Origin of the sequence: Paludifilum halophilum, from assembly GCF_002245355.1 — a bacterium.
Lineage (GTDB): Bacteria > Bacillota > Bacilli > Thermoactinomycetales > DSM-45169 > Paludifilum > Paludifilum halophilum.
This window is the reverse complement of sequence record NZ_NOWF01000008.1, coordinates 57672-115342: the sequence shown is the minus strand read 5'-3', so window position 1 is coordinate 115342 and position 57671 is coordinate 57672. Positions and strand designations below refer to the sequence as shown.

The following is a 57671-nucleotide window of genomic DNA, read 5'->3' as shown; positions in this document are numbered from 1 at the left end:
AACGTTCACATTCCAATGGAGTGAGTTGTCGGATAAAACCCTCTTTTTCCATGCCTTCATACCAAAAAGAAAAGATATTGACTGCACCAGCTAACAATGTGGGGAAAGGGTCATTTGTCCGTCCAAAACTTCCAATGAATCCTGTTCTGTTTTTATCTTTTGCGGTGCTTCGCATGCGTCTTTCTTGAAAGGGACGGACGACGGGTATTTTCCTCCTTGTTTTTTGAGAAGATATTCGACTGGCGCTGGTGGAGGGCAGCCTGCTCTTTCCGCAAGACGGAGGAAACGATTGCAAATCGCGGGCTTTAAATAATATTTCTCCGGAACGGTTTCCTCTAAAATCTGCCACGAGAAAGATACGTCTTCTTCTTTGAGCGAGAGTGGGTTTTCCCCAATATTGGGCGTCCAACAATCGCCAACACACATCAACATCATTCCCTCGCACCATTCCAGCGTTTGCCCAGACTCCAGAAGCAGGAATTGGAATTTCGGTATTTGTGAACGACTCCAGCACGGCCTTAAAATCCAACCTGTTATTTGATGAAAAAGCTCCCATGACGTTTTCCCAAACAGTGATAACTGGATATGTTCCATTTGTTGCACACCTCATTTCTTCAATGATTCGTATGGCTTGATAAAATAAACCAGATTGACTTCCCGCAAGACCCTCTCTTTTCCCAATATTTGATAGATTCTGACATGGAGAACCAAATGTAATGACATGAACAGGTGGTATTTTTCCACCATCTATTTTTGTAATATCTCCTAGATGTAACATGTTGGGAAAATGCCATTTTGTAATAGAGATAGGTGCTTTCTCTACTTCACTTGCCCATGTTGGCTTTATTCCGTAACGAGAGGCTGCTAATGGAAATACACCAATTCCATCAAATAGACTTCCTAATTTTAGTTCGACCATATTTCACCTCTAATTTTTATTTTTGAGCATAAAAAAAGACGCTCAATTTAATTGAGCGCCTAAAAATAATGAAATCTATTTAAGTTAAACTTTTTATTCCCTTGTGTTCCCACACCCCAGATCAATTACCACCGAAACAGTAATGTGGTTTTTCAGTACCTTATTTCTGTTTTTTTCACCTTCTCCTACAAACACAAAGTGCTTGTGAAAGTGCTTGAAACTAAGGATTTCTATAAAGTTTGTCGTTGTAGCAACGTTATAGTCTCCACATGACTGGTGTGGGGAAACATGTCCACCGGTTGAACTTCTTCGGTTCGGTAGTTCCGTTCCGACAGATACGCCGCATCCCGGGCCAAGGTGGCCGGATTGCAGGAGACATAGACGAGCCGATCAGGACCCATCTCCACAACAGCATCCAACAGTTCCAGGGCGCAACCCTTTCGCGGCGGATCGACAACGATGACATCGGGCCGGATCCCCTCCTCAGCCCAACGGGGCATCACTTCCTCGGCGGCACCGGATTCAAATACAGTATGCCGGATCCCGTTCAGTTCGGCGTTATGGCGGGCATCCTCCACCGCTTGGGCAACGGATTCCACCCCGTATACCTCGGCCGCATCCCCGGCCAGATAGAGAGCGATGGTACCGATGCCGCAATAAGCGTCAATCACGGTTTCCTCCCCGCTGAGGGCGGCATATTTTTTCACCTGTTGATAAAGAACTTCCGTCTGGGAAGGGTTCACCTGAAAGAAAGAATGGGGAGAAATAGCGAACCGGACATCTCCGATCAAGTCATGGATAGCGGGCTGTCCCCAGAGGAGGCGGTTCTCCCGACCCAAAACGACATTCGTCCGCCGGGGATGGATATTCTGAATGACCGAGGCGAGTCCCGGAATCTCTTCCCGCAGGGCTTTAACCAGCTTTCCCCTGTTTGGGAGACGACTTCCGTTGGTAACCAGCACAACCATCACCTCCCCGGTGTTCACACCGGTACGCACCATGACATGGCGCAAAATCCCCTTGTGGGACTTCTCATCATAGGGCGGAATCTTCAACTGTTCCACCATTTTCTTGACCGTCTGAACCGCCTGGTCATTCTCCGACTGTTGAATCAAGCAGTCTTCAATATCTACGATCTCGTGAGAACCGGCGGCATAAAAACCGGCCGCCACCCGTCCCTTCCGCCACCCGAAGGGCACCTGCGCCTTGTTGCGATAGTTCCGAGGTTCCTCCATCCCGATCACCGGGTGAATAGTCACCCCGGTCATTCCTCCAATCCGTTGGAAACTGTCCGCCACTTGCTGCCGTTTCATCTTCAACTGAGCCGGATAGGCGACATGTTGCAACTGACAACCTCCGCACCGCTCAAAGACAGGACAGGGCGGTTCCACCCGGTCCGGACTCTCCTTCAGACGTTCCGTCAACCGGGCGTGGGCGTAAGATTTCTTCACTTTGGTTATTCGAGCCCGAACCCGTTCTCCGGAAACGGTTTGCGGCACAAAAACGGTAAATCCCTCAAAACGGCCGACACCGTCCCCGGTGTGGCTATTTCCGTGTATCTCCAGTGTTATCGTTTCTCCCGGGCGAACCGGGGGCTTTTTTGGGGTCATTGAATCGACGTCTCCTTTTCTCATTCAAAAACATTCTTGAATACCAAAAAAGCGATGTCAACTACGGCCGGTAGCTGTCCATCGCTTTTCGGTTCCGCGAATGACTTCCGTCAACGGGAAGAGCTTTTTTCGTCCTGCTCCTCTTCCGGCAAGGGGGCAGCCGTGTTGCGAATTCGCTCGGGAATGGCAATCTCGCTGACTTTCCCCTTCAACACATGGGTCCATTCCTGACGGGAACGAACTTTTTGTTTGTCAACGGCAGTTTCAAACTCGACGGCCTGTTCCATTCTGCTTAAACGAAGGGTTTTTTTATCGACTTGGATGCGCAGCATCATCTTTTCATCACGAAAGGGAAGGTCGTCCTTGCGGTGGATGGAAGCTAACTCCAGAGAGCGCCGATCGACAAACGGATCCACGGAAGAGCCCTCCAGGGCAGCGGAGAGAATGATCTCCCGCCCCTCCCGGTCCACCTTGAAATCCTTGCCGCGCTTTTGAACTTCTCTTAAAACCCACAACGGATCCGTATAAACCTTCATCTCTTCCTCGGAGCCGGACCGCTTTTTCCAGTACCAGCGGTTGTTCGTAAACAGATAGGCTTTTTTGTCCGTGACATACCCTTTTTGGGGTTTCGTTTGGCTCTCCAGTTCGCGGGAAAAAGACAACGTTCCCTCCACGTGGATCCGGAGAGGGCGGGAGATCACATCCACCTGTTGCTCCCCGACCACAGTCGTATCTTTTTTCGGTTTTTTCGAAAACGAATACTGTTGCTTGTTGCTACTCTTCCAGCGATAACCCTTCATTTTTTCCATCGCTGACAGAGAATGATCGATAATCTCCTCAGCCGACATCTGTTTCAGTTTTTCCTGTTGCTCTTGTTCTTTTTTGGCCTCCAGGTTTTCCGGGTCTTCTTGATCTCCGTTCAGAGGGGTACAACCGCTGAACAGAACACACACGGATAGGAATGATAACAAAATCGGTCGGATGGGATGTTTCATCGCGAAATCCCCTCTGAGAAATGATTTGTGAACAAAAATTTTAACCGATCTCATCCATATGTCAATACGGTCAGCCAAACCTTCATTCAATGTTCGAAAGGGATCGGTTTTTCTCTTTTTCCGCAAAAAACATCGATCCATCCGGGCAAAGCCTGGAAACGGCCGGAAAGATCACCGCCCCATTCGCCGTCCAGGTTCAATTTCATCGGTTCTTCCGGAAAGACACTCAGCTGATCGGTTTGAAAATAAAGGATTCGTTCATCATTCAGATGCTCCCCTTTTAATACGGAACCGAACAACTGGATCAAATGAGGGAGTCCGGTTTTTCGCACCACTAAAACATCCAGTTTTCCGTCGGCGAGATCGGCTTTCGGCACCAATTGGTCAAATCCGCCGACAGAGGAACTGTTGGCCACGAGAAACAAAACCACCTCCTCGCTCACTTCCCGCTCCGGCGACACCATCCGTACCTGAAAGGGGCGCATCAGGTGGTTCATTCTCTCCAGCCCCTTGGCGTAATAGGCCGCTTGACCCAATAATGTTTTTAACCGGCTCGGCACCCGATAGGTCACTTCGGTCAACCATCCCGCCGCCGCTACATTGATAAAAAATTTCCCCTGCACTCGGCCGATGTCCATCGGATGAAAAAAACCGTCACCAATGATATCACAGGCCTTGAGAAGATCTTTCGGGATGTGCAACGCTCGGGCCAAATCGTTGCTGGTTCCACAGGGAAGGATTCCGAGACGGGGACGCTCGGAAGCGGGGGCCAGTCCGTTAATCACTTCGTGGACCGTCCCGTCACCTCCGGCGACGACCACAATGTCAAACCCCCGTTTCACGGCCTCCTCCGCCGCCCGCTCAGCATCTCCCGGGCAACGAGTGGCATGGCAGGATGTTTCCAAACCGTACCCCTCCAGTCGTTCCAGGATTCGCGGCAACATCCGTTCTATCGTTTCCTTGCCCGCTGTTCGGTTATAGATCAAACGGACCCGCCTCATACCGAACCACCCTTCTTTCGCCTCTTGAGCTTAATCCTCTCCTCCGTCGCATACATTGGTTAGAACGGAATGGAACAAAGGAGGTCCCGAAAATGACCCCCGACCTTCACCGTAAAACACAAACCTCTCCCGACGGTCCTCGACCCTCCTGCCTCAGCCCGGCTCAGCGGGCTCTAAACTTCAGCCTGCGGGGAGAAGCGATGGTTCTATCCATCAGTTCGCAAATGTCCTCAACCGGTAACCCTCGAAAGCTGGAAGGACTCCTCGATCTTCAACGGGAAAATGTACACACCTCGCACCATCGCTTAACGGCATGGGGATCTCTACAGCGGATCAGCCTTCAAGACTGGCACGAAGCCGTTTTATCCGATCTCGTCGTTTCCCTGTACAGAGCCCGTCACCACGACCGGATCAGGCGGGGGGGCCTGATGGCGATGAAGCGATCCGCTTCACCGCCGGTAAAACCCGCAGTGGAAAACTTGATCGCCTGGCTGGATTTCACCCAACGTTCTCTGCAGGAAACGATGGTTTACAGCAAGGAACTCGTAGGCATCCGCCGCTGGAACCAACTCTCCTCCCCGCCATCCAAATAAAGGGCCACTGTCCAGCGGCCCCCTTCCGATTCATATTTATGTTCAGATTACCACAGTCGGCTCCCCTGCACAAAAAAAGGATGAAACAGTCTGAAGCCCCCGCCGGATCAACGGGGGCTTGTTCTTACCATTGGTGAAAATCCGAAGGGTTGCTAATGTTTTGGGACTCCCGAGCACTTTGCTGGGCCAGGCCGATATCCCGCAAGGCCTGTTGCAGTCGCTGTTTTTCTTGTGGATCCCCTTCGGCCTCATCTTGGAATTGTTGAAGCCGTTGCTGAGCCTGCTCCAATTGTTGTTGAGCCTGCTGAAGCTCCTGCGGATCCCCCTGGTTTTGCGCTTGCTGAACCGCTTGCTGGGCTTGCTGTGCATCTCGCAGTGCCTGTTGCAGCTGGGTTTGCTGTCGCATAAATATGTGCCCCCTTTTCGGTGTTTGACACAAATCCCGCTTATCCTATTGTGCAACGACAGGGGTTGATCTTATGCAGAAAATCCCTTTTAAACAAGGAGAATCCCAGGCAGTCAAGCATCTCAAGACGAAGAAGAGAATCGAGATAGGAACTCCACTATCATTCGGTAAGAAAAAAGACTGCTGACCCCCTGTCTGGGTCAGCAGTCTCGGGCTTCTCCCGAAACCGGTTATTGATTGATCCGGCGGCGTGCCTGCAATGCGAAATAGGCGAAGAACAGACTGATCAGACCGGAGATCGCATTGTTCTCCGCATAGAAAAACTGAATCCCCGCATTCCCCAAAAGCAGGAAAGCCAAAAGCATGTAAATGCCTCGGGAAAAAGGTTTTCCACGAAACTCGAACAGGATGATGAAAAAGTAAAGGGCGATCACTAAATTGTGAACGGCGAAGGGTGGGTTTTCCTGCAGATGGTAGCCCCCCATCGCCAAGAAAATTACCACAATCGCCCCATACAGGATTTGGATCATTAAAACACCTCATTTACCCATGGTCGGACTGCCCTCAGCAGACGGGCCAAACCCGTTTAAAGACCAATATGCTCACGGATGAGCTGGTTAACCAGCTTCGGGTTGGCCTTTCCTTTGGTCGCTTTCATCACTTGGCCGACCAAAAAGCCGAGGGCCCGATCTTTTCCGTTTTTCAGATCGGTGACCGACTGCGGGTTGGCGGAAACCACTTCCGTGACGATCTCCTTCAGTTTCCCTTCGTCACTGATCTGAACCCAACCTTTTTCCTCGACCATTTCGCCCGGGTCGCCACCCTTTTCCAGGAGCTCTTTAAACACCTTTTTGCCGATCGTGTTGCTGATCGTTCCCTTTTCGATCAGACCGATCATCCCGGCTAATGACTTCGGAGTAATCTGGGTATCGGAAAGCTCCTGGTCCCGGGTGTTCAGATAACCGAGCAACTCTCCGGTAATCCAGTTGGTAGCGGCCTTGGTATCGGCTCCCTCGGCGGCGACTTGGTCAAAAAAGTCGGCGATCGGCTTGGACGCCGTCAAAAGGCCGGCATCATAGGCGGACAGTCCATATTCACCCATATACCGTTCCCGGCGGGCATCGGGCAGTTCGGGCAGGGAAGCCTGGACCTTCTTCTTCCAACCTTCGTCGATTTTCAACTGAACCAGATCCGGCTCCGGGAAGTAACGGTAATCGTGAGCCTCTTCCTTACTGCGCATCACCTTGGTCCGGTTTTCGTTCTCCAGCCAGCGCATGGTTTGCTGTACAATCGTCCCGCCTTCATCGAGTACATCAGCCTGACGCTTCTGTTCGTATTCCAGCGCCCGCTCCACGTTGCGGAAGGAGTTGAGATTTTTCATTTCCGTCTTGGTCCCGAAGGCTTCCTGCTCTTTTGGACGCAAACTGATGTTGGCATCACAGCGCAGGGATCCTTCCTCCATCTTCACATCGGAAACGCCGGTGTACTGCAGGATCTGCTTTAACTTCTCCAGATAAGCCCGGCCTTCCTGAGGAGAACGCATGTCCGGCTCGGACACGATTTCGATCAGGGGAACCCCGACCCGGTTGTAGTCCACCAGGGAACCATCACCGTTTTCCGAGTGGTTCAGCTTGCCGGCGTCCTCTTCCAGATGGACACGGGTAATCCCAATCCGCTTCTTCTTCCCGTCGACTTCAATCTCGATCCAGCCGTTTGCGCCGATCGGCTGATCATACTGGGAAATCTGATACGCCTTGGGCAGATCCGGGTAAAAATAATTCTTCCGGTCAAATTTGCTCGTATCGGCGATGTCGCAGTTGAGAGCCAAAGCGGCTTTCATGGCGAACTCCACCGCCTGGCGGTTCAGCACCGGAAGAACTCCGGGATGACCGAGACAGATCGGGCAGGTTTGCGTATTGGGCGGAGCTCCGAAGCGGGTGGAACAGCCGCAGAAGATCTTGGATTCCGTGGATAGTTCCGCATGGACTTCCAGTCCGATCACGGTCTCATATCGACTCATCGCGCGTCACCTCCGATCCGCGGTTCCGGTAACCGCTCCCCGTTCTGCTCATAAGCGTGAGCCACTTTCAACACCCCGGATTCATCAAAAGGCTTGCCGATAATCTGCAATCCCACAGGCAGACCGTCGGACAGACCGCAGGGGACGCTGACCGCCGGAAGACCCGCCAGACTGACCGGGATGGTACAAATGTCGTTCAGGTACATGGTCAGGGGATCCTCCGTCTTTTCCCCGATCCGGAAGGCGGTCGTCGGAGCCGTCGGACCCACCACGACGTCGTAGGACTGGAAGATTTCCTCATAATCCCGGCGGATCAGAGTACGGACCTTTTGCGCTTTCAGGTAATAGGCGTCATAGTACCCGGAGGAAAGGGCATAAGTTCCCAGCATGATCCGGCGTTTCACTTCCGGTCCGAAACCGGAGCTACGGGTCCGGTTGTACATATCGACCAGGTTGTCCCCTTCCACCCGGGCACCATACCGCACCCCGTCATACCGGGCCAAGTTGGAGGAGGCCTCCGCCGGGGCCAGCAGATAGTAGGTAGCGACGGCATATTCCGAATGGGGAAGAGAGACTTCTTCGACGACGGCACCCAAATCCTCCAGCACCTTTAAAGCCTGCCGGATCTTTTCCCTGACGCCGGCGTCCACCCCTTCTCCCATCATTTCCCGGGGGACGGCCACTTTCAGACCTTTAACCTCCCCATTCAAAGCGGAGAGATAATCCGGCACCTCCACATCGGCGGATGTGGAATCCTTGGCATCAAAACCGGCGATGGACTGCATGACGACTGCCGCATCCTCCACGTTCCGAGTCAGGGGGCCGATCTGATCCAAAGAGGAGGCAAAGGCGACCAAACCGAAACGGGATACCCGGCTGTAGGTGGGTTTCATCCCCACAACACCGCAGAAAGCGGCGGGTTGACGGATGGAGCCGCCGGTATCGGAACCCAGGGCAAAGGAAACTTGTCCGGCGGCCACTGCCGCCGCAGAACCCCCGCTGGAGCCGCCGGGGACGCGATCGAAGTCCCAGGGGTTTCGAACCGGGTGAAACCCGGAGTTTTCATTGGACGAACCCATCCCGAACTCGTCCATGTTCGTCTTTCCCACCATATTGGCCCGGGAATGCTCCAATTTTTCCATCACAGTCGCATCATACAGCGGCGCGTAATCGCCCAAAATACGGCTTCCGGCAGTGGTGGACAAGGCTTTTGTGGAGATGTTGTCCTTGATTCCCACCGGCAGTCCCGCCAGCAAACCCGGATCTTCGTCTCCCTCATCGATCCGCTCGGCCCGTTTCCGGGCTCCTTCCTCGTCCAGCTTCAAAAAAGCACCGATTCTATCATCCGTCTCCCGGATCCGGGACAGGGAAGCGTCCAACAGATCTTGAGCGGATAACTCCCTGCTCTTCCGCCGCTTATGTATCTCATTCAGGGATTGTTTCAAGAGCGACATCGTTTTCCTCCTTTATTTCTCGAATACCGCCGGAACTTCAAACATTCCGTCCCGACTCTCCGGCGCATTGGCCAGCGCCTGCTCCCGGGACAGTGAAGGACGCGCTTCGTCCTCCCGCAGGGCATTGGCCATGGGCCGAACATGGCTGGTAGGCTCGATATCCTTCGTATCCAGCTCATTCAGCTTTTCCGCAAACCCCAATATATCGTTCAGCTGCTCGGTGTACAGACGGGCTTCCTCCTCCGTCAAATCCAGCCGTGCCAACCGGGCTACATGTTCAACCTGCTCGCGGGAAATCGCCAATGGTTCCACCTCCGTATATAGGTTTGGGGATAGGCCTTTAGGCCCTTTTCCCGATCCGACCTTCCTATTAAGCCCTTCCTATGACAGTATAGCACAAAGTATGGCGCTTCTTCCCCCCACCCCCTGTGACAAGACCTTGTTTTTCATACAACCGCCCCTGATCGGTGAAACATCGGGAAAAGAGAAAACGCCCGCATCCCTTCCCGAGGCGCAGGGGTAAGGATGCGGGCGTTGGCTCATCGCACGGATGCATTCGATTCATTGAAACCGGCTCAGATCAATTGCCTCGGCCATGGCTTCATAACCGGCGTCATTGGGGTGAAGATGATCGCCGGAGTCATAGGCCGGAAATAACCGGGTCGGATGTTCGGGATCCCGCAGAACTTTATCGAAATCGATCACTCCATCAAAGGCATGGCTGTTTCGGATCCATCGGTTCACTTCTTGCCGGGTGGCTTCTCCTTCCTCCGTGTAAAAGGAAGCTCCTTCATAGGGAGCCAGAGTACCGCCGTAGATTTTTAGATCCTGAGCGTGAACCCGTTGAATGATCTCCTTCATCCCGGCGATGATTTCATCAGTGTCGTAATTGTGGGGGAGGTGGCCGATATCGTTAATCCCCTCCAGAAAGATGACATCGGTCACTCCTGACTGATTCAGCACGTCCCGATCCAGCCGCTCCAGGGCTTTCGGACCGTAGACGGGATCATCCCGCAAAATCTTATTACCGGAGATACCCGCATTGAGAACGGACATGGGAATCTCTTCCGCCTGCAGCCGCCGGGACAAAAAGTCGGGATACCGATGGTTGGCCCCGCTGGTGGATCCTGCTCCATCCGTAATGGAATCCCCCAGACACACGATCGCTCCCCTGGTCCCGGGATGGGCGGTTACATCGACACCCGTCAACCAATACCAGGCGTACACCTGGGTTGTAAAATCCTCTCCTTCCCTGTCGGAAACATGGTTTCCCGACCTCGACAGGTAGGACGCTTGTTTCGCCAGGCGATGCCATGTCGCCGGTCCGCTGTCCCGGGGGACATACAGGCTGACCGCCAAATTCTCCCCCGCTTTCACCTTGAAGGAAACTGGGTCGCTCTGAACTTCACCCCCGACAGGCACCGTCACCGAGGTTTCCCCGTTAAAAGTGACCCGACGGCTGGTCCCGGGATCGATCGCGGCCCCTTCCTCCGCCCGGGCGATACTCACCTCACCGAACGTGACCGGTCGGGTACCGAAAGCGTTGGAAAGGCGGAGCCGCACCCGTTTCCCTTCCAGATGGGGGTGGACAATGAGGCGGACCGTCCGATTAGAAACCCCCTCCTCCGCCACATCAGAAGGATACTGGGGACTGGCCGCCCAGGAGCCCGTCCACTCCCGACCTTTCGGCTCGTAACCCAACGCCTGCTCTTCCTTTGAGGTTCCTAAAAACATCCATGCCAAACCGCTGAAAACCGCCAACATCAGAAACCCCCGGCCCATCAGACGAAAATTCCGTTCATTCAAACCTTCCTCCATTCTCCTGTACAACCTTCAGCCCTCTCTTCCACAAAATCTTACCGATCCCTCTCTTCATGCTAAAATGGAAGGGAAAATCACTCTCCTCTTCATTTTGTTCCATCTTAAACAAAAAAGGGATTAACGTTCGGTTAAAATTGAATCCATCAAAAAACGGTCGCCGGATCCCGGTATGATATCATGGATAAAAATGATGATCCCGCTAGCGCGAGGTGATCCCCGTGAAGGTAAAACGAATCGCTCTGTTGCTGTGGATCTTGTTGTTGGCAGGATCCCTCATCTTGCATTTCTCCGTGGCTTCTCTTTATTTATCGCCGGACAACCCGGTAAAAACAAAGGCCTGGGATTTCCTTCACGATTATATGGATCCGTGGTTTACGCAAAACTGGAAACTGTTCGCGCCCAATCCAGTCTCTCAACATCAAAGCCTGTGGGTAAAAATGAAGGTGGAGAATCCGCAAACCGGAGGGCTCACCGAGACGGACTGGAAGGATATCACCCAACCCTTGGTTCTCAAACACCAAGAAAGCCGGATTTCCTCGGAAGCCCGCGTGCTCCGCTATATGGAATCGGGGAGCCAGTCCTTCCTGGACGAAGAAGCCGACCGTAAGAAGAGGGGAAAATGGATGATTCAACGGGCCGCCTCCACAGCCGTCGGACCCACCTTTTCCGGCAAACGCATTCGACAAATCAAAGTCCGGGTCGTCTCCAACACCTTCCCCCGGTTCGATCAACGGCACAAACCCGATGATACGGGGACCCTTCATTTTCAGGAGACCGATTGGATGCCTTATTCCCCGGTGGATTCCGCTGCAGCGAAGGAGTGGCCCCGATGATCCGGCGCATCGAAGACTTCCTTACGAGGGAGCACATGCTGATCGGTGCCGGTCTACTGCGAATGACCATCGGATTGGGTATCCTGTTTCACCTGATCGACCATTACCCGGAGCGCCATCTGCTATGGGGAGAGAAAGGTCTATGGCCCATCGGGGAATTTCTGTCGGGAGCCGAGGAGCGGGGAATCTACACCCTGTTTCATCTGAGTGATGCCCCGTGGGTTTTTGAAGGGATCTACCACGGAGGGATCCTGGTCGTCCTCCTGTTCACCCTGGGCTACCGTACCCGGATCACAACCGTATGTACGTTTATCCTGTTTTGGTCCCTTTATTACCGGACACCCTTTATTACCAATGGTGGAGATAACCTGGTCCGAATCGTGTTGTTCTTTCTGCTCTTCGCCAACGCCGGAGCCCGACTCTCCCTGGACCGCCGAAGGCGCAAACCGCCGCTCACGGGGGAAAGCACCTTACGCCCTTTTGCCGCCGTTCTGCACAACTTTGCCGTGTTTGCGATCATTTTGCAATTGTTGCTCCTGTATTTTAATGCAGGGATCTATAAAGTGATGGGATCCATGTGGCAGGGAGGGACCGCCGTTTACTACGCCATGCGGGTTCAGGACTACTTCTGGCCGGGAATCAGCGACAGGCTGTGGCAGTCGGAGTCTCTGGTCGTTTTTCTCACCTATTCGTCGGTCCTGTTTCAGATCGCCTTCCCCTTTTTGCTGTTGAACCGATATACGAAATATGCCGCAGTCATCGCCGCTTTCCTGTTTCACACCGGGGTCGGCCTGATGATGAATTTGGCCCTGTTCTCCTGGTACATGATCGGCTGTGAATGGATCCTGCTCAGCGACCGGGACTATCGGTTCTGGGCCGAACGCGCCCGATCCCTGGGAGCCAAAGGAGGGCTCTGGATGAATCGCGTCGGAGAGCGGGTCGGCTTCCTCACCCGCCGGAAAATCACGGTCTTTTATGACGGTTGGTGTCCCTTTTGTACCCGCAGTGTCCACACAGCCAAAAAATTGGACGGATTCGGCCTGATTCATTTTGTCTCCTTCCGGGAGCCCGGTGTGACGGCCTCTTACGGCCTTGACCCCGACCGTCTGGAAAAACGGCTGCACAGCACGAAGGACGGACTACACTTTCACGAGGGAATCGATGGGATCATCCAGATGGTCAGCCGTCTTCCGCTCCTCTGGCCTTTCTGGCCGTTACTCATCCTGTCCCGCCGTCTGGGCATCGGTCAACGCGTATACGACTGGATCGCCGGCAAGCGTACGATCATCCCCGCCGGGGGATGCGATGAACACTGTTCCATCGGGAGCCGGACCTCATCGACCCGACAAAAAACATCTTCATAAATGGATTCGTATCAAGCATCCGTTTTCGGGTCTCTTTAGGAATCTCGCATCGAAAAAATAAAGCCCCGGAGACCCCGGGCAACCAAAAACATCAGAGAAGAGGGTGGAGTTCCCCTTTTCGGAAATTATCGTATAATGAAAGCGGTTTATATCTGTTGCTCCACCAACGAGGGCCATCATTTGGCCGGAAAGTGAGGGTTGATCATGTCCCTATTGCGCAAAGCGATCCTGACCGTATCGGCCAACCCTCTCATCACCCGCTTCGTCTCCAAATACGGAATGAAACTCGGAGCCTCCCGGTTCGTGGCGGGAGAAAATATGACCGATACGATTCAAACAGCGAAAGAAATCAATCAGGACAGTCGAGTTCTCACTCTGGACCTGCTGGGAGAAAGTGTGTATACGAAGGAAAAAGCCCGTTCGGCCACCCAGTCCGCTGTCGAATCTTTCGATGTCATTGCGGAGGAAGGAGTAAACTCCAATATATCGGTCAAACTGACACAACTGGGCCTGGATATCGACTACGACTTCTGTCTGGAAAATATGGACCGGGTCACTGCCAAAGCGAAGGAAACCGGTAATTTTGTACGCATCGATATGGAGGACTCCCCACGGGTGGAGAAGACCATCGATCTGTTCACCACCCTGCTGGGGAAATACGGAAAAGAACACATCGGTCTGGTCATTCAATCCTACCTGTACCGTTCGGAGGAAGATGTAAAACGGCTGGGCGAGCTGGGGGCCAATCTGCGCATCGTCAAAGGAGCTTACAAGGAACCGAAGGAAGTCGCCTTTCCCGAAAAACGAGACGTCGACAAAGCTTACCGGAAGCTGGTGGAAATCCACTTGAAAAACGGCTGCTACACCGCCGTTGCCACCCATGACGAAGCAATCATCGACTGGACCAAATCCTTCGTGAAGAAAAACGGGATTCCCGACAACCTCTACGAGTTTCAAATGCTGTACGGCATCCGAACCGCCCTGCAAAAGGAACTGGCCGCCGAGGGGTACAAAGTCCGGGTCTACACTCCCTATGGAAAAGACTGGTACCCCTACTTCACCCGCCGCATCGCCGAACGCCCGGCCAACGCCCTGTTTGTATTGAAAAGCTTTTTCCAAAGGTAAATCAACCCGGATTCAAACCGAACACCCCGGCGAGGGGTGTTCAGTTTTTCAACACTTTCAGGGCTTCGGCGACCTTTCGAGCAAAAACGATGGGATTTTCAACAGACTCGAAATGAATGTACATCAGACGCGGTCTCTCAAAAAGCCAATGGTTATGGAGGGCCGTTACGATGATTCCTCTGCGGCGAAGCGCAGAAATAAAAGGATTAATCTCCTCCTGTAAAATAACGGTTTCCCCCAGATTCAACGCCCGACCCTTCCTGTCGATTGACTCAAAGGTAAAAAACGTGGGCAATACCAAAGGTGAACGGGTCCGGCGGCCCAAAATGGTCGCCCGTATGTTGCGGAATTTTTGGACAAAACAAACTCCGTTAACCACCAGCGGCTGTCCTTGGACAATCCGCGCAAACCGATTGCAAAGCCGTTGTAAAGTACTCAACATTCATCCTCCTTCCGCAGACTCCCTACACCTTATGTCGCGGAAGAAGGATCGCTATGGGTACATAACCAACCGGACCAAAATAGACGATCATCCCATTTCCCGATCATCATCGACACCTCCCGAAAGCAACTTGGATTCCACAATCTCTTTCGGAGGTGTTGACGAATGGAACATCAACCGGCACACTCAACATAAGACGAAAACGTTACACCGATGGTCACCGGAGGTGATGATCTTGCCCACCGCTCTGATTACCGGTTCTTCCTCCGGAATCGGCAAAGCCTTCGCCTGGGAACTATCGCAAAAAGGATACCGTGTTATCCTGGTTGCTCGGAGGGAAGACCGCCTGCAACACTTGAAAGAACGTATCGAAGAACAAGGAGGAACCGCCGATATTTGGACCGCGGACTTGGCCGACGAAAGGTCCCTTTCCCATATCCTCCGGCTTCTTGAGGAAAACGTCGTGGATGTGCTCGTCAACAACGCCGGTGTCGGGCTTTACGGATCATCGGAACAATTGGATCCGGCAGAAGAGCAACGGATGATTCGCGTCAACATCTCCGCTCTCGTCGCCCTCACCCGGGCTGTTCTTCCCGGGATGATCAAACGGAAAACCGGAGGAGTAATCCATATCGCCTCCACTTCCTCCTTTTTGCCGACCCCTTATATGGCAGGATACGGGGCAACCAAGGCATTTGTCCTCCATTACAGTGAAGCCTTGGCCGCCGAGCTGAAAGGGACCGGTGTCACAGTTACAGCCGTATGCCCCGGAAGCACTCGCAGTGAGTTCGCGGAACGGACAGGCATTCTCCAAAACCGACCGATGAAGGCGGAGGAGGTGGCCCGTCAAGGGATTCTCGCCTTTGAACAGCAAAGGCCCGTAGTCATCACCGGTGCGGGTAACTGGATGATGACTTCACTGCCCCGGTTTCTTCCCCGCACCTGGATCGCTCGTCTGGTTGCCCGGCTCTTCCGACATCGACGCCGAGAAAAGCCTTCCGACACCTCTTCGGCGGACCGCCAATCATAAATCCGGTCTCCTGGCTTGTTTCGTCAGCGTTCTTCCTCCGACGGAAGGTGGGAAGTCAGAAACATGCCGCCGGATGAAGGATCTACTTCAACGGTGTAGGGCCATCCCTCCCGGAACCATATCCGCTTGACTCTTTTCGCCAATTCCTCAAACCAGGCCCGATCGGTATACCGTTCATCCGTTACCAAATAGTCTGAACCCTCTTCCGTCGTGATACGGACAGCGCCCTCCCAGCCCATCGACACAATATCCGCCAGAGGGATGGCTTCCTCTATGTCGCTGATCAGTAATAAACATTGAGGTTCAATGCGGAGTTCCCGATACTGCCTCCTGCGGAACCAACGACTCCCTCCGTCCAGGGAGATCAGCCCCACCCGCACAGCCGCGGACTTGATTTCCTCCGCCAATTTCTTCTCATAGGGAAAGCAGTACACCACTTCCTCTGTCTCCACCCGGACCTCCTCCCTCTCGCGATCCAACCGAATCTGAATCGCTTCCAACAAAGAAACGACGGTTCGGCGTCCCCATCGGGTTATCATCAGATTTTCCCCTTTGATACAGTAACTTCGCCACCAGATTCCCATCGCCACAAGAAAAAAAACCGTAAACACTCCGGCGGCCAACAGGCCCAGCCCGACATCCAACGCCCGCTCTGTCCAGGGATAGGAGATATAATCCTCTTCGGCAAAAGCCAAGATGGTATTTTTTCCTTCCACTTGATGGACTTCAACGGGTTCTTTCTGTCGGACGGCCCGAATCAACCGATCTTCGTCATAGGGAAAATAGGGAATGGAATAGCTCCTCTCCGCCGTCACCAACTGATCTTGGGAAATCCCGAGGGGTACGAGCCTGGCCGAGGAGACCTCCCCGGAATGACTGACCCAGTCCTTGCCTCCCATGTAAATAATCCCGATCATCATCAATAGCGTGATGAGCGCATAGCCGACCGGGTGCCTCTTACCCCAGTGGATTCGCCACGTTGCTAACGCCACTGCAGGAAGCCCCAAATAAAAGAAGGTCTCCCCCAGCCAAAACCAGTAAAAATCTTTCGACACCACGAGCCCCTGGTACACCGCCACATAGAGAAAAGCGATCAACACCGGAAGACCGAAAAAAACAGTCAGCCAAACGTCTACCCAGCGACGGCTCATGTCTTACACCTCCGGACCGGGCCGCACCATTCGCCGGCTTCATCACCAGTTCCAGGGTCTCATTCACGATAACTGGGTACAGGGACCGATTTCCGACTTCGCGCCGGGTTGCCCTCCAGCCTCGATCTCTACCCGCCGACGGACAGAATCCAGCCAGGTCCCAGGGAGATATTGTCTTTCTATTTTAATTCCATTCAGGAAAATTATCAACTATTTTTATTTATTTTTAATATAATCATCATTTTCTATCTAATAAAATCACTTCTTATCCCTTTATTGATTTCTATGTCTGATATTGGCCGAGTTGTCGAAAGTAAAATTTCATCTTTCGACAATCTTCCGGGTTAAAAAGGAAACCGGACGGTGAAGGTGGTACCCCGACCCGGACGGCTTTTCACATGAATGGTTCCGTTATGGGGCCTCCACAAATTCCTTCGCAATGGCCAGTCCCAATCCCGTTCCGCCGCTGTTTCGCGTTCGCGAACGCAACAAAGATTCATGATCCTTTTGCAGATCCTCCGCACAATGGGAGGATCTTTTTTATGAATCCCCTTCATCACCGGATGCGCTTGTCAGCCGAACCCATCGAGGGATCAGAAAGGCGTCAATCCCCCACCACAACAGAAAAGGGGCCGCCACGACCCACACGGAACCGGGGATAACGGCAAAAATAATCGCCAGTGTCCAAGTGGCGGCACCGGCAAAGGCCATTAAAAAGCCGGTCACCCATTTTCCGAAATAAAACCGATGCGCCCCGAAGCTCCCCAAAAAAAGCCATAATCCGTAGGCCGTCCAGATTTTCTCTTTATCGCCGCGCTCGGCGGTGGCTGGAGAGCGCCCGTCCGCCGGGGGTTTGGAGTGATCCATATCGATAACCTCCGCTTTTTTGATGGATGAGTTGCAACCTCCTCTATTTTACCGGACGAACGGCCGGACTCCAAAAAACACCGGTAGCCCACCTTTCCACCTTACTTAGCAAAGACGCGGTGGGAGAGAGTATAGAAATGGAGATGGCCTGTCAATTCGACCATCTCCAACGAAGGATAAAAACTGATAATACCCAGGGCTACGCACCCCTCAGGAAGCCTGCTGTTGTTGAATTTGTTCCAGAATGACGCGTTCCTTCTTCACATTGGCCTGATGGATCAAACCATGCAGTAAAAACGCGTCCACAATCCACCAGATCGTGATCGGCAATAAGAAAATCCAACCCAGAAGTCCAAAGGTGATAATGGTCACAATCGTGGCCAGAATCCAGCAGACGATGGTCATTCCCAAAAAGATCAATCCGGAAGCGATTTTACCCGCATAATAACGGTGGGCACCGAAAGCTCCTAAGAAAAACCATAAGACATACGCCAATACAACCGACTTTTTCTGGTTTTCCAATTCGCTGTTTGCAATCGCCAACTGACGTTCATCCAACTGTTCCTTTAAATCGACATTGGTCAAATCAATCTCTCCTCAAAAGTCGATGAATACGATTCATAGTATAAAGATTCTTCTTTCTTATGGCAATCATAACCTATCCTTTTCAATAAAAAAACACCCACGGACAACGTCCGTGGGTCGAAAAAAGAATCGGCTGACTCCCGTTAAACAACGTAACGCTCGGCATCCAAGATGCGTTTGGCGATGGTCCGCTTGAGAGCCACTTCGTTAATCAATTCATATCGAGTCAGCTTTTTCATGATGGAAAGCTGTGTGCGCAATAGATCCCCTTCCTCGATGGAAGAAAGGATGTGACGCCCTTTCTGTTCGATACGGGGGAAAGCCTCATATACATAGGCCCGGGCCAGGTCCAATTTCATCTTCGCCTTTTCTTCTCCGTCTTTATCCAAGGCTTTTTTCGCCCGCAGTACAGCGCTTTCCATAGCGAAGATCTCGATGGCGATATCCGCGATATCCCGCAGGATCTCCTGCTCTTTCTCCAGATCGTTTTGGTATTTTTCCACCGCAAGGCCGGCGGTCATCAGGAACAGCTTTTTGGCATTTTCGATCCGTTCGAACTCCTCTTCCAAGGGGGCCGGTTCCTCATCCGGGAGTGTCGGCATCATCGTCATCAATTCTTCCTGGAGGGAGCCCGCCTTTTCCATGAAAGGAAGTTCCCCTTTCATCGTCTTGCGCATCAGGGTGGAGGGGATCAGGAGACGGTTAATCTCGTTGGTCCCTTCGAAAATGCGATTAATCCGGGAATCCCGATACATATTTTCGATTTCGTATTCCTGCATGAAGCCATAGCCGCCGTGAATCTGAACCCCTTCATCCACAACATAATCCAGAACTTCGGAACCGAATACCTTGTTGACGGAACACTCCAGGGCATATTCGGCGATGGCTTTGGCGGCGCTGGAACCGTCGGATCCCTCCAGCCGGCTCAGACCCTCATCGTATAAGCCCGTGGTGCGGTACACCATGCTTTCCGCTGCGAAGGTCTTGGCGGCCATCGTCGCCAACTTTTCCTGAATCAGCGGAAACTGGGCGATGGGAGTGTTGAACTGTTTGCGTTCATTAGCATACTTGGCGGAGATTTCAATGGCTCGTTTGCAGGAACCGACACAGCCCACCGCCAGCTTATAACGACCGATATTCAAAATGTTAAAGGCGATTCGATGCCCCTTGCCGATTTCCCCCAACACGTTTTCCACAGGTACTTTAGCTTCATCCAGGATCAGGGTCCGAGTGGAGGACCCTTTGATCCCCATTTTTTTCTCCTCCGGTCCGGTGGAAACCCCTTCAAAATCCCGCTCTACGATGAATGCGGTGAACTTTTCTCCGTCGATCTTGGCATAGACGACAAAAACGTCGGCAAAGGCGGAGTTGGTGATCCACTGTTTCTCACCGGTGAGAAGGTAGTATTGGCCGTCCTCGGATTTTTTGGCTACCGTTTTCGCACCGAGGGCGTCGGATCCCGAACCCGGCTCTGTCAAGGCATAGGCGGCAAACTTTTCACCGGAGGCCAAAGGCGGCAGATACTTTTTCTTTTGTTCCTCCGTACCGAAGAACACGATCGGCAAGGTTCCGATTCCCACATGGGCCCCATGGCTCAAGCCGAATCCACGACCCAGGGAAACCTTTTCCGTGATCAGAGTGGAGCTGACTTTGTCCAGACCTAAACCGCCGTATTCCTCCGGGACGTCAGCACCGAGAAGACCCAGTTCACCGGCCTGTTTCAGCAAACGGACGCTGTGATCGAAGTTGTGCTGTTCAATCTCCTCCAGTACCGGCCACACTTGATCCTTGACAAAATCCTCGGTGGTTTTAGCCATCATCTTGTGCTCTTCATTCAAATCCTCCGGGGTGAATACATCGGCCGGGGAGATTTCTTCCAGCAGGAAGCTGCCCCCTTTGGTGATCGTGTCTGACGCCATCGTTATCTTCCTCCTTCGATTTTTCTCTAATCAAACCCGTTTACTGCACCATTTCAAAGACGCCGGCGGCACCCATACCGCCGCCCATACACATGGTGACCAACCCGTACTTCTGCTTGCGGCGAGCCAGCTCGTGTAAAATCGTCGCCGTCAACTTGGCACCGGAACAGCCCAGAGGATGGCCCAAGGCGATCGCACCGCCATTGACATTAACGATCTCCGGATCGATCTCCAAATGGCGAATCACTTGCAGAGACTGGGCAGCAAAGGCTTCGTTCAATTCCACCAGATCCACCTGATCCAAGGTGATTCCCGCTTTCTCCAAGGCTTTAGGAACAGCGACGACCGGGCCGATTCCCATCACATCAGGATCCACTCCGCCGACGCAGAAAGAACGGAAGACGGCGAGGGGTTGGACTCCCAACGATTCCGCCTTTTCCCGGGACATGACGATCACCCCGGCGGCACCGTCGCTGGTCTGAGAAGAGTTGCCGGCCGTGACGGACCCTCCGACCCGGAAAGCAGGGCGCAAAGCGGCCAGCTTTTCCAGGGAGGTATCGGGACGCGGCCCCTCATCGGTATCAAAAACGAATGATTCCTCCTGCAATCGGTTGTCATCCCCCAGATACCGCTTTTTGACCGTGACCGGGACGATCTCTTCCTTAAAACGTCCTTCTTGGATCGCCTGAATCGCGTTCTGATGGCTTCTCAGAGCGAACCGGTCCTGATCTTCCCGGGAAACCCCGTACCGTTCGGCCACTTCCTCCGCCGTGTGGCCCATGGACATGTACAGCTCCGGACCGTGATCCATCAGATGAGGATTGGGAGCCGGTTTGTAACCGCCCATGGGAACGATGCTCATACTCTCCACACCGCCGGCGATCACTGTGTCGGCAAATCCGGCCATGATGTGTTGGGCGGCGATGGCGATGGATTGCAGACCGGAGGAACAAAACCGGTTGATCGTCAGGCCTGCCGCCGTAGTGGGCAAGCCCGCCCGCAAGGCGATGACTCGGGCGACATTCATCCCCTGTTCCCCCTCCGGAAAGGAACAACCCATGACGACATCTTCCACTTCTCCGGGATCCAGCTGAGGAACCCGTTTCATTAAATCCTCGACCACCGCGGCTCCCAGATCGTCGGGGCGGGTGTCCTTGAGCGACCCGCGATTTGCTTTACCGACAGCGGTACGGGCGGCGGCGACGATGACTGCTTCGCGCATACTCTCTCCTCCTTCGGGTTGTTCGGTGCCCCGCACTTCAAAATCCTTACAACCGTCAGTTGCGCAGGGGTTTGTTCTTGGTCAGCATGTGCTGCATCCGCTGCTGAGACTTGGGCTCACCGGCCAGACTGAGGAAAGCTTCCCGTTCAATATCCAACAGGTACTGTTCGTCCACCAGGGTCCCTTCCGGCAGGTTTCCGCCGGCGAGAACATAAGCCAGCTTGGAAGCGATCTTGTAGTCGTGTTGGCTGATGTAGCCGGATTGCAGCATCTCGTAAGCACCCAGACGAAGGGTGTTATAACCGGTTTCGCCTACGACCGGGATCTTTTTCCGCTCGGGAGCGCGATATCCGCTTTGGTCCATGGCCAATACCGCCTGTTTGGCCTCAAAGATGAGGTGATCCCCGTTCATACTGATCCCGTCGCTTTCCCGCAAAAACTTGTAATCCCGGGCTTCCATCGCACTGGTGGACACCTTGGCCATGGCGATCGTTTCAAAAACATGGTTCACCAGAGGCTGCAGCACCAGGCGGTCCTTGGGATCCACCCCGTCCATCCAGCGCAGCAGCAGTTCTTTGTTTCCGCCGCCGCCGGGAATCAGTCCGACCCCGGTCTCCACCAGACCCATATACGTTTCCGCAGAAGCTTGAATCCGGTCCGCCGGCAGAGCGACTTCCACACCGCCGCCCAAGGTCATCCCGAAGGGAGCGGCTACCACCGGTTTATCGACATAGCGCAGAGAGCCCATCGTCTGCTGGAACTGACGGACCATCAGATCGAGCTCCGGCCAGTTCTGGTCCTGGGCTTCCATCAGGATCAGCATCAGGTTGGCTCCGATACAGAAATTGGAGCCCTGGTTTCCGATCACCAGGCCGCGGTAATGGGTATTCAATTCTTTGACCGCCGTCCCAATCATCTGGATGATATCCGCGGCGATCGCGTTTTTCGGCGAATGGAACTCCAGACAGAGAACATCATCGCCGATATCGATCAGGCTGGCACCTCGGTTGGATTTAATCACTCGGTTTTGCTCTTTCAAACGGGCAAGGGAAATCGCCTTGGGATGTTCCTCCACCTTTCGGAACGAACCGCCGAGATGAAAAACGGATGTTGTTTCCGGCGTGCGTTCGTAAAAGGATTTGGCCCCGGAAGCAAGCAGTTCTTCCACCAACGGCGGAATCGTCTCTCCCTCTTCCCGCATTCGGGCGACGGACTTCTCCACACCAATCGCATCCCATACCTCAAAGGGGCCGAGATCCCAATTGAACCCCCAGCGCATGGCCCGATCCACACTGACGATGTCATCGGCAATTTCCGGAATCCGCGCCGCGGAATAGAGAAGCACTTTTTTCGTAATGTACCAGGCCAGACGCCCCGCTGTGTCATCGGCATAAACCAAGGAACGGAACTGTTCTTTTTGCGTCTTGGCCCGTTTGGACATTTCCAGAGAGGGGGCCTTCAACTTCTTGCGGGGCCGGTACTCGCGTGTCTTCGGATCCAGGGCCAAAATTTCGCTTCCCTTCTCCCCCTTCACCTTTTTGAAAAACCCTTGACCGCTCTTCGCCCCGATCCATCCCTTTTCTACCATCTCCTGCAAAAGTTCGGGCACTTCAAAGGCTTTTTTCTCTTCCGGATCCTGTACATTTTCCCGGACATTATCGGAAACATGGACAAAAGTGTCCAAACCCACCAGATCCAGCGTGCGGAAGGTGGCGCTCTTCGGACGTCCCATCGCCCGTCCGGTCACTGTATCCACTTCATCGGGACCCAAGTTCTCTTCCAGCATCTTCTGGAAAGTGATGGCCAATCCGTACACACCGATGCGGTTGGCGATAAAGTTGGGAGTATCCTTGGCATCGACGACCCCTTTGCCCAGGGTCTCTTCAGCAAACGCTTTCATCTTTGAAACAATCTGTCGGTCTGTATCTTTCGTCGGAATAATCTCTAACAGTTTCATATAACGCGGGGGATTAAAAAAGTGAGTGCCGAGAAAATGGGAACGGAACGCCTCTGAACGCCCCTCGACCATCTCACGGATGGAGATGCCGGAAGTGTTGGAGCTGACGATGATTCCCGGCTTCCATACCTGTTCGATGCGTGTAAAGAGATCCTGTTTGATATTCAGATTCTCCACGACGGCTTCAATCACCCAGTCCACCTCGGACAGGCAGTGCAAATCGTCTTCCAAATTGCCCACTTCAATCTTTTCCGCCATTTTCTTATGGAACAGAGGCGCCGGCTTCTCTTTGAAAAGCCGCTCCTTCCCCATCCGGGAAAGTCGGTTGCGAACGCTTTTTTCTTCCAGGGTGAGACCTTTCGCCTTTTCTTTGTCCGTCAATTCCTTCGGTACAATATCCAGCAGAGTGGTACGAATGCCTGCGTTGGCCAGATGGCCGGCAATAGCCGCACCCATGACGCCGGCACCGATCACGGCTGCCCGTTTGATCTCAGCCAATGAAGTTCCTCCTCTCAAAAACCCTCCCGACGGGGGACTTTTCATGAATGAATAGTCATTCATTTGATGGGTAGAAAAAAACCTCTCCCGTCGGATCGGTTATAAATGGCGTTTCAACTTCGTGACCTGTTACCTTCTCAGCAACTCTCCAAAGAAAATCTCCTTTCAAATATTATTATTTATCTGAACCACCACCTGCGTCAAGAGGAGAATCCCACTTTTTCAATTCGGCCAAACAGGGAAACCGAATAGAGCGGGCGCCCTTTCCGCGCCCGCTCCGCTTCTCACTTGAAAAAATTTGCGTTAATTTCGATGTACTCTTTTTCCTCTTCCGGCACCATTTCTTCTTCGTAGATCGCTTCCACCGGGCAGACCGGCTCACAAGCCCCACACTCGATGCAGGTATCCGGGTCGATGTAGTACATGACATCGTCTCCGTGAATGCAGTCTACCGGACATACTTCTACGCATTCAGCCGCCTTCTCGTCTTTACAAGGAGAGGTGATGACAAAGGCCAAACAGAATGCCCCCTTTTTTATTTTTACCAGATTCTTCGGCACCTTTTAGTACCTATATCCTGTTATACCCTTTTGAGACTCAGATGTAAACAGGCATCAAGGGTTCGAGACCGCCTGTTTTTCCCGGTGCCTCCCGGGGATGGACAGCCATGTGAGGGAGAAGAGAAGCATACCGCCTCCCAACCATCCCCAAACAGTCAATCGCTCCCCCAGGAAGATTACCGCCAGCACCGAAGCGGTAAGAGGTTCCAGTAACGCGGCGATGGATGCCCGTGTCGCTGTCGTTTGTTCCAGTCCCCGGATGTAGAGAAGATAAGCGAATCCTGTAGGGATGAAACCGAGATACAGGAGAAGCATCCATGCCGTCCAGGAGGGTTCCGGCCACTCAAGCGCCGGAAGCATGAGGACAGCCCCGACGGCAAAAGCGTACCCGGTCACCCGGAAAGGGGATACTTCCTCCAACAGTCTCTTCCCGATTACGACATACCCTCCGTAACAGGCCGCCGCTACCAGGGCCCACCCATTTCCCCAAACATACCGTCCGACTGCCAAGCCGGCCAGACTGTCCACTCCGACAAGGAGGGCGACCCCAATCAGGCCCAGACTCATGGCCAGCCACGTTCGCTTCTCCTGAGGCTCCCTCAGAACCGTCCGGGCGATCACAGCCACCAGGATCGGCGCTGTACAGATCGTCAACAGTGTAGCTGTCGACACTCGGGTCATCTCCACCGAAGTGAAAAACGACGCCTGGTATCCCGCCACCGCAGCCCCGAACAGGAAAAACCACCGCCAATGGGTCCGTTTCACACTGCCCTGCGGCCCCCGCCCCCGGGCTTCCGCCACGGCGGCGGGGAGGAGCAGCGGCAAGCTGAGTAGTAACCGCCAAGCCGCCACTCCCAACGCATCCATCCCGTACTCTCCGGTCAATATCTTGGCCGCCATCCCGGCAGTCCCCCACAGAACCGCCCCCAGGCAGACCCACAACCATCCCTGTCTCATCACGATCCCTCCCGATCTTTTTTTACCGGGCGGGATCTCAACCTTTCAACTGTTGTCCTTTGGTTGCTCCCGCCCGTTTTACCCGCGGATCCATCGGGCGGGAGGGGGCAGTACATTGCGCATGGACAAAGGTTTCACCTCCTTGGAGAGATGGTCATTGTAAACGCTTCCAAAAAAGACATACGTATCTCGCCGCTGAATCCACAGTCGGCTCCGATCCTTCCTGCTCTCCCATGGTTCCTTTAGCGATCGCTTGCCGCCAACCGCAACATTCGGCCGCCGGGATGTCTCCCCTTTTGTCGGGAACCGGGACACCATTCCATCAACCGTTTCACCTCGTCCCGGGTCAATCCCCGCTCCTCTCCCAGACTCCGGGCGGTCGACCGAATCCGGGCCGCCATTTCCACCGACTCCATCTTATAGTAGGCGTCATACCCGTCGATCCCCAGAGTGACGGCGCCAAGGTTCTCCAACAGAACCGCATCATGCCGATCCAGATAAGGTCGCAACTTGCGTACCAGGTCGTCGGTGCCGGGAACGCCGAAGGGAACTGTGGGAATTCCCCCCAGGGAGGCGACCATCTCCGGCAGTACCGGATCCATCATGGAAATCCCGGCCACCGTAAAGGCGGTGGCAGTGGGCGGATGCGCATCAACCACCGCCCGGACGTCCTTCCGGTACCGGTAAATCTCCGCATGCATCCGGTATTCGGAGGGGGGCTCTCCATCCCCGTCCAAAACGCGCCCGTCCCGGTCGATCACCACGGCGTGATCCTCTGTCATATACCCTTTGCTCACCCCGCCGACGGTGATCAAAAACCGGTCCTGCGACAGCCAGATACTGATGTTTCCGTTATCGGAAGCCACAAACCCGTTTCGGTACAATCGCCTTCCGATCTCCAAAAGATCCTGAACCTGTGAAGCGTACTTCGGATCGACTGCCATAAACCACCATCCTCTCTTCCTCCATTTCCATTCACTATTCTCATTATTATAACAAATATCAACAAACCATTCGCAAAAAGATTAACACAGATCCTTATTACCGTGTCAACGGGGCCGGCGGATACAAAAAAAGACTCCGTTACAAGCCGAAAACGGAGTCTGACTCCATCTTACGGGATTTCTTTCAAGTGATTTGTGACATCAACCACCACTTGCTGCCTCCATCTCCCATGCACCTTTGAAATTCGTTCTCATCTACACCACTCCAACATTGGGCCAAAGCGTAGAGCGCTTGGTTCTCCTTCCGTTTATAACCGTGTTCCTGAGCCAGACCCAGCGCCCGTTCATAATACCGGATCGCCTCTTCCCGGTTCCCCTGCAGGCGGTAACAATCTCCCATCAACAGCAGGGTATGGGTCAAACGAGGTATATCCTGCGAAGACTCCCCGTATTGAATCGCTTGATCGATCACGGAAAACGCCTTTTCGAACTTTCCCTGGCGCATATACAAAATCCCCAAACGGTCATAGGTTCGGATCAACCGTTTCTTCTCTCCCGTCATTTTTTCTTTACAGCTCAAGGCAAGATCAAAGCTATCTTCCGCTTTCTCCCATTCTTCCTGGGCCATATAGGCACTGCCGAGAACGCTGAACAAGGAAAACATCAGATGATACCTGTGATTGCGCCGAGCGATTTGGACTCCGTCAACCGCATACCGAATCGCATCCTCATACATTCCGGTACGGCACAACAGTTCGGAACGAAGCCAATAAAAAGTGAGCACCGTTTCCGCATCATCGATTGCGTCCAGCGAATCCCATATCTCTTGAACCAGTTTCAATCCCTCGGCAACCCGATCCAAATGTTCCAGATAAACTCCTTTATTACGGTGCAACAAGGGCCAAAGATATCGGCGGCTCCCGTCAGGGGTAAAGGCGTCGATACCGCTTTCGGTGAGCTGGAGCGCTTTTTCCAGATCGTTTTGGTAATAGGAACAAAGACCCAATTCCAAGAAGCTGAAGGCTTCCACATTGGTGGAATCCGAAGATCCGTTGGGGTTGCAAAGCTGGATCGCTTTATAAAAGGAACGTTCGGCCCGTTTCCAGCTCTTTTTGCCGCTCAGGCACTTCCCTTTCCACAGGTGCCGGGCGGCAGCGTAAGGATGCTGGTCATCGAGATCCAGCTGATCCAGTTGGGTGAGGGCTTGATCCCATTGACCCATTTCCCACTGCGCTTCGATCATTAAAAATTGAAAATCAAGGTTCTGCAATTCTCTCTTTTCGCTCATGATCAGCTCCGGAAGCCGATCTGTCCCGATCCCCAGCTTTTTCAGCAAATAGTTCGTTTTATTGGGGTTGACGTGGGGAACCCCTCGTTCGATATTGCTGATCGTCGCAGGGGAGATGTTTTCATCAGCCACATCTTCCAGGCGCCAACCCCGTTCTTTTCTCACCCTTCGAATAATTCCGCCCATATTATGAATCTCTGGTTGATTCATATTTGACCACCTTTCGTGTTTTTTCATACGATTATTCTACAATATTAAAAAGAAAATGGAAATCATCTTTTCGATATTTTTCATTTTATATGGTTTATTATAAATCTATAAAATTTTTCTATCCCTATGGAAGATTCCTTACCCCTCAACAACAAAAGCTGCCGATGGGGGAAAGTCCATCGGCAGCCTTCCTTCGCAAATCCTTTACTCTGTCACTTCTCTGCGGAGAAAGTGTTGCCATCCTCCGACAGCCGCCAGCAGAAAACCGCTGATGATAACGAAGGTGAGAGTCTCGGTACGGATTTGAAACATCCCGTTTTCTGCGGGTATCATCGCTTGCACGGGTTGAGCCCAGGGATAGTAAGGGGCGAAAGTCTCCGAGTTCAAGGCGAAGATGGAAGGCAGGGTGAAGATGACATTAATCGCCAAGGGAACGCCGAAACTTCGCCATACAAAGGAAACCCAGAGTTGCAATGCGGCCAGCGGCAGAGCGGCCACCCAACCGGCGGAGACACTTTGCAGGAACATCCCCCAGGGGATATCCCCGTCCAATCCCTTCACCTGCCCCGCCGCCACAAAGAATAACAACAAAGCCAGCTGGCACAAAGCGATACAAAAAGCCACCATCAGCCCCTTCGCCAGATAAACATGGGTGCGGGAAACCGGTAACGCCAACAGGTGCTTCCACCCGCCGTTGACGTGTTCGTACCGGCAGACAAGAGCGGCGAAGACCCCGACGATGATCGGAAAGAAAAGCCAACCGTACTGTTGTACGGTCATCGCGAACATCGAGGTCCAATCATCCATCCCCGAATGTTGAAGGGTCACCGTGTTACCGGCAAGAACCCCCAGAGCCGGTCCGGCCATTGCGAGGACGCCGACCAACCACCACTGTGTTTTTTTCCACTCTGCGGAACAAATTCGCCAAAAAGCCTTCATCCCTATTTCACCTCCCGGCGTGTAAAATTCCAACCGCCCAATATGAGCAAAAGGATCCCCAAGACGATCCCGACCGGAACCCATTTCTCCGGTTCCTGGGCAGTCCTTCCCAGGTTTTCGGTATCGACGGGCAAGGCATTCGTCGGATAAGCCCAGGGAAGCCACTCCGCCAAGGCGGCTCCGATGGTGGCTCCTAACACGCCGACGGTGATCGGCAAGGCCTGGTTGCGTAGTGTGACGGACAACCACAGCTGGATCATTATGACCGGCAGGGCGGCCAGGAGAGGGTACAGCGTCCCCTGGAACAGTTCTAACCAGGGGATATCCGCTTCAAATCCGTTCCACACCCATAAAAATGCAAAACCGAGGCTGGTTAATACCGAGCATAAAAAGAGGAGAAAAACCAACTGAAGGCCTTTTCCCAGATAAAGTTGAAACCGGGACAGAGGGAGGGCCAAACTATATTTCCAAGCGTTTGTCTGATGTTCCAACCCTGCCAAAAGGGAAGCGAACAGGGTCACTCCCATCATGATCGCTGTCGGCAGAATCATCGAGGCCTCCAGAATCAGCCCTGTCCACTCGTCGGGATAAATCTTCAGGATATAGTCCGAACGGATCGCGTAGTCCACCATCAGACAGGCGATGATTCCCGCCGGCCCCAGCAAGGTAAGAGCGGCGATCCAGGTCCGTTTCACCTTCAGCCATTCCGCAGACCAAATACGGCGGATCATAAGCTGTTTTCCTTTCCGGTCAACTCCAGGAAGATCTCTTCCAGGGAGGGTTTCACTTCTTCCACCCGGTAGACGGAAAACCGGTCCATCACCAAGGTCTCCACCACCTGTGCCGTTTCCCTCCGGTTGAGCCCCTGCATCCACAGCCCGTCCCGGTCCAGCGTGACATCCCATCCCCTGTCCCGCAGGGCTTGGCAGGCTTCCCGGGCATCCCCCGCACCGATGCGAATCCGGGGGTTGCTCTGCCGGCGCAAAACCCGGATATCATCCTGGAAAATCATCTTTCCTTGATGAATGATCCCCACCTGAGTCGCCATCTGGTCGATCTCGTTCAACAGATGACTGGAAACCAAGATCGTGATGCCGTGCTGTTTGGGCATGTCCACAATCAGTTCCCGGATCTCCTGGATCCCGGCGGGATCCAATCCGTTGGTCGGCTCATCCAGGATTAGAAGCTCGGGATTACCGAGCAGGGCCATCGCAATCCCCAGTCGCTGTTTCATCCCCAGGGAATACTGTTTGACCTTTTTATCCGCCGCCGGAATCAACCGAACCATCTCCAACACCCGGTCGATCCGGCTTTTGGGAACATCCAGCAACCGCCGGGCCACCTCCATATTTTCCCGCCCGGACAGGTGGCCGTAATAGGAAGGGGACTCCACCAGCGAGCCCACCTTTTTCAGAATGTCGGTCCTTTTCCGCTTCAACGGCTGTCCGAAAATCTCCACTTCTCCGGAGGTCGACCGGATCAACCCCAGCAACATGCGGATCGTCGTTGTTTTACCGGCTCCGTTGGGTCCCAGAAATCCATAGACTTCCCCGCGTCGTACGGTGATGTTGATCCGGTCGACAACAGCCGCTGTCCCATAGCGACGGGTCAAATCCGTCGTCTGTACCATGGTTTCTTCCACGATCTTCACCTCCGGAGATCATGGTAGCGAATGCCGTTGAAGCCTGCTGAAACGGAAGCTGAACAAAACCTTAATTTTTCTCCGGAGGAGGCAGCTGAATTGTCACCCGGGTGCCCTTTTCCGGTTCACTATCGATCCAGATTCTTCCGCCGTGGGCCCGGATCAACTGCTGTGCAATGGCCATTCCGAGCCCGGATCCTTTTCCTTTCCGCTCCGTATCGGTTCCACGGTAATAGCGTTCAAACAGATGTTCCAGGGTCTCCTCATCCATCCCCTTTCCGTCATCGACGATACCGATGGTAACACCGGATCCCTTCTCCGAGGCCTCTCCTCGTTTCTCCACCCAAAGACGGATCACGGTCCCCGGCGGATTGTGAAGGGCGGCATTGGTGATCAGATTGTCCAGGGCTCGCTTAAACCAGTTTCGATCCAGGGGATAGAGAATCGAATCCGCCTCCGGCTCCTCAAAAATCACCTCTTTGTCGGCGGCAACCGGATCATTGGCCAGATCGATCGCCGACCGGCGCAGGAGTTCCGCAACATCGACGGTTTCCCGGCTCAGGGGCAGCGCTTCGTTTTTCAAACGGAAGGTCAGGCTCAAATCCTCCAGCAACCGCTCCATATCCGCTGATTTTTCCTGAACGATCCGGGCAAACTGCCTCACTTCCTCTTCCGTCCACTGGTATCGGGGAGCGGCCAACAAGTCGGCGTACCCTTTAACAGAAGAGAGGGGCGTCTTCAAATCGTGGGACACTCCGGTGATCCACTCCTCCCGGCTCTTTTCCAGACGGGCGCGTTCCCTCTCCGATCGTTGCAGGTTCCAGGTGAGGCGGTTCATCGCCTCCACGACATCCCGGTAAATCCGATAGGGGCGACGTAAGAGGGAGGTTCCTTCGATTCGGCTTCGGGGGACTCCTTTTCGATCCGTCGGCTCCCGGTAATCCCCCTTCGCCAGGTTTTGCAACCAGCTGAGCAGATGAAGGAGAGGCCCGCCCAAGCGGCGTCCGAACAGGAAAGCGATCAGCACAGCCACCAGCACCCAACCCAAAAAGTACCCGATACTCGCGTTTCTATAAAATTCCTGACGCAGTTGATGCTGTTTCGGAGAAGCTCCGTAAATCCAGGTCCAATCCCGTCCCTCGCGCCGGTCGTACCAGTATTCCAAATGCCAGTCCTCTTTGTATTGAAATTTATGGAAATATACCCATTCCCCGGGCACATAATGCTTCGACATCTGCGGGGGGCGCCGGAACTGGTAAATTTCCTTACCGGAAGCATCCAACACTTGTACCCAGCCGTCTTTTTCCTTGATTTCTTTCAATAAATGCTCCGGAATCCGGATGGAGGTCCCAGAGATCTCGGACTGGTCGGACAATCGCTCAGGCATCCGGCTGATTCCGAGTACCCAGGTCAATTCCCGGTCGCCGTCATACCAGGTGTAGATCTCTCCTTCCGACGCCTTGACTTGTGTCAACTGGCCCGGGGCATAACGGCGGGGAATGTGACCGGGGGCATTGAGGCGGTACTGTTCCCCTCCCTCACCGTCCAGGATCTGCAACCATCCTCCCATTCGGCGCACGCGACTTTCAGTCTTTCTTGCCACGGTTACACGGTCCCCGGCCATAGTCGTATCCCCGGCGATTTCCCGCAAGAAATCACCGTAATAAATGTTCTCCTGCTCCGACTGATCTTCATAGATTTCTCCAAACCCGATCATGGCACCGACAAATACGGCAGGCATCAATACGAGATAGATCCCCAGCCACAGCAGAAAACGAAGGGTGATGCGGGTTTTCATCGTCATGGCCGAATCTCTTCTCCATCCTTCACCAATTTATAACCCAACCCCCGCACCGTCTGCAGAAAGCGGGGATGGCCGGGATTCTCCTCGATTTTCTCCCGGAGGCGGCGTATATGGACCATCACCGTGTTATCGTCGCCGAAGCTTTCTTCCCCCCATACCTGCTCATAAAGCTGTCCCTTGCTGAAAATGCGGTTGGGATGACGGCAGAGAAAGGCGAGTAATTGAAACTCCCGAGCCGGGCAAGGAACCTTTTGGCCTTGGACCACCAATTGCCCCGAATCTTCATCCACCTGAAACCGGCCGTAATCGTACACCCGACACTCCGGTTCCCGTTTCCACCCGTTTCCCGCCATCCGCTGCCGCCGAAGTTGGGCCTTCACACGGGCCGCCACTTCCAACGGGTTGAACGGCTTTGTGATATAATCATCCCCTCCGATTCCCAGCCCCATCAGTTTATCCAGGTCATTGGAACGGGCCGTCAGAAAAAGGATCGGGGCCGGGGTCACCTCCCGCATTTGGCGGCAAACCTCAAACCCTTCCAAATCCGGCAACATCACATCCAAGAGGATGAGGTCGGGAGAGAATCTCCGGCATTTTTGCACGGCCTCCTCCCCGGTTTGCGCCGTTTCCAACTCTCGAAACCCTTCTTTTTCCAATACCGCTTTTAACAGATCGAGAATGGCGGATTCGTCATCCACTAACAGCAATCGGGCGTTCATGGAAGGTCCCCTCCTTTATTGATGAGCGATCATGAGATAGACGGATAAAAAAGGCCTTCATAAAAAATTCCCTCCTTAAAGGGATGGAACCATGTTCTCATCCATGGGTCCATTTTAAGGGGGGATCGGATGACTCAAGGAAATCGATGTGACTTACATTCCGCGCAGGCGGCGGATCCTCTCTTCGGCAGGAGGGTGAGTCGAAAAGAGACCGGCCATTTTCTTTTTAAGGGGGTCGGAAAAGTACAACATGGCGGAAGCTTGGGAAGCTTCCTTGACCGGTTCTTGAGTGGAAGATATTTTTTCTAAAGCAGAAGCCAGTGCATAGGGGTTTCTGCACAACTCGGCCCCACTGGCATCCGCCAAGTACTCCCGGTTCCGCGAGATCGCCAAACGGATCAAAGTGGCGAGCAAAGGAGAGACAAGCAGTAACACTACCGCCAACATATACACCACAGGGTGAACCCCTTTGTCGCGGCCCCGTCCTCCAAGTAAAATATTCGTTCCAAAATCACTCATAATGGCGATCACGGATACCAGTGCGAGGGCCACAGTAGAAAGGCGAATATCGTAATTCTTAATATGAGCCATTTCATGAGCCAAAACCGCCTCCACCTCTTCCCGGCCAAGACGATCCATGAGGCCAGTAGTCACTGCGACAGCACCTTTTTCGGGGCTTATTCCGGTGGCGAAGGCATTGGGGATGGAGTCATCCACGATAAAAATCCTCGGCATCGGAACCCGTGCCGCCAACGCCAACCCTTCCACCATATGCCAAAGAAAGGGCTGGTCTTCCGATCGTTCAACCTCCCGGGCGTGATTCATCGCCATGACCACACGAGTACTGGACATGACCATCAACAAGGTATACCCTACCGCCAAGACGACGGCCAAAATCCCTCCCCACAAGGGTTCGCCAAACTGAACATAAGTGGCTCCCGCTCCCGTCAACAAAACAAGAACGATAAAAGCCAGCACGATCGACACCGTTTTACGCTTATTGGATTCGATCTGCTTATGCAGGAGCATCTTTGACCCTTTTCACGGTTAAAAGGATACCTTTACGTTTTGCTGTTCTTCCGCGGGGATTTGCAACATCTCCCGACGCTTAAACCCGTGAATCGACGCGACAAAGTTCGTGGGAATCGATTCGACTTTGGTATTGTATTCCATCACCGTTTTATTGTAGCTTTGGCGGGAGTAGGCAATTTTGTTTTCGGTACCTGTCAACTCCTCCTGCAGCATCGTGAAGTTCTGGTTGGCCTTCAGATCCGGGTAGGATTCCGCCACAGCGAACAAGCTTTTCAAACCGCGGGACAACTGTTCATTGGCGGAGATTTCATCGTTACGGGTGTTGTCTTGGGAAAACATCCGATTGCGCGCTTCCATGACTTTTTCCAAGGTTTCGCGCTCATGTTTGGCATATCCTTTGACTGTTTCCACCAAATTGGGGATTAAATCATAACGACGTTTCAATTGCACATCGATTTGCGCCCAGGATTCCTCAACCCAGTTGCGATATTTCACAAGAGAGTTGTAGTTAATTACCTACAAAAGAATCAAAAAGACGACAACGATTCCCACAATCAAGAGGGTCATTCATATCCTCCTTACCATTGCAACGGAATTTTGACTTTCTCCCTTCCTCATTATAAGGGGAAAGCAGTCAGCGGGAACAGTTCCGTTGATAAACCATATTTTAGGCGGGGAAAGCCGTTCGGAAGCGCCATAACAGAGAAATGTTTAATGGGATGGATGTTCAATCGCTCCCGTAATTCATCCAGCATCATTTCCCTCCCGATGTGTTCCTAAGAATATTTGATTCCCCACCTATCCCGATTAATCTCGATTCAGAAAGTATTTTTTACAGCACACCCAATCGCAATGTTGGATTGTCTCCATAGAATCAGTTGACTTGACCACACTAATGGCTTTGTTTATTTAACAAAAAATCAATCATTAAAAACACCATCAAACTAATAACCAAAATGTCACTCCACATACCTCGGGCGTATCTTCGTGGAAAGAAAGCCGGAATTAAACTTCATGTTTGTTTCGATGCGCCCATCACACTTTATGTCGAGTGGAAGAATCAATCGCTCGGGTTCACGATACCCATCGAGCGGAAGCCTTGCGAATCCATGAAGGAATTTCAGTCTATGATCGTGGATATGTTCACTTTCAATGGATCGAGAGGTGGGAAGAACAAGGACACCGATTTGTGATCCGTTTGCGGAAAAATGCAATTCTTTGGGAAGATGAGACCTGGACATGCCCTATGCGATCTTCGCCAGTGGTTTATGATGGCCTAGCTTTCATCGGTTGTGAATCCAAGATGACAAAGAAACGTTATTGGGTGGTCACTTTCCTGAATGACGACCAAAAACCGATCCATGTCGTCACCAACCTCTGGACAGAGTCTGCAGAAACCATTGCGGAAATCTATCGAACCCGTTGGCAGGTCGAGGTGTTTTTTCGTTGGATCAAACAACAGCTTCAGGTGAAGCAGTTGATGGGGACCTGCAAAAATTCAGTTTATAACCAGCTGTATGGAGCCTTGATCGCTTATGTCCTTTTACGGTGGTTATATCAGCAAACTCAGCCTCACTGGAAATTTATCCGCCTCACTTTTACCGAGTTCGTCCGTAAGGTACGGTTGGAGCAACTGCCTAAAGAAGCTGCTTATTGGGTTAGTGATCTCATTTTTACACAACTACGGTCGTTTTCTTTTGGCTCATTTTGCCCAATCGACAGACCTGACTTTAACTAGTTTTATCTCTTCGTTTTCTTTAAATTTAGTCATCGTTCATACCCCAGATCTTATCCTAGTAATAATTTTTTAGATATAAATATAAACACGAGAAGGAAATAAAAAAGGAAATAATCCATAGTAAAGCATCATATTTATATTCTTTATTAGGGAGAGTAGGAGGATCGATAAAATCTTTTTATCCAATTTACAAAAGGATGAAAAACATACTTCGCGACCCATGTGAGAATTTTCCTACCAAAAAAGCCCAGCGGTACACCGGCGGTTATCACGTTCCAAATAAAGGTTTCTGCAAATGCACCTTTGCTCCAATACCTCCAATGACCATAGTTCCATGACATTTGCACTACAGTCCAAAATAGAGAAGTTAACAACACTGAAGCTATAAACCATATTGCGAAACCATCGGGGTCAATGTTCATAACCGGATTGTTATGCGCATACGTATACTTATTCTGACTTAATGGCTCTTCCTCGGTACCCTCAAACGAGTCCCTCGTCAAGAACCGCCCCGTCTCCGGGTTATAGTACCGGCTCTGCAGGTAATAGAACCCGGTCTCTTCATCATACCGGTACCCCGCGTAGCGGTACGGGTTCTCGATGTCCCCCGTCTCCTCGATCACGTTCCCGAAGGCGTCGTATTCGTATGCGGCGACTTCCTGACCGCTCTCATCGATGAGGGCGGGGATCGCGTGGCCGAATTCTCCTTCTGTCTAAAACGGAAGAGGAAAACCATGTACGGACCAGACCAGTAACTTACATAAAATTTTAAATTTTACCGGAAATGATACTGAATCACACCTACATCTAATTCTTGCTACATACAGCCGTTGTTTTTTATTTTCTTATACAAATAATACAAATCAAGAGGTAATGTAGCTACTAAAATAACAATAAAAAATTGATATAGTAATACACTATTGATTAGCCATGAAAAAATAAATGCAACTACCAAAATACTGTTTAAAACAAGAAGAAGATTCCTCATAAGTGCCTCCTTCTAATTTCCTTACTTAGTCAGTCTTCACTTTTATTTATAAACAGAGGCATACGCTTTGGGCGTATACCTCTAATGTAATAATTAAACAGGAATATGGGTTATTCAGTAAGTATTCGTATTTTACCAAACGCCCTCTGCCATCTTCTCAGCGAAATCCTACAGGAGTAACATACTCCTTTGAAAGCTGAACGAATCTGCCCCTGCTGATCGGAAGAAACGGCACCTTTTACCAGGATGATAACTGAAACATGGCAGAACACGATCTACCGACCGAAAATAAGATTAACCAACACGCCTATTTAATTAAAAACCAACCTTCCATCGGTACCACCACCGCCATTTCCATATACTTAACCTGTGCCAAACTACTGCTTTGACACACCTAAACCAACTCCTACCGAATTTATACCATCTGTAAGTCCATCTGGAAATTACATATGCTACAATCCAATAACAGGCCTAGCTGCAGTGATGGTTCTATAAATTACATACCCCCACGCGGCATATTCCATCCATGGAACATATCTTTTACCAACACGCCAAATCCATTTTACCCACCTGGGCCAATATCCATCGGGATCCACACCCATCACCGGATTGTTTTCCACATACGTATACTTGTTCTGACTCAACGGCTCCTTTTCAAACCCTTCAAACGAATCCCGCGTCAAGAACCGCCCCGTCTCCGGATTGTAATACCGGCTCTGGAGGTAATAGAACCCGGTCTCCTCATCATACCGGTACCCCGCATAGCGGTAGGGGTTCTCGATGTCGCCGGTCTCCTCGATGACATTGCCGAAGGCGTCGTACTTGTACGTCGCCACTTCCTGGCCGGTTTCATCCGTCAATGCGACGACGTCTCCATGCCCGTTCAGCTGGTAATAGTAGGTCTTCCCGCCCCGGGTCATGCTGACGGGTTCATTGTCGGGGCCGTAGGTGTAACGAGCTACGACATCTCCGTTCTCGTCCGTCTCATAGGTGACATTTTTGTCCTGGTCATAGTGGAAACGGATCGTCTTCCCGTGCGGTGGTGCCGTCTCCGTTTTTGCGGGCGGCGACGCGGTCCGCTTCGTCATAGGTGTAATGGGCTCGATCCTCTCCGTCTTCCTGGATGCGGGTCAGCTGGCTGAGCCGGTTGTAGAGGAATGCCTGGCTGAAGGAATCGCTCCCGGCGGTGATTTCTTGCTTCGTGACTTGATCGTTGCCGTCATAGGAGAATAGCGTCTCGTTGCTGTTTGGCTCGCTCATCTTCTCCAGCCGGTTGTTGTCGTCGTAGGAGAAGGCGGTGGTCTCCCCGTTGGCCTCGTCGGTTTCTTCGGTGACGTTGCCGTTGGGATCGTAGTCGAAGCTGTACCGTTTCTCCCCGTTGTGGTTCACCGCTGTCTGCCGGTCAGCAGTGTCGTACTCATAGCCGACCGTGTCGCCGTTGGCTGGCGGATTTCGGTAATGAAGAACTATGATTAAAAGACCTGATTTCATGCTCCAAATACTCTCATAAGAAAATAAAACAAAACAATAGAAGATAATATAACATAACAAATATATACTTTCTTTATTATAGGAATGCGTTTCAATTTATCGTGATAGTTATTTTTTCGTTTATCCCACATATCTAATATATACTTAAGGGTCAAAAAAACAATGAACGATAAAATATAAAATGGATCATTTATTGATATATAAGTTATTAGAGAAATAAATACGAAGATATTTAAAGCAATGAAAATAATCAAATACAATACCAAATATGGAGTATTTTTTCCGAAATTCTTTTTTAACTTCGTGTATAAACCGTTAAACATTTTCCCCTCCATTGTTAATCTTGACCTGTGGATCTGCAGATCCACAGGTCAAGTATTGTTGTGGTTCTCTTAGTATCCATAAAATCTTGGCAAATGCCTTACCCAGTAAGCTGGTCCCCAAAAGTATCTTTTTCTTACACCCCACCAATACCATTCAAACTTGTAGTGTAGGTTTTGATACCAATAATAAGGGATGCTAATTTTCACCCCGTTGGAGCCTGCAACCCAATACCTAAGGTATACTGCTAATCCCGTCACACCAAATCCCACATAACTCCCAACTCTCCGTAGTAGATGTTGTATCCAACCTGCTGCACCAGAAACACCTATTATTTTATCTAAAGTATTATTGGATATATAGTATGTTTCGTACGTAACTTTAATAAATCTCCTAGTATATCCATCGGGATCCACACCCATCACCGGATTGTTTTCCACATACGTATACCGATTCTGACTCAACGGCTCTTCCTCAAACCCTTGGAAACGATCCCGTGTCAAAAACCGTCCTATCTCCGGGTTGTAGTACCGGCTCTGCAGGTAGTAGAACCCGGTCTCCTCGTCATACCGGTACCCTGCATAGCGGTACGGGTTCTCCATATCCCCCGTCTCGTCGACGACGTTCCCGAAGGCGTCGTATTGGTATGTCGCCACTTCCTGACCTTTCTCATCCGTCAACGCGATGACGTCCCCGTGTCCGTTCAGCTGATAATAATACGTCTTCCCATCCCGGGTCATGCTGACAGGCTCGTTGTCAGGACCGTAGGTGTACCGGGCAACGATGTTGTTGTCTTCATCCGTCTCGTAGGTGACGTTCTTGTTCTGGTCATAGTGGTAGCGGATCGTCTTGCCTTCGACGGTCTTCGTCTTCCGCATGCCGTCGGCGCGGTAGGTGTAGGAGGCGAGGGTGCCGCCGCTTTCGTCCTTCACTTCCGTCAGCCGGTTTTCCGCATCGTAGACGTAGGTGCGTCTGCCAGCGTCGGTCAGGTTGCCGTTCTTATCATGAGTGTACGATGTCCCATTGACGTCGGTCAACTGGTCCGCTTCATCATAGGTGTACTCGGTCGTCTCGGTGCTTCCGTCCTGGGTCACTTCCATTGACGTCCGGTTGCCGTTCTGGTCGTATTGGAAGGTGGTGACGGTGCCGTCGGGACGGGTTTCCTTCGTCAGCTGGTCCCGCTCGTTGTACTCGTATTTGGTGGTGCCTTCATCGGTTTCCACGGCGGTTTGGTGGCCTTTGTCGTCATAGGTGTACCGATATTCCCGCAACAGCTCTCCGCCTTCGGTGTAGAGGCTTTTGCGGAGAAGGTCCCCGGCGCCGTTGTACCGGTAGAGGGCGGTGGTGCCGTCTCCGTTTTTGCGGGCGGCGACGCGGTCCGCTTCGTCATAGGTGTAATGGGCTCGATCCTCTCCGTCTTCCTGGATGCGGGTCAGCTGGCTGAGCCGGTTGTAGAGGAATGTCTGGCTGAAGGAATCGCTCCCGGCGGTGATTTCTTGCTTCGTGACTTGATCGTTGCCGTCATAGGAGAATAGCGTCTCGTTGCTGTTTGGCTCGCTCATCTTCTCCAGCCGGTTGTTGCCGTCGTAGGAGAAGGCGGTGGTCTCCCCGTTGGCCTCGTCGGTTTCTTCAGTGACGTTGCCGTTGGGATCGTAGTCGAAGCCGTACCGCTTCTCCCCGTTGTGGTTCACCGCTGTCTGCCGGTCGGCGGCGTTGTATTCATATCCGACCGTGTCGCCGTTAGGCTGACGGATTTCGGTTTGGTTCCCGTTCAGGTCGTAGACGAACCGGGTGGTGTATTCCAAGGGGTCGGTCACCTTCGTCACCTGGTCCCGTTCGTCGTAGGCATAGGTGGTGGTGTGCCCTTCGGCATTGGTCACCTTCGTCTTGTTGCCGTTGGCGTCCCGCTCGTAGGCGGTGGTGTTTCCTTGAGCGTCGGTGACGCCGGTGAGCCGGTCGAGGCCGTCGTAGTCGTACCGGGTGGTGTCTCCGTCCCGGGTCTCTCCGGTGACGTTGCCGACGGAGTCATGGGCTTTTTCCACCCGGCGCCCTTCCGGATCGGTGGTCTGCGTCTCGTAATTACCCTTACTGTCGTAGGCGTGCTGGGTCGTGATTGATTCGGGGATCACTTTGGCGGTATCGAACCAAGCGGTACCCGACTGGTCGCTGTATTCGTAGAAGACTTTCAGGTGGTCGAAGTCTTTGGTGGTTTCAATCTCTGCGGTCCGGTGCTGCCAGTCGTGGGACTCGGTTTTATCGAAGTTGAAGGTGAAGGTTTCCTGTTTGCTCCCGTCCCGGTAGGTCTCCACGATGTAGCCGTAGATGTTGCCCTTCGGGTCCGGGTTTTCCACCTTGGAGAAGCCGGAGACGGTGAAGACGGCCCCCGCTTTCCCGGTCAGGTCGATGTCCTGGCGCAGGGTTTTCCATTGATCCGCGCTTCCGATCAGCTGGACGGACTGTTGTCCGGCGTGGGACTCATCCACCAGTTTGTCATCTTCCTCGATATCCCCCGCCAGGTACCAGCGGTCGGGGATGTCGTCGACGGGGTCGTCGTTTCGTTCCATCTCCCCGTTTTCCACCAGGTTGTAGGCGCCGAAGTGATCGGCTTCCACCTGCAGGCCGTCAAAGGTGTAGGTGCCGCTGTAGTCGCCGTTCTGTCCGACGACATAGGCGCGGATGCGGAATTTCGTGGTTTCCTCGGGGAAGGCCTCCGGTTCCACGACGGCGTGGAGCCGTTCGGGGCCTTCGGTGCCGCTCAGTTCGTCCCCGTAGATCCGCTTGGTGATGTTGCCGTCGGCGTCATAGCCCACGGCCTGAATCCCGGCTTTGCCTTTCGCATTCTCCGTCTGCACGTAGCCGCTGGCGAAGTAGGCTTGGTCCGAGTTGTAGGGGATGAACTTGCTGCCGCCGATCAGCGTTGTCTCTCCCGGATCGGTGATCCGCAGGCTCTTTGTCCCCAGGGTGAGGCCGTTCACGGCGAGACCGCTGTCGGCCCAGGTGACGGCATCCTTGGAGGGATAAGCATACCAGTGGTCGGGCCAGTTATTGTCGTTGCGGTCGTATTCCAACCCGCCGTTGCGCGCCTGGTTGTCTCCGGGGCTCATGGGCGTGGTAGACCGGGTGACGTTGCCGTAGTCGTCGTGTTTTTCCGCCGAGGACTTGGTCGCCGCGTCGGTACTGGAGGTCGGGTTGTTTTCCTGGTCGTATTCATGGGTGGTGGTGTGGCCTTCCGGGTCGGTCTCTTCGGTTTTATTGTTATTTTCGTCGTACTCCGACGTGGAGGTCTCCCCCTCGGGCTGGGTCACTCTCGTCAGGTTGCCGTTGTCGTCATATTCGTAATCATAGGTGGCATCCCGGTTCTCCGCATTGGCGTTGGCATCCTTCTGTCCGATCAGTTGGTTTTGGTCATCATATTCGAAGGTTTGCTTATAGTTAAGCCCGTTGGGATCCTGGGTCTGCTGGATCACGTTGCCGTAAGCATTGTGTTGGTAGAGGGTGTCGGTTCCCTTCGGGTCGGTCACCCGGGTCAGCCGGTTGGTGGTGTCATAGTTCAGCCGGGTGGTCGCGGTCTGACTTTCTCCGTCGACGGTGACCGGCTGGGAAACTTCCTCCACCCGTCCTTCATCGTCGTAAGTGACGGTCCGCTGGTTCCCGTTGGGATCGGTGACGGAGGTGATACGGGATTGGCTGTCGTAGCCGTAGGCGAACGACGCCAGAGTGTCTCCATCCGCATCTTTTTTCGACACCTGGGTCAAATGGCCGTCAGTGTCATACGCGTATTCCACGGTGCGGTCCGCCGGGTCGGTCACTTGGGCGACGCGGCCGTCCTCGTTGTACTCCAGGGTGACTTCCCGGTCGGAAGCATCGACAATGACGGACGGTTTTCCGTCGGTATACTGGAGGACAGTTTGGTTGCCCTTATCGTCGGTGAGAGCGGTCAACCGGCCGGCAGGATCAAAGGTAAGCACCGTCTGATCCTGGCGCTTCAGCGCATAGGTCCCGTCCTTTTTCTTGGAAAGTTCCAGGTAGATGCCTCCCGGCGCCTCATAGGTGCCGTCCCCGTTCGGGGTGAAGGTGTGAGGCGTGCCGTCGGCATCGGTGTAAAGCACCGGGCCGTCCCCGCTGTCGGAAAGTGACTGCTCCAGATTGGAGGTCCACTTGGGGCCGAAGATCCCTTCCCCGTCGGAGCGGCTGTTGTAGGCGCGAAGGATTTTCGCCAACTCGCCCCGCCCGGCCATCTCCACATCGGGATCGGAACATTCGCAGAGGAAGAAGTTGCCGTTGAAGGTGTTGACGTTGGACCCTGCCGCTGTGGTCCAGAAGCTCTCCTTCCCGATCGGTTCGATCTCGTATTCGATGGTCAGCTTCGGCTTTTCCTCCGGATCGGTGGCATAGTCGCTGGAGCGGTAGGATTTGCGGTCATTCTCCTCGTTTTCCAGCCGGAGTTCGACGCCGTAGTTGGCGGTTTCTCCGCGGTACCATTCCCGGGCCTGATCCGTCAGGTCGAAGGTGTAGGCATCCGGGCCGGAAACATCCGTGTCGTCCAGTACCTCACCCACTTCGGGCTGGTTGTTCCAGGTGGCCTCCATCGAATCCCAGTCTTCGGTGATCGAGTGGAGATTCACCGTCTCCGTGTGGCCGTTGTCCAGCACCTGCTGCATCCGCAGTCGGGCGGAGGTGATTTTCGCCCCGCTCAGGACGGGCTTCAGGTCAAACCGGAGCAGGGACCGGCTGATCCCGTGATCCGGGTTGTTGCCGGTGGTGAGAAAGGTGCGGCTGCCGAAGTTGGTGTCCGCATCAGTTTCGGACCCGCCGTCCCCGACAAAGGTGTCAAAGGTCTCCCCGACGCCTTGGATCGACAGGGAGGGGTCGATCCTCACCGGATAGGCCCGGTCCGGATCCTTCAGCCAATCTTCGTCCGCTTTCAGGTCGAGATGGGTTTTCCCTTTCTCCTCGCGAATCTCCAATTCCACCTCATCGGAGGAGCGCAGGTTCTCATCCACCATAAACGGACGAGGCACGGAAAACCGGGTGTTTCCGTCAGCATCTACAAAGTCCACGGAGCCGTCCTTTTGTTTTTTCGGGGTGACTCCGCGGGTGTTGAGGGTCATGGAAAAGGTGTGCTTCCCTTGGTATTTCTTCAACACCCACTCTTCTTTGATCCCGGTGTGATCCGCGTAATAGACCAGGTCCGTCTCCGGGTACACCTCCGGATAGGTCACCCGGTTTTCGTCGATGTCCGGTTTCACGGCATCCGGCTGGCCGCTCAAGCCGAAATCGACGAAGGTTTTGCCCAGTTGAAAGCGAACCAGCTTGTTGGCCCGACTGCTGGGGGCGAAGCCGACCCGGTAACGGTTGGCTCCGTTTATGTAGGTGAGATTTTTACCCAGGGCTTGGCCTTTTTTCGCCTTTTTCACCCGGTTGTCGATCGTTTTCCATTGTCCCTGGGATCGGAAATGGATCGGTTCCAGGTATGCTTCCAGGCGGTATTGTTTTTTAACGGGATCCACAAAGGTTTTACTGTGGGCCGTCCGAAGATGGGTCAGTTCTTTGGGTTTCGGTTGGTTTTTCTCCATCGCATACGCTCGGGAGTAGTCGGGCAGGACCGCGGCTCCCGCCATGGCGACGATGGCGATACAGGAGATCCAGATCAGCGTTTTTCTCCACTTGTAAGACATCGCTCTCTCCTTTCCGGTTTTTGGGCAACAACAAAGGAGGCCGCAATGGCCTCCTTTGTTATTCCTCTATTTACACCATTCGATAGATTTCGTTAAATCCCTTCTGAAGTCCTGATTTTTGTAGGTCGAAAGGATTATTTTATTCTTTGACCAACCGGACGGCATCCGCCACCACGATTCCATCGGCATCATCGGAAAGGACCACTTTTCCCTTGCCTTGGTCAAAGGTGTAGGTCCCGACGGAAACCCACCGACTCCCGTTGGAACGCTGGTCCACGTTCTGGGTCGTCGACCCGTCCCGGTGATGGATGGTGTAAGGGGCGTCGGTGGCCCGGTCCGTATGGGAGAGATACTTCACATACACTTTATACGAGCCGCTTTCGGGGATGTCGAAGTTCCAGGTGAAGGTATGACTTCCATCCCCTTTATAGTCGTATTGGTAGTCGACCCCGTTGTAGCCGGAGACATTGTTGGATGGTTTCCAGGCCCCATCCGCTTCACTGCTGTCATCGGCGTTATCGGCGGTGACGGTCACCGGGGCCGGTTCCAGCTTCACTGCGTCGGCCACAACAATGCCGTCGGCATCGTCGGAGAGAACCACCTTATTGCCGGTTCCTTCGTCAAAGCGGAAGGTACCCAGCTCCACCCATTCACCGCTGTTTTTTTGCTGGTTGATCCGCTGAACGGTCTCGCCCTCCCCGTGATGGACGGTATAGGGAGCGTCGGTGGCCCGGTCGGTATGGGAGAGGTGCTTGGCGTACACTTTGTAGTACCCAGTCTCGGGGATATCCAGGTTCCAGGTGAAGGTGTGGCTGCCGTCCCCTTTATAATCGTACTGGTAATTGGAGCCGTAGTAACCGGAAACGTTGTTGGAATCTTTCCAAGCACCCACCCCTTCGTTGTCGGAGCGGGCATTGTCGCTGATCACCACGCCGGATTCCCGTTCGAACCGGACGGCGTCGGCGATCACGTACCCGTCAGCGTCATCGGTGAGGGTCACCTTGCCGGGGCTTCCCTTTTCAAAGTGGAAAGAACCCAGATCCACCCATTCACCTCCGTTTGTTCGCTGGTCGATCCGCTGAGTGGTTTGGCCGTCTGCGTACTCGACGGTGTAAGGAGCGTCGCTGGCCCGGTCGGAGGCCGCCGTGTAATGAACAGATACCCGGTAGACGCCGGTTTCCGGCGGATCAAAGTTCCAGGTAAAGGTGTCATCGCCGGAACCTGCGGCGTTGGGCTGGTAGTTATCCCCGTAATAGCCGCTTACGTTGGTGGAAGTGGGCCAGTTCCCCGCAGAGGAGATGGAACCGGAATCGGCGTTGTCGATGATCGAAATTTCGGGTTCAGGAGAGGGGTCTTCGCTCTCCACCTTTTCCAGCCGGACGCCGTCGGCGATGACATATCCGTCGGCATCATCCGTCTGGACGATCCGGTTGGAACCGGCATCGAAGGAGTACGTACCCAGCTCTATCCAGGTACTGCCGTTTTCCTGCTGGTTCACTTTTTTCGTGACCGGACCGTCTTGAGTATGAATCTCATAGGGGGCATCCGTCGCCCGATCGAAAGCCGCAGTATAGTAAACCGAAACCCGATATTCCCCGGTCTCGGGAAGATCGAAGTTCCAGGTGAAAGTATCCGCCCCCGAGCCGCTGTCATTCGCCTGGTAGTTGGATCCGTAGTAGCCGGAGACATTGGTGGACTTTACCCAATTTCCCTCGGCTTGATTGGCCGGGTCGGTGTTATCCACTGTCACGATCCCCTGCTCCCCTTCCAACTGGGCGGCCACGTCCCGGCGGATGTTGTCCAGGTCACTGTGGGTGAACTGACCGGGACAGGCGGTGCTGGCCCGGGGAAAGTCCTGGTGGCCCTGCAGTGTAGGAACGTCTTCATCCCTTTCGGGAACATTGGGATCGTCATACTCGTAGTCCCGGATGTAATCCGCTTTCCCCTGGGGATCGATCGTGTGCAGGTCCGCCTGGTAAGCCAAAAGATCGACCAGGGATTCCCGCATGTGACCCGGCAGCTGTGATTCCTCGAAATCCCCCATCAGGGAAACTCCGAAGGCCCCATGATTGAAACTGTAGGTATGGGCTCCGACTACGCCGGGGGTTAATACGTCGTTGTCCTTTCCTTTTCGTCCTTCATAAACCTTGCCGTCATAGCCGATGATGGCATTGTAACCGATATCGCCCCAGCCCCGCGTCTTGGCGTGGTAATAGTAAATACTCCGCATCCGCTCTGCGGGGCTGATACCGTTTTCCTCATCATCGTTGGGGGTTTCCGTGTGATGGACGGACAGGTGGGTGACTTCGTCGGCGTACTCCCTCGGCCAGTCCTCCGATCCGTCATCTTTGTAACGGAGAGATTCGTCCGCACCCCACTCCTCCCGGCTGACCACATCCGGTCGCTCCACAGACGCTTTCGCCGTTTGTGCCATCCACCGGGCAAAGGATACTTGCTGCTCCTTCGCGTCAGCGGCAGAAGCGTCCTCTTTGGAGTTGAGGGCGGTCAGCTTCAGGTCGGACAGGCGGGGGGTCTTCCCTTGATGCGATTCCATCTCGACCTTGTATTGCATGTACCGACCGCTTTGGAACAAGAGATCGCCGAAGGTTTCTTCATTTTTCATATGATCCGGTCCTTGGGCATGTCCCACATGGATCTCCCGCCAATCGGACCAATCGTCTCCATCCTTGGATGTGCGCAAGAACAGCCGGGTCGCTTCTTCCTCATGCCGGTGTTCCGCCTTCCCGGAAGTTTGATCCATCCAGTGAACCCCCACGGCAGTAAAATCGATGTCCGACCGGATCGCCGGCGAGATGTATTCCCCTTCTTTCTGTGATCCCTGGAGGGTCAGAATCCCTTTCTTCCCCCGGGGTTCGATTTCCATGTTTTTGGTTTTTCCCTCAGCGAAATCCCCGGGCGTCCGGTGATGGATTTCATCGGTCTTCGTTTTCACTGCTTGCGGCTGGGCGGTGGAGTCCGGAAACACCGGGACGAACAAGAGAGACAAAAAAGTCAGGCCGCCGACGATTCCCATCCCCCACAACTGCTTGGAAGTAAACATACAGAACCCCTTTCATCCATTTTTACTGCGGCGAGTCCATGGGAGGTTCTTCTTCCATGGGTGGCATATCCTCCATATCTTCCATCCCTTCAGGCATTTCCGGCATTTCCATCTCTTTAGCATTCTCTTTTACTTTTGATGGAACCTTGATTTCTTCCACCTCACCCTTCACTTTGGTGGTCAGGTCCTCTTTCAAGTTGATCTTCATCCCGTCGACTGTCAGTTCCGCATCCACTTTTTGCTCCAGCTTTTTCGGCACTGTTTGCTCATGAAGCATTCTCTCCTTTCTTAAAAATGGCATCATACACCCTACCATACTTAACAATAAGAGTCTACGTTTTGAGATTAATCATACGATTTAAATATTTACGGGCATAAAACCGGATTCTTTGTTTTCCATGAAAAAACCCCCTCAAGAGGGATAGATCACGATTCCCGTCATGGGGGGAGTGGATTTTCCGGAGACTCAACCTTCACATGATCAATCAGGACTGTTGATTATCCAATCATCAGGTATTAGCGCACTCTTCGATCACAAATCCCAAATCCCGGATCAACCGGTGATCCTCTTGGGCCACTTGCCCTTCTGTGGTCAAATAGTCGCCGACGAAGAGAGCGTTGGCCGGATAGAGAGCCAGGGGTTGAAGCGTTCCCAGTTGGATCTCCCGTCCCCCGGAGACACGAATCTCTTTGGTCGGACAGATGAACCGGAACAAAGCCAACACCTTCAGACAGCGGCGCGGATCCAGCTCATCCATCCCTTCCAGGGGAGTCCCCGGAATGGCGTGCAGAAAGTTGACCGGGATGGAGTCGGCATCCAGGTCCCTTAATTCATACGCGATATCTACAATCTGTTCATCGGTTTCACCCATGCCGACGATACAGCCGGAACAAGGGGAGATTCCCGCTTTTTTCGCCGCTTTGACTGTGCGCACCCGGTCTTCATAGGTGTGGGATGTTGTAATGTTGGCATGATGGTCGGCGCTGGTGTTCAGGTTGTGGTTATATCGGTCCACCCCGGCTTCCTTCAGCCGGTTCGCCTGCTGATCGGTGAGAATGCCCAGACAGGCGCAGATTTTCATGTTCATCTCCTGTTTGATCTCCCGGACAGCGGCGACCACTTCCTCCACCTCCCGGTTGCTGGGACCCCTTCCGCTGGCGACGATACAATAGGTTCCGGCTTTTCGTTCCGACGCTTCCCGGGCTCCCGCCACCAACACGTCCTTTTCCAGGAACGAATACTTTTCGATGGGAGCTTGGGAAACGATCGACTGGGAACAGTAACCGCAGTTTTCGGGGCAGAGACCGCTTTTGGCGTTAACGATCATGTTCAGCTTCACTTTTTTTCCGAACGTATGCCGGCGGACGCGAAAAGCCGCATGGAGCAGGGACAGAAGTTCGTCGTCCTCCGATTGCAGCACTGACACCCCTTCTTCCCGGGACAACCGTTCCCCCGACAGGGCTTTATCCGCCAGCCGCTCCCAGCGGTTAGCCGCTGTTTTTATCGTTTGGACCATCTCTTTTCTCCTCCCTATTTCATCTCTTCCTCGATGACACCGACCGGCCGGCAGGGCGTCCGGACAGTTGTATCGGCTGGTAGGTGGCGACGACGCGGTTTCCCATCCGATATTCCCGATCGTACCGGTGGATCACCTCTTGGAGCAGCTTCCGCTGCAGTCCCGCCGAACGGCCGACAGGCGGGCTGTAACCGGCGCCGATCCGCTGAACGGAACGTAAAAAATCGAGACAGCTTTCATACAGGACCTCCTCCCGCCAAGCCAGAGCTTGTATGTCGGTGAATCCGGCGGCACGGAAAAGGCTCTCCCACTCCTCCGGAGAACGGAGGGAAAGCCCGTGGTGAGAGACACGGAGCCGGTGCTTCTCCTCCACCGACCGATAAACGGTGTGTAGCTCCCGGAATGTATCCGGGCCAAAGGTGGAACAGACCAACCAACCCTCCGGTTTTAGCGAACGTTTCCACTTTTCTACCGTTTGTTCTGGTGCGATAAACCACTGCATCGCCGCATTGGATACGATGACATCGTAAGCCTGTTCCGGCTCGTCCATATCCTCGGCATCCCCTTGAACCCACCGGATCCAGGGGTTTCCCCGGGTCCGCTTCTGTGCCGCTTCCACCATCTCCGGAGCCAAATCGACGGCTGTCAGGCGGGCTTCAGGGTATTGTGCCAAGAGTTGTTCCGTCAGATATCCGGTGCCGCACCCGATCTCCAAAATCTCTGAAGCCTCGGGTTTCCGTTGCTTCAGGGTGCCGGCGATCCGCCGGGCCATCCGCTTTTGAACGACAGCATGTTGGTCGTAGCTGTGGGCATGCCGGTTAAACCGACGAGCCACCCTGTTCTTATCCAGTTCCGGATTCAAGATTCGATCCGCTCCTTCAACCACTGATGAAACCGCTCCGGTTGGGTCCAAAAGGGCAAATGGCCCGCCTTTTCCCAGATCGTCAGCCGACCCTCCGGTAACCGCTCAGCCAGGAGATCCGCCCCCTGAAGAGGAGCGATCACATCCTCCCCTCCGTGGAGGAGATGCACCGGTACACGGAGCCGGGAGACCTCTTTCACAATGGAAAAACGGCGAAGATACTCCAAGCCCGCTGACAGGTCTCCGACATTCATCATTCTTGGACGTCCCTCCCGCCGCCATTGTTCAAACCAGCCGTCCACACACTCCCATCGACTAAACATCCGCCGGTCAAAAGCGGCCAACACTTTCGGAAGGTCCGATACCAACCGGCGCCGCATCTGTACCAACACCCGGTCCCGCCACCCTGCGGGGTAATCCCGGGAATACCGGAACTGCGGAGCGGCCCCCGCCAGATAAAGGCCCCGAATTCCCTCGGGCCTTGACAGAGCCGCCTCCAGGGCCGCCATCGCCCCCATCGACCAGCCGAGAATATAAACGGGGATTCCGGAAAGCCGGTGTAACGCTTTCCATACGATCTCCCGGACGGACTCCGGGCGATCGAGGGAAGTCCAATTCACCGTCAGATGCCAATCCCCCGGAGCGTTCCACCGCCTTCGTTCCGCCGACCATACACCGGAATCGGCTCCCCACCCCGGAATCCACAAAAATGCGCGCCTTTCACTGCCCATTTGGTTTCACCCCCGTTTCTTCCGCCGTCTGTTCAATCACCGAGAGCGCCTGTTCCAGGTCCTCATCCCGGTGGTTGGCCATCAGGGAAAATCGCAGTCTCCCGGTTCCTTCCGGCACTGTCGGCGGGCGAATGGCGACCGCCAGCACCCCCTGATCCTCCAGGGCCCGACTGAAAGCGAGGGTGCGTGTATTATCCCCGGTGATCACGGGAATGATCGGGGTGGTGGAATCCGCCGTATCCAGACCCATCCGCCGCAACTCCCGGCGAAACCTGTCTCCTTTGGCCTTCAGAGCCCGTCGCCGATCATCCGACCGGGAAACGATATCCAGAGCGGCGTCGACAGCTCCCACCACCGTCGGGGGCAGAGCTGTCGTATAAATGAAAGGGCGGCAGGCGTTCACCAAGTAACGAATCCAGTCCCGGCGGCCTGCCACATAGGCTCCATAGGCACCAAAGGCTTTGCTGAAGGTACCCACATGCAGGTCGACCTGCTCCGCCACCCCTGCATCAGCCGCATACCCTTCTCCCCGATGGCCGTACACCCCTGTCCCGTGGGCTTCATCCACTATCAGCGCCGCCCCGTACCGTTCCTTCAACCGAACCAACTCCCGCATCGGAGCGGTATCTCCATCCATGCTGAACACGGTGTCAGTCACGATCATTCGGCGCCGATGATTTTTCCGCAGGGATTTTTTCAACCCGGATTCCAGGTGATCCATGTCCCGGTGCCGATAGCGGTAACTTTCCGCCCGGCTCAACCGGATTCCGTCGATGATGCTGGCATGATTGTACCGGTCGCTGAACACAGCGTCTCCCCTTTGCAGCAGAGCAGAGAGAACTCCTATGTTGGCCATATAGCCGCTCCCGAGGAGCAAGGCGGACTCCGTCCCTTTCCATGCGGCCACTTTTGCCTCCAACGCTTCGATTCGGGAATCATGACCGACGATTAGGCGGGAAGCGGTCGATCCGTTGCCCGAAAGGCAGGATTGCCTCGCCGCCTCCTTAATCCGAGGATGGTCCGCCAAGCCCAGATAATTGTTGGAGGAACAATTGAGCAATCGTTTTCCTCCCCGCTGTACAACAGGAACTTGAGCGCCCTCCGTTGCCTGGAGCTTGCGAAGCCGGTCCTCCCGGTCCCATGTTTCCAGTTGCTCTCTGAGGGAACGATCCCAAGCGCTTCCGCTCACCGTATCCCCTCCCGCGATTTCCCTGCGACCCGGCTCGTGCCAGGCTCCGAAGACTTCTTACCGCTCTTCATCCTATCTCCGCCCCGACTGCTTCCAACAACCGCCGCCGGTCGATATGTTCTTCCATCGTTTTTTGCAATGTATCCGCCGAGATCTCCCGGATCCAAGGGAGGCGCCCGAGAATATCGACTCCACCGAAGGACCGGATCAACTCCGGGTTGTGTTGCAGACTGGGATCTTCCTCGTCCGGTCGGTACCCGTTCAACACCACCCCCGCCAGCTCGAGACCGTAACGGCGGGCCGCCATCGCCGTCAAAACCGTATGGTTGACAGTCCCCAGATTCGGCCGGGCCACGATCAGCAGCGGAAAACCGATCAGCCGGGCAAAATCGGCGATGGTAAACCCTTCACCCAAAGGAGTCATCAGTCCGCCGGCTCCTTCCACCAGCACGATCCGGTCCTCCGGGATTTCGCCGATCTCCTCCGCCAGCTTTTTCGCATCGAAGGTCTCTCCTTCCATTCGGGCGGCCATCCAAGGGGAGACCGGCTGTTGAAAAGCGCGAAAAACAATCCGATTCACGGGTTCAGCAAGGCGGGCCCACTGCTTCAACCGCATCGCATCTCCTTCAGGATCCTCTGCCGAGTGGCCGCTCTGGACCGGCTTCACCACTTGCACGCGTTGACCGCAGGACTGGAACAGCGCCGCCAAACCGGCTGTCACCACTGTTTTTCCCACCTCGGTATCCGTAGCTGTGACAAACAGGCCGCGACGGCGCTTCACTTCTCCGTCACATCCCGGATCGCGCTGTGCAGAATCTGCACCATTTCCGACAGCTCCTGTTTACCGACGCACAGCGGAGGCAGGAACGTGATCACATCCCCCAGGGGACGGGTGATCAACCCCCGTTCCTTGGCCCGCTGACAGACCCGGAAACCGACCCGTTCCTCTGCCGGATAAGCCTCCCGGGTCTCCCGATTCCGCACCAGTTCCACCCCCGCCATCAACCCCAGACTGCGCACCTCGCCCACGTGCTCCAGGCAACGCAGAGGCTCAAACGCTCGGTCCAAAGCTTCTCCGCTCTCCCGGATGCGTTGAATCAGTCCGTCCCGTTCAAATAAATCCAGATTGGCCAGGGCGGCGGCACATCCCAACTGATTTCCCGTATACGAGTGTCCGTGGAAAAAAGTTTTCATCTCCTCGTAATCCCCGTAAAAAGCCTCATAGATGGCATCCGTCGCCAACGTCGCCGCCACTGGCAGATAACCTCCCGTGATCCCCTTGGCCGCAGTCAAGAGATCCGGCTGAACCTGTTCGTGGTCACAGGCGAACATCTCACCGGTTCGACCGAAACCGGTCGCCACCTCATCCGCCAATAACAGAACCTCGTATTCCCGGCATAAACGCTCCACTTCCTTCAAAAAGCCCGGGGGCATGACCACCATCCCGCCGGCCCCCTGAATCATCGGCTCCAGGATTAATCCGGCGATTTGCTCCCCTTTCTCCTCCAGTTTTTGCCTCAATTCCTCCAGCGACGCCTGGGCACATGCTTCAGGACTCCCGGGATATCGGTAAGGATAAGGATAGCCCACCTTTTCCGTCGGAAACAGCAAAGCATCGTAAGCCGCGTGAAACCGATCGATCCCTCCGACACTGACCGCTCCCACCGTATCGCCGTGGTAAGCGCTTTTCATACTCAAAAACATCCTTTTTTTCGGCCGCCCGATCCGTTTCCAATACAGAAAGGCCATTTTGATGGCTACTTCCACCGCCTCCGCTCCACTGTCGGAATAAAAGACCTTATTCAATCCCGGAGGCGTGATCTCCACCAACCTCTCCGCCAGCCGAATCGCCGGAACATTGGCCATTCCCAACAGGGTGGAATGAGCGATCCGGTCCAACTGCCGAATAATCGCCTCGTTTAATTCCCGGCGGTTATGACCGTGAACGTTCAGCCAGACGGAGGCGTTACCGTCATAGTAGGTCCGTCCCTTGACATCCGTCAGAGTGACCCCGTCTCCCCGTTCCACGATCACCGGTTCATGAACGAAATAGTCCTTCATCTGGGTAAAGGGATTCCACAGATAACGGCGGTTTTTCTCTAACCATTCCTCATAGACCGAAGCTTTTGACACCGTTTCCTTTTCCAACCCGTCTTCCTCCCTTCTTATGTCAACCTATATATAATATTGGTTTACGTTTAACGCCGTGAGTATATCACGAGGTTGAAAGCCTCGTCAAAACAAAACCCCTCAAAGCCCAAAAAAAGCGATGGCCTACCGTGGGTTACGGCAGACCATCGCCTGGGAAAATCCAGTTTATTGCTTTTTGATATGAATCGTCTTGGTGGAGTCGATTTCCTGTTCGTTGATTGTCACCGTCGCGTTCTGCGGAGAGGCGATCGTGATCCAGACATCGGTTTTTTGATCCTTCGGGTGTTTATATGAGAAATCTTCTCCGGGTTTTAAGGTGATATCCTTCAGCACACCGCTCCCCACTTTTTGGTTTTCCCTGATCTGAACCCAACTCTCGTCATTCATCTTCAATTTGATATCAACAGCGTCGGGTTCACTCAGTTCGTATTCACCCAGCTCAGCGGTTCGATTGACGGAGATCAAGCGGGCATATCCGCCGCCCTGGTCCTCTTCCGTTGAAGCGGTCTCGACGGAATCCGACCGGTCACCCGTCTTCTCGGTGGAAGGTGTATCCTCATCATCCATCAAGGAGATCCCGGCCCAAACCGTCATCGGGACCAGAACGATGACAGCTGCGACAGCGAAACGAGCCAAGCGGGTTTTGGGGAAGCGGATCAGCCACTTCCCTGCCCCCCGCATTTTGGAGGATCGGGATGAGCTAGCACTTCTCCGGTAACGAGCCCGGGAAGGGGTCCCATCTCCGTCGTATGTCTCCACATCCGTAATCACTTTTCGGCGGCGGCTGAGTTCCTGGGGCGGGTTCGACTGGGCCGGCTGGTACAGTTGTAATTCCCCGCCGCTGGAGGTGGATGAATCATTCGAAGAACCCGGCTCCTCGTCCGCCTTTTTGGTCAAAGCCGGCAATTTCAGCGTATCGGACAACTTCGACAACTTTGTGGAATGGGTGCGCGACCGGGAAGGCAGATCCCCTTCGCCGTAATCAGGAGAACCGTTCGCCGCATTCGGGGCATCGCCCGGAGAAGGGCTCTCCGGAGGAACCGTTGTCCTCCCTCTCCCGGATGAACGGTTGTATGTCTGATAGGGGTCATAATCGCCGGTGGAAGTGACGGAATGCGGGCCCGTCGAGGAGGAAGGATCTCCAACCCCTTTCTGCCGGTAGTCGTCGGTCGTGCGAAAGCTCCCCGACATCCTCCGCATATCCATCCGGGTCGTCGCATAAGGGTCATAGGGTCCCGAATCCCGTCCGCTGCCTCCGCCGTTCTGAGGGAGCGGCGGGCTCTGTACAGACGGCATTCCGGTCTGGGTACCGACAGTAGGAAAACTTCCCGTCCCGCCCTCCTGAATCGGGCGGTAGTGCTTCAACAAGTAGGTGGGTTCCAAACCGACCGCCTTAGCATAGGTGCGAATATAAGAGCGAACATAAAAAGGGCTGGAAATCTTATTGAAATCTCCGGTCTCCAAAGCTTGAAGAGAAACTTTATCCACCTGAGTCTTGTCCTGTAACTCGTCGAGGGAAAGTCCCAAGGACTCTCTGGCTTGTCTGAGTCGGCTTCCGATTTCAGCCCACACACAGACCACCTCCGCAGAATGGATTCACATTGAACCAGTCATCGTCGTTGGATCCCGAAGATTTCCTCTTCGCGATGGATGGAAGGTATCCATCCGTTCTCCGCCGCCGTTCATCCCTTCCCCCCTCACCGGAGGCAGTGCGTCGGCAGATTGATCCGTGATAGATCGTCGTAAAAAAGGATGAAGTATGTTGATGAACCGTATGTATCCGATCGGTTGAAAATAAAAAATAGGGACAGCGCGTCCATCCGCTACGGACGGGAGTTCTTTCATCACAGAACTCCCTTCGGTCGCGGCAGGACGGATTCCTCCTTGGAAAAAAAGAACGCTTTCTCCAAAAAATGCCCACTGAGCAAAGCCGCTTCCATAAACCCTGGTGAAATGAGGTGTCTTCCTGATATCATATAGGAATCGGATGCAACAATCAAGTCGAACACTTGGGAGGCGAGATGATATTGAAACGTTTTTTGGGAGCAAACATCTACTTTATCCTTTTGATTGTTTTGGCGCTCCTGCTTCTGATCATGGGGGGAATCAAGCTACTGTAACCGTTCCTCTGTCAACCGGGAAGATTTTTTATCGAGGGACATGCACCCATCGCACCCCGCCAAGGAGTCCGAAGGAGAGAAGGACAATGGCGGCGGTCCAATAAGCGGCGGCGACCCAGTTCCCGGATTCGACAGCCAGGTAGATGGCCGTCGGCAGAGTTTGGGTTTTACCCGGGACATTGCCCGCCACCATCAGGGTCGCTCCAAATTCCCCGAGACCCCGGGCAAAACCCAGGGTATAACCCGCCAGCAGAGACCGTCCGGTCAAGGGCAGGGTCACATGGAGAAACACCCGCCACTCATCGGCACCCGAAACCCGAGCCGCTTCCTTATATGCGACATCCACCTGTTCAAACCCCGTCTTCACTGTCTGATAAATCAGGGGAAAAGCGACGACCGCCGCGGCGATCACCGCAGCCCACCAAGTGAAGACAACCGGTTGATGAAACAGCCACTCAAAAAGGCGCCCGAACCAGCTCTCCCGACCCAATACCACCAACAAGACAAACCCGACAACCGTCGGCGGCAGGACCAGGGGAAGCATCAACAAGGTCTCCAGGGTCGTCTTTCCCCGAAACCGCCGTTCCGACATCCGCCATGCCACTGCCGCGGCGGCGGTAAAAGCGAACAAGCTGGCAGTAAAGGTGACTTGCAAAGACAGGAGGACCGGTGAAATCCACTGAGAAAAGTCCATAGTTACTCGCTGGCCGCTGCTCCTTTAAATCCGTGCTTCTTAAAAATGGATTGCGCTTTCTTCCCTTTCAACCAACGGTAAAACGATCGGGCTTGTTTCGGATGGTCCGACCCCTCGATAACAGCCGCCGGGTAACGGATCGGTGGGTACGTGTCCGGGGGAACCACATCTGCCACTTTGACGCTTCGGCTGGCGCTGAGATCCGTTCGGTAAACCAACCCGGCATCCGCATTGCCTGCCGCGACATGAGAGAGAACCTGGCGGACATTCCCGCCGTAAACGACCCTGGATCGCAAGTCGTTCCATTGATCCGTCCCGCGCAGAGCCTCCATTGCATACCGGCCGGCCGGAACCGTTTCCGGCAGCCCCAGAGCCAACTTGTCCACCGGAGAATCGGCCAGATTCTCGAACTTCTTTACCGGTTGCCGTCCTTCTTCGGGAATGATCAGGACCAACTCATTGCGGAGAAGATCGGCCCGCTCGGCAGGATTCACCAACCCCTTCCGTTCCAGCTCCTTCACTTCCTTCTCCCCGGCGGAAAGAAATACGTCCGCTGGCGCCCCCTGCTCGATCTGTTGCTTCAATTTCCCCGATGAAGCATAGCTGACCACGATGTCGATCTCCGGTTGAGAGGCCTCATAAACGGTTTCCAATTCCTTGACCGCTTCCGTCAAGCTGGATGCCGCCAGGATATGCAATTCCACTCGTTTTTGGGAAAAAGAAGGGTTGCAACCCGCAGCGATCCCCGTCCATACCAGTAGCACCGCGACAGAGACACTGACCTTCCTCTTCATCCGTGATCCCCCGTCCAAATTCAACATTACCCTATCAATATACACTGAATCCACCATCGATTAGAAGACATTGCGACGATTTACACTGAACCGCCTATGGATTTTATATCATGGGATATAGGACCGAAGGGAGGGTCCACCCCCCCCCATCCACAACAAACCCCCCGCTCCCGTAAACAGGAACAGGGGGTGGTTGCATCAAGAAACAGCTCAGTTAGCCGGGGTCACCCGTTTCGCTTTTACATATCCCCATTCGAGCCAACCGTCACTCAAATCATCATAGCGGACACCGCCGGGACCCCAGGTATGCAGGATCTTCCCGTCGCCGGCATAGATACCCACATGACCGATCTCACCGTTGGAACTTCTCAGTTTGAAGAAAAGAAGATCTCCTTTTTGCAGTTCGCTCTTGGATACGGTGGTACCCAC

Annotated in this window: 51 protein-coding genes and 1 pseudogene (2 of these 52 cut by a window edge); 6 read left to right on the top strand and 46 right to left on the bottom strand. The window is 53.8% G+C overall.

The annotated features are described in order from the left end of the window. From CHM34_RS13515 to CHM34_RS13495, 4 genes are all read right to left on the bottom strand, one after another. On the bottom strand, positions 1–919 hold the 5' portion of the coding sequence (locus tag CHM34_RS13515) for a DNA cytosine methyltransferase (RefSeq protein ID WP_094265149.1). The gene continues 143 nt to the left of window position 1, outside the view; the window shows 919 of its 1062 coding nt (coding positions 1–919); it begins with the start codon at positions 917–919; its stop codon lies beyond the left edge, outside the window. 230 nt (positions 920–1149) lie between these two features. Beyond that, entirely contained in the window at positions 1150–2529 is a 1380-nt protein-coding gene (gene rlmD, locus CHM34_RS13505; RefSeq protein ID WP_094265147.1) for a 23S rRNA (uracil(1939)-C(5))-methyltransferase RlmD, read from the bottom strand. A 110-nt stretch (positions 2530–2639) separates the two neighbouring features. Next, entirely contained in the window at positions 2640–3524 is an 885-nt protein-coding gene (locus tag CHM34_RS13500) for a DUF6612 family protein (protein WP_141201720.1), read from the bottom strand. An 86-nt stretch (positions 3525–3610) separates the two neighbouring features. Then, positions 3611–4525, bottom strand: a complete 915-nt coding sequence (locus tag CHM34_RS13495) for a YegS/Rv2252/BmrU family lipid kinase (protein WP_094265145.1) — start codon at positions 4523–4525, stop codon at positions 3611–3613. A 92-nt stretch (positions 4526–4617) separates the two neighbouring features. On the opposite strand from CHM34_RS13495, the gene CHM34_RS13490 reads away from it, so the two are divergent. Continuing rightward, the gene (locus CHM34_RS13490; protein ID WP_094265144.1) at positions 4618–5118 is read left to right on the top strand and encodes a hypothetical protein; all 501 of its coding nucleotides are present in this window, start codon (positions 4618–4620) and stop codon (positions 5116–5118) included. A gap of 124 nt (positions 5119–5242) precedes the next feature. Here the strand turns inward: CHM34_RS13490 and CHM34_RS13485 are convergent, their stop codons facing one another. From CHM34_RS13485 to CHM34_RS13460, 6 genes are all read right to left on the bottom strand, one after another. Continuing rightward, on the bottom strand, positions 5243–5524 hold the full coding sequence (locus CHM34_RS13485) for a hypothetical protein (protein WP_094265143.1): 282 nt from the start codon (positions 5522–5524) through the stop codon (positions 5243–5245). A gap of 230 nt (positions 5525–5754) precedes the next feature. Beyond that, positions 5755–6054, bottom strand: a complete 300-nt coding sequence (locus tag CHM34_RS13480; protein ID WP_094265142.1) for a hypothetical protein — start codon at positions 6052–6054, stop codon at positions 5755–5757. Between the two features lie 56 nt (positions 6055–6110). Then, positions 6111–7544 carry an Asp-tRNA(Asn)/Glu-tRNA(Gln) amidotransferase subunit GatB gene (gene gatB / locus CHM34_RS13475; RefSeq protein WP_094265141.1) on the bottom strand — a complete coding sequence of 478 codons (1434 nt, stop codon included), beginning with the start codon at positions 7542–7544 and terminating at the stop codon, positions 6111–6113. Continuing rightward, a complete protein-coding gene (gene gatA, locus CHM34_RS13470; protein WP_094265140.1) occupies positions 7541–8998 on the bottom strand; it encodes an Asp-tRNA(Asn)/Glu-tRNA(Gln) amidotransferase subunit GatA in 1458 nt (485 codons plus the stop codon). Before gatA ends, gatB begins: the two co-directional genes overlap by 4 nt. A gap of 12 nt (positions 8999–9010) precedes the next feature. After that, the gene (gene gatC / locus CHM34_RS13465) at positions 9011–9301 is read right to left on the bottom strand and encodes an Asp-tRNA(Asn)/Glu-tRNA(Gln) amidotransferase subunit GatC (protein ID WP_094265139.1); all 291 of its coding nucleotides are present in this window, start codon (positions 9299–9301) and stop codon (positions 9011–9013) included. A gap of 258 nt (positions 9302–9559) precedes the next feature. Continuing rightward, positions 9560–10828, bottom strand: a complete 1269-nt coding sequence (locus CHM34_RS13460) for an SGNH/GDSL hydrolase family protein (RefSeq protein ID WP_206093811.1) — start codon at positions 10826–10828, stop codon at positions 9560–9562. A gap of 209 nt (positions 10829–11037) precedes the next feature. On the opposite strand from CHM34_RS13460, the gene CHM34_RS13455 reads away from it, so the two are divergent. From CHM34_RS13455 to CHM34_RS13445, 3 genes are all read left to right on the top strand, one after another. Beyond that, positions 11038–11652 carry a DUF5819 family protein gene (locus CHM34_RS13455; RefSeq protein WP_094265138.1) on the top strand — a complete coding sequence of 205 codons (615 nt, stop codon included), beginning with the start codon at positions 11038–11040 and terminating at the stop codon, positions 11650–11652. Beyond that, positions 11649–13016, top strand: a complete 1368-nt coding sequence (locus CHM34_RS13450) for a DCC1-like thiol-disulfide oxidoreductase family protein (RefSeq protein ID WP_094265137.1) — start codon at positions 11649–11651, stop codon at positions 13014–13016. Before CHM34_RS13455 ends, CHM34_RS13450 begins: the two co-directional genes overlap by 4 nt. A 204-nt stretch (positions 13017–13220) precedes the next feature. Continuing rightward, a complete protein-coding gene (locus CHM34_RS13445; protein ID WP_240512024.1) occupies positions 13221–14141 on the top strand; it encodes a proline dehydrogenase family protein in 921 nt (306 codons plus the stop codon). Positions 14142–14181: 40 nt separating this feature from the next. On the opposite strand, the gene CHM34_RS13440 is transcribed toward CHM34_RS13445, so the two are convergent. After that, positions 14182–14580 (bottom strand): DUF1259 domain-containing protein, encoded by a 399-nt coding sequence (locus CHM34_RS13440; RefSeq protein WP_240512023.1) that lies wholly within the window; start codon positions 14578–14580, stop codon positions 14182–14184. Between the two features lie 238 nt (positions 14581–14818). Between CHM34_RS13440 and CHM34_RS13435 the strand changes: the two genes are divergently transcribed. Beyond that, positions 14819–15613: an SDR family NAD(P)-dependent oxidoreductase gene (locus CHM34_RS13435; RefSeq protein ID WP_169713734.1), complete on the top strand. Its 795-nt coding sequence runs from the start codon at positions 14819–14821 to the stop codon at positions 15611–15613. A 23-nt stretch (positions 15614–15636) separates the two neighbouring features. Here the strand turns inward: CHM34_RS13435 and CHM34_RS13430 are convergent, their stop codons facing one another. From CHM34_RS13430 to CHM34_RS19365, 19 genes and pseudogenes are all read right to left on the bottom strand, one after another. Then, entirely contained in the window at positions 15637–16764 is a 1128-nt protein-coding gene (locus CHM34_RS13430; protein ID WP_094265134.1) for a hypothetical protein, read from the bottom strand. 344 nt (positions 16765–17108) lie between these two features. Continuing rightward, a pseudogene (locus tag CHM34_RS20365) lies at positions 17109–17250 on the bottom strand (ATP-binding protein); the annotation flags it as partial. Positions 17251–17304: 54 nt separating this feature from the next. Next, positions 17305–17631 (bottom strand): TM2 domain-containing protein, encoded by a 327-nt coding sequence (locus CHM34_RS13425; RefSeq protein WP_094265133.1) that lies wholly within the window; start codon positions 17629–17631, stop codon positions 17305–17307. 210 nt (positions 17632–17841) lie between these two features. After that, entirely contained in the window at positions 17842–18216 is a 375-nt protein-coding gene (locus CHM34_RS13420) for a TM2 domain-containing protein (RefSeq protein ID WP_094265132.1), read from the bottom strand. A 143-nt stretch (positions 18217–18359) separates the two neighbouring features. After that, entirely contained in the window at positions 18360–20135 is a 1776-nt protein-coding gene (locus tag CHM34_RS13415; protein WP_206093810.1) for an acyl-CoA dehydrogenase FadE, read from the bottom strand. A 40-nt stretch (positions 20136–20175) separates the two neighbouring features. Beyond that, positions 20176–21357, bottom strand: coding sequence for an acetyl-CoA C-acyltransferase (locus CHM34_RS13410; protein ID WP_094265130.1), 1182 nt, complete (start codon positions 21355–21357; stop codon positions 20176–20178). Positions 21358–21412: 55 nt separating this feature from the next. Further along, positions 21413–23857 (bottom strand): 3-hydroxyacyl-CoA dehydrogenase/enoyl-CoA hydratase family protein, encoded by a 2445-nt coding sequence (locus CHM34_RS13405; RefSeq protein WP_094265247.1) that lies wholly within the window; start codon positions 23855–23857, stop codon positions 21413–21415. A gap of 239 nt (positions 23858–24096) precedes the next feature. Next, positions 24097–24330, bottom strand: a complete 234-nt coding sequence (locus CHM34_RS13400; RefSeq protein WP_091566038.1) for a ferredoxin family protein — start codon at positions 24328–24330, stop codon at positions 24097–24099. Positions 24331–24426: 96 nt separating this feature from the next. Further along, the gene (locus CHM34_RS13395) at positions 24427–25329 is read right to left on the bottom strand and encodes a DMT family transporter (protein ID WP_094265129.1); all 903 of its coding nucleotides are present in this window, start codon (positions 25327–25329) and stop codon (positions 24427–24429) included. A gap of 242 nt (positions 25330–25571) precedes the next feature. Next, the gene (locus tag CHM34_RS13390) at positions 25572–26273 is read right to left on the bottom strand and encodes a class II aldolase/adducin family protein (RefSeq protein WP_094265128.1); all 702 of its coding nucleotides are present in this window, start codon (positions 26271–26273) and stop codon (positions 25572–25574) included. A gap of 184 nt (positions 26274–26457) precedes the next feature. After that, positions 26458–27771: a tetratricopeptide repeat protein gene (locus CHM34_RS13385; RefSeq protein WP_169713733.1), complete on the bottom strand. Its 1314-nt coding sequence runs from the start codon at positions 27769–27771 to the stop codon at positions 26458–26460. A gap of 204 nt (positions 27772–27975) precedes the next feature. Next, complete coding sequence (locus tag CHM34_RS13380) at positions 27976–28710, bottom strand: ABC transporter permease (protein WP_169713732.1); 735 nt, start codon at positions 28708–28710, stop codon at positions 27976–27978. Positions 28711–28712: 2 nt separating this feature from the next. Continuing rightward, positions 28713–29441, bottom strand: a complete 729-nt coding sequence (locus CHM34_RS13375) for an ABC transporter permease (RefSeq protein ID WP_094265125.1) — start codon at positions 29439–29441, stop codon at positions 28713–28715. Next, a complete protein-coding gene (locus CHM34_RS13370) occupies positions 29438–30352 on the bottom strand; it encodes an ATP-binding cassette domain-containing protein (RefSeq protein ID WP_094265124.1) in 915 nt (304 codons plus the stop codon). Before CHM34_RS13370 ends, CHM34_RS13375 begins: the two co-directional genes overlap by 4 nt. A 70-nt stretch (positions 30353–30422) precedes the next feature. Then, a complete protein-coding gene (locus CHM34_RS13365) occupies positions 30423–32156 on the bottom strand; it encodes a sensor histidine kinase (protein WP_094265123.1) in 1734 nt (577 codons plus the stop codon). Beyond that, positions 32153–32875 (bottom strand): response regulator transcription factor, encoded by a 723-nt coding sequence (locus tag CHM34_RS13360; RefSeq protein ID WP_094265122.1) that lies wholly within the window; start codon positions 32873–32875, stop codon positions 32153–32155. The genes CHM34_RS13365 and CHM34_RS13360 overlap by 4 nt, the downstream gene beginning before the upstream one ends. A 153-nt stretch (positions 32876–33028) precedes the next feature. Continuing rightward, positions 33029–33904: a zinc metalloprotease HtpX gene (gene htpX, locus CHM34_RS13355; RefSeq protein WP_094265121.1), complete on the bottom strand. Its 876-nt coding sequence runs from the start codon at positions 33902–33904 to the stop codon at positions 33029–33031. An 18-nt stretch (positions 33905–33922) separates the two neighbouring features. Then, complete coding sequence (locus CHM34_RS13350) at positions 33923–34420, bottom strand: LemA family protein (RefSeq protein ID WP_240512032.1); 498 nt, start codon at positions 34418–34420, stop codon at positions 33923–33925. A 104-nt stretch (positions 34421–34524) separates the two neighbouring features. Further along, on the bottom strand, positions 34525–34662 hold the full coding sequence (locus CHM34_RS19365) for a hypothetical protein (RefSeq protein WP_169713731.1): 138 nt from the start codon (positions 34660–34662) through the stop codon (positions 34525–34527). A 263-nt stretch (positions 34663–34925) separates the two neighbouring features. Here CHM34_RS19365 and CHM34_RS13345 point away from each other — a divergent pair, with 263 nt between their 5' ends. Continuing rightward, the gene (locus CHM34_RS13345; RefSeq protein WP_094265120.1) at positions 34926–35645 is read left to right on the top strand and encodes an IS4 family transposase; all 720 of its coding nucleotides are present in this window, start codon (positions 34926–34928) and stop codon (positions 35643–35645) included. A 146-nt stretch (positions 35646–35791) separates the two neighbouring features. Here CHM34_RS13345 and CHM34_RS20215 read toward each other — a convergent pair whose 3' ends face one another. The 16 genes from CHM34_RS20215 to CHM34_RS13255 form a co-directional block, all read right to left on the bottom strand. Beyond that, complete coding sequence (locus CHM34_RS20215) at positions 35792–36322, bottom strand: RHS repeat-associated core domain-containing protein (RefSeq protein ID WP_369126364.1); 531 nt, start codon at positions 36320–36322, stop codon at positions 35792–35794. Between the two features lie 763 nt (positions 36323–37085). After that, on the bottom strand, positions 37086–37721 hold the full coding sequence (locus tag CHM34_RS13335; protein ID WP_094265118.1) for an RHS repeat-associated core domain-containing protein: 636 nt from the start codon (positions 37719–37721) through the stop codon (positions 37086–37088). After that, positions 37642–38124: an RHS repeat domain-containing protein gene (locus tag CHM34_RS13330; RefSeq protein ID WP_094265117.1), complete on the bottom strand. Its 483-nt coding sequence runs from the start codon at positions 38122–38124 to the stop codon at positions 37642–37644. The genes CHM34_RS13335 and CHM34_RS13330 overlap by 80 nt, the downstream gene beginning before the upstream one ends. 392 nt (positions 38125–38516) lie before the next feature. Beyond that, the gene (locus tag CHM34_RS13320) at positions 38517–44123 is read right to left on the bottom strand and encodes a DNRLRE domain-containing protein (RefSeq protein WP_094265115.1); all 5607 of its coding nucleotides are present in this window, start codon (positions 44121–44123) and stop codon (positions 38517–38519) included. Positions 44124–44262: 139 nt separating this feature from the next. Further along, complete coding sequence (locus tag CHM34_RS13315) at positions 44263–47184, bottom strand: golvesin C-terminal-like domain-containing protein (protein WP_094265114.1); 2922 nt, start codon at positions 47182–47184, stop codon at positions 44263–44265. 22 nt (positions 47185–47206) lie between these two features. Then, positions 47207–47461 (bottom strand): hypothetical protein, encoded by a 255-nt coding sequence (locus CHM34_RS13310; RefSeq protein WP_094265113.1) that lies wholly within the window; start codon positions 47459–47461, stop codon positions 47207–47209. A 232-nt stretch (positions 47462–47693) separates the two neighbouring features. Continuing rightward, the gene (bioB, locus tag CHM34_RS13305; protein WP_094265112.1) at positions 47694–48701 is read right to left on the bottom strand and encodes a biotin synthase BioB; all 1008 of its coding nucleotides are present in this window, start codon (positions 48699–48701) and stop codon (positions 47694–47696) included. 19 nt (positions 48702–48720) lie between these two features. After that, positions 48721–49563 (bottom strand): malonyl-ACP O-methyltransferase BioC, encoded by an 843-nt coding sequence (bioC, locus tag CHM34_RS13300; protein ID WP_169713729.1) that lies wholly within the window; start codon positions 49561–49563, stop codon positions 48721–48723. Then, the gene (locus tag CHM34_RS13295) at positions 49560–50294 is read right to left on the bottom strand and encodes an alpha/beta fold hydrolase (protein WP_094265110.1); all 735 of its coding nucleotides are present in this window, start codon (positions 50292–50294) and stop codon (positions 49560–49562) included. The genes bioC and CHM34_RS13295 overlap by 4 nt, the downstream gene beginning before the upstream one ends. Next, positions 50284–51483 (bottom strand): 8-amino-7-oxononanoate synthase, encoded by a 1200-nt coding sequence (gene bioF / locus CHM34_RS13290; protein WP_094265109.1) that lies wholly within the window; start codon positions 51481–51483, stop codon positions 50284–50286. Before bioF ends, CHM34_RS13295 begins: the two co-directional genes overlap by 11 nt. 67 nt (positions 51484–51550) lie before the next feature. Beyond that, entirely contained in the window at positions 51551–52264 is a 714-nt protein-coding gene (bioD, locus tag CHM34_RS13285; RefSeq protein ID WP_094265108.1) for a dethiobiotin synthase, read from the bottom strand. Beyond that, positions 52261–53631, bottom strand: a complete 1371-nt coding sequence (gene bioA, locus CHM34_RS13280) for an adenosylmethionine--8-amino-7-oxononanoate transaminase (protein WP_094265107.1) — start codon at positions 53629–53631, stop codon at positions 52261–52263. Before bioA ends, bioD begins: the two co-directional genes overlap by 4 nt. Positions 53632–53799: 168 nt before the next feature. After that, positions 53800–55206 (bottom strand): helix-turn-helix domain-containing protein, encoded by a 1407-nt coding sequence (locus CHM34_RS13275; RefSeq protein WP_169713728.1) that lies wholly within the window; start codon positions 55204–55206, stop codon positions 53800–53802. Positions 55207–55782: 576 nt separating this feature from the next. Continuing rightward, on the bottom strand, positions 55783–56448 hold the full coding sequence (gene modB, locus CHM34_RS13265) for a molybdate ABC transporter permease subunit (RefSeq protein ID WP_094265104.1): 666 nt from the start codon (positions 56446–56448) through the stop codon (positions 55783–55785). Positions 56449–56450: 2 nt separating this feature from the next. Further along, the gene (modA, locus tag CHM34_RS13260) at positions 56451–57242 is read right to left on the bottom strand and encodes a molybdate ABC transporter substrate-binding protein (protein WP_169713727.1); all 792 of its coding nucleotides are present in this window, start codon (positions 57240–57242) and stop codon (positions 56451–56453) included. A gap of 210 nt (positions 57243–57452) precedes the next feature. After that, positions 57453–57671, bottom strand: the 3' portion of a protein-coding gene (locus CHM34_RS13255) for a C40 family peptidase (protein WP_094265102.1). It continues 465 nt past the right edge of the window; only the last 219 of its 684 coding nucleotides appear in the window; its start codon lies off the right edge, out of view; the stop codon is at positions 57453–57455.

Bases quoted from the DNA above. Each gene is read 5' to 3' on its own strand.
- CHM34_RS13375 (WP_094265125.1), bottom strand. From the start codon at position 29,441: ATGATCCGCCGTATTTGGTCTGCGGAATGGCTGAAGGTGAAACGGACC.
- CHM34_RS13320 (WP_094265115.1), bottom strand. From the start codon at position 44,123: ATGTCTTACAAGTGGAGAAAAACGCTGATCTGGATCTCCTGTATCGCC.
- CHM34_RS13390 (WP_094265128.1), bottom strand. From the start codon at position 26,273: ATGGCAGTCGATCCGAAGTACGCTTCACAGGTTCAGGATCTTTTGGAG.
- CHM34_RS13495 (WP_094265145.1), bottom strand. From the start codon at position 4,525: ATGAGGCGGGTCCGTTTGATCTATAACCGAACAGCGGGCAAGGAAACG.
- rlmD (WP_094265147.1), bottom strand. From the start codon at position 2,529: ATGACCCCAAAAAAGCCCCCGGTTCGCCCGGGAGAAACGATAACACTG.
- modB (WP_094265104.1), bottom strand. From the start codon at position 56,448: ATGGACTTTTCTCAGTGGATTTCACCGGTCCTCCTGTCTTTGCAAGTC.
- CHM34_RS13490 (WP_094265144.1), top strand. From the start codon at position 4,618: ATGACCCCCGACCTTCACCGTAAAACACAAACCTCTCCCGACGGTCCT.
- CHM34_RS13365 (WP_094265123.1), bottom strand. From the start codon at position 32,156: ATGACGATGAAAACCCGCATCACCCTTCGTTTTCTGCTGTGGCTGGGG.
- CHM34_RS13425 (WP_094265133.1), bottom strand. From the start codon at position 17,631: ATGGATCACTCCAAACCCCCGGCGGACGGGCGCTCTCCAGCCACCGCC.
- CHM34_RS13405 (WP_094265247.1), bottom strand. From the start codon at position 23,857: ATGAAAAGTCCCCCGTCGGGAGGGTTTTTGAGAGGAGGAACTTCATTG.
- gatB (WP_094265141.1), bottom strand. From the start codon at position 7,544: ATGAGTCGATATGAGACCGTGATCGGACTGGAAGTCCATGCGGAACTA.
- CHM34_RS13500 (WP_141201720.1), bottom strand. From the start codon at position 3,524: ATGAAACATCCCATCCGACCGATTTTGTTATCATTCCTATCCGTGTGT.
- CHM34_RS13445 (WP_240512024.1), top strand. From the start codon at position 13,221: ATGTCCCTATTGCGCAAAGCGATCCTGACCGTATCGGCCAACCCTCTC.
- CHM34_RS13330 (WP_094265117.1), bottom strand. From the start codon at position 38,124: ATGAAATCAGGTCTTTTAATCATAGTTCTTCATTACCGAAATCCGCCA.
- CHM34_RS13480 (WP_094265142.1), bottom strand. From the start codon at position 6,054: ATGATCCAAATCCTGTATGGGGCGATTGTGGTAATTTTCTTGGCGATG.
- htpX (WP_094265121.1), bottom strand. From the start codon at position 33,904: ATGCTCCTGCATAAGCAGATCGAATCCAATAAGCGTAAAACGGTGTCG.
- CHM34_RS13315 (WP_094265114.1), bottom strand. From the start codon at position 47,184: ATGTTTACTTCCAAGCAGTTGTGGGGGATGGGAATCGTCGGCGGCCTG.
- CHM34_RS19365 (WP_169713731.1), bottom strand. From the start codon at position 34,662: ATGCTGGATGAATTACGGGAGCGATTGAACATCCATCCCATTAAACAT.
- gatA (WP_094265140.1), bottom strand. From the start codon at position 8,998: ATGTCGCTCTTGAAACAATCCCTGAATGAGATACATAAGCGGCGGAAG.
- CHM34_RS13295 (WP_094265110.1), bottom strand. From the start codon at position 50,294: ATGGGCAGTGAAAGGCGCGCATTTTTGTGGATTCCGGGGTGGGGAGCC.
- modA (WP_169713727.1), bottom strand. From the start codon at position 57,242: ATGAAGAGGAAGGTCAGTGTCTCTGTCGCGGTGCTACTGGTATGGACG.
- CHM34_RS13380 (WP_169713732.1), bottom strand. From the start codon at position 28,710: ATGAAGGCTTTTTGGCGAATTTGTTCCGCAGAGTGGAAAAAAACACAG.
- CHM34_RS13335 (WP_094265118.1), bottom strand. From the start codon at position 37,721: ATGACGAAGCGGACCGCGTCGCCGCCCGCAAAAACGGAGACGGCACCA.
- CHM34_RS13385 (WP_169713733.1), bottom strand. From the start codon at position 27,771: ATGAATCAACCAGAGATTCATAATATGGGCGGAATTATTCGAAGGGTG.
- bioB (WP_094265112.1), bottom strand. From the start codon at position 48,701: ATGGTCCAAACGATAAAAACAGCGGCTAACCGCTGGGAGCGGCTGGCG.
- CHM34_RS13415 (WP_206093810.1), bottom strand. From the start codon at position 20,135: ATGGCGTCAGACACGATCACCAAAGGGGGCAGCTTCCTGCTGGAAGAA.
- CHM34_RS13410 (WP_094265130.1), bottom strand. From the start codon at position 21,357: ATGCGCGAAGCAGTCATCGTCGCCGCCGCCCGTACCGCTGTCGGTAAA.
- CHM34_RS13485 (WP_094265143.1), bottom strand. From the start codon at position 5,524: ATGCGACAGCAAACCCAGCTGCAACAGGCACTGCGAGATGCACAGCAA.
- CHM34_RS13450 (WP_094265137.1), top strand. From the start codon at position 11,649: ATGATCCGGCGCATCGAAGACTTCCTTACGAGGGAGCACATGCTGATC.
- CHM34_RS13430 (WP_094265134.1), bottom strand. From the start codon at position 16,764: ATGAGCCGTCGCTGGGTAGACGTTTGGCTGACTGTTTTTTTCGGTCTT.
- CHM34_RS13360 (WP_094265122.1), bottom strand. From the start codon at position 32,875: ATGAACGCCCGATTGCTGTTAGTGGATGACGAATCCGCCATTCTCGAT.
- CHM34_RS13310 (WP_094265113.1), bottom strand. From the start codon at position 47,461: ATGCTTCATGAGCAAACAGTGCCGAAAAAGCTGGAGCAAAAAGTGGAT.
- CHM34_RS13395 (WP_094265129.1), bottom strand. From the start codon at position 25,329: ATGAGACAGGGATGGTTGTGGGTCTGCCTGGGGGCGGTTCTGTGGGGG.